At 71.6% G+C, this 57,671-nt stretch carries 40 protein-coding genes, 3 tRNA genes and 1 pseudogene; 24 read left to right on the top strand and 20 right to left on the bottom strand.

The genetic code is table 11. The annotated features are described in order from the left end of the window. Positions 1 to 174: 174 nt before the first annotated feature. Complete coding sequence (locus ACWGDX_RS07110; protein WP_453623015.1) at positions 175 to 1,155, bottom strand: metal ABC transporter substrate-binding protein; 981 nt, start codon at positions 1,153 to 1,155, stop codon at positions 175 to 177. A gap of 143 nt (positions 1,156 to 1,298) precedes the next feature. Here ACWGDX_RS07110 and ACWGDX_RS07105 point away from each other — a divergent pair, with 143 nt between their 5' ends. Beyond that, the gene (locus ACWGDX_RS07105) at positions 1,299 to 2,681 is read left to right on the top strand and encodes a glycine--tRNA ligase (RefSeq protein ID WP_453623014.1); all 1,383 of its coding nucleotides are present in this window, start codon (positions 1,299 to 1,301) and stop codon (positions 2,679 to 2,681) included. 123 nt (positions 2,682 to 2,804) lie between these two features. Next, positions 2,805 to 3,011 carry a hypothetical protein gene (locus ACWGDX_RS07100; RefSeq protein WP_453623012.1) on the top strand — a complete coding sequence of 69 codons (207 nt, stop codon included), beginning with the start codon at positions 2,805 to 2,807 and terminating at the stop codon, positions 3,009 to 3,011. Between the two features lie 57 nt (positions 3,012 to 3,068). Here ACWGDX_RS07100 and ACWGDX_RS07095 read toward each other — a convergent pair whose 3' ends face one another. Further along, a complete protein-coding gene (locus ACWGDX_RS07095; protein ID WP_453623010.1) occupies positions 3,069 to 3,689 on the bottom strand; it encodes a TetR family transcriptional regulator in 621 nt (206 codons plus the stop codon). A 126-nt stretch (positions 3,690 to 3,815) separates the two neighbouring features. Next, positions 3,816 to 4,838: an aldo/keto reductase gene (locus tag ACWGDX_RS07090; protein WP_453623008.1), complete on the bottom strand. Its 1,023-nt coding sequence runs from the start codon at positions 4,836 to 4,838 to the stop codon at positions 3,816 to 3,818. A 248-nt stretch (positions 4,839 to 5,086) separates the two neighbouring features. Here ACWGDX_RS07090 and ACWGDX_RS07085 point away from each other — a divergent pair, with 248 nt between their 5' ends. Next, complete coding sequence (locus tag ACWGDX_RS07085; RefSeq protein WP_453623006.1) at positions 5,087 to 5,323, top strand: DUF6243 family protein; 237 nt, start codon at positions 5,087 to 5,089, stop codon at positions 5,321 to 5,323. A 160-nt stretch (positions 5,324 to 5,483) separates the two neighbouring features. Here ACWGDX_RS07085 and ACWGDX_RS07080 read toward each other — a convergent pair whose 3' ends face one another. Further along, complete coding sequence (locus ACWGDX_RS07080) at positions 5,484 to 6,881, bottom strand: MFS transporter (RefSeq protein ID WP_453623051.1); 1,398 nt, start codon at positions 6,879 to 6,881, stop codon at positions 5,484 to 5,486. Positions 6,882 to 7,172: 291 nt separating this feature from the next. On the opposite strand from ACWGDX_RS07080, the gene ACWGDX_RS07075 reads away from it, so the two are divergent. Together ACWGDX_RS07075 and ACWGDX_RS07070 are read left to right on the top strand one after the other, a co-directional pair. Next, positions 7,173 to 7,367 carry a DUF1918 domain-containing protein gene (locus ACWGDX_RS07075; RefSeq protein WP_363084997.1) on the top strand — a complete coding sequence of 65 codons (195 nt, stop codon included), beginning with the start codon at positions 7,173 to 7,175 and terminating at the stop codon, positions 7,365 to 7,367. Between the two features lie 181 nt (positions 7,368 to 7,548). Continuing rightward, a complete protein-coding gene (locus ACWGDX_RS07070; protein WP_453623004.1) occupies positions 7,549 to 8,403 on the top strand; it encodes a helix-turn-helix transcriptional regulator in 855 nt (284 codons plus the stop codon). On the opposite strand, the gene ACWGDX_RS07065 is transcribed toward ACWGDX_RS07070, so the two are convergent. After that, positions 8,376 to 9,839 (bottom strand): MFS transporter, encoded by a 1,464-nt coding sequence (locus ACWGDX_RS07065; protein WP_453623002.1) that lies wholly within the window; start codon positions 9,837 to 9,839, stop codon positions 8,376 to 8,378. The genes ACWGDX_RS07070 and ACWGDX_RS07065 overlap by 28 nt on opposite strands. A gap of 61 nt (positions 9,840 to 9,900) precedes the next feature. Here ACWGDX_RS07065 and dusB point away from each other — a divergent pair, with 61 nt between their 5' ends. After that, positions 9,901 to 11,097: a tRNA dihydrouridine synthase DusB gene (dusB, locus tag ACWGDX_RS07060; protein WP_453623049.1), complete on the top strand. Its 1,197-nt coding sequence runs from the start codon at positions 9,901 to 9,903 to the stop codon at positions 11,095 to 11,097. 122 nt (positions 11,098 to 11,219) lie between these two features. Here dusB and ACWGDX_RS07055 read toward each other — a convergent pair whose 3' ends face one another. Further along, positions 11,220 to 11,996, bottom strand: coding sequence for a GntR family transcriptional regulator (locus ACWGDX_RS07055; RefSeq protein WP_453623000.1), 777 nt, complete (start codon positions 11,994 to 11,996; stop codon positions 11,220 to 11,222). Between the two features lie 287 nt (positions 11,997 to 12,283). Between ACWGDX_RS07055 and ACWGDX_RS07050 the strand changes: the two genes are divergently transcribed. From ACWGDX_RS07050 to ACWGDX_RS07020, 7 genes are all read left to right on the top strand, one after another. Then, positions 12,284 to 13,438 (top strand): ABC transporter substrate-binding protein, encoded by a 1,155-nt coding sequence (locus tag ACWGDX_RS07050; RefSeq protein ID WP_453622998.1) that lies wholly within the window; start codon positions 12,284 to 12,286, stop codon positions 13,436 to 13,438. Continuing rightward, a complete protein-coding gene (locus ACWGDX_RS07045; protein ID WP_383033276.1) occupies positions 13,438 to 14,349 on the top strand; it encodes an ABC transporter permease in 912 nt (303 codons plus the stop codon). The genes ACWGDX_RS07050 and ACWGDX_RS07045 overlap by 1 nt, the downstream gene beginning before the upstream one ends. Continuing rightward, positions 14,337 to 15,326 carry an ABC transporter permease gene (locus ACWGDX_RS07040; protein ID WP_453622996.1) on the top strand — a complete coding sequence of 330 codons (990 nt, stop codon included), beginning with the start codon at positions 14,337 to 14,339 and terminating at the stop codon, positions 15,324 to 15,326. The genes ACWGDX_RS07045 and ACWGDX_RS07040 overlap by 13 nt, the downstream gene beginning before the upstream one ends. 6 nt (positions 15,327 to 15,332) lie before the next feature. Continuing rightward, positions 15,333 to 16,436 (top strand): ABC transporter ATP-binding protein, encoded by a 1,104-nt coding sequence (locus ACWGDX_RS07035; protein WP_453622994.1) that lies wholly within the window; start codon positions 15,333 to 15,335, stop codon positions 16,434 to 16,436. Between the two features lie 56 nt (positions 16,437 to 16,492). Beyond that, entirely contained in the window at positions 16,493 to 17,218 is a 726-nt protein-coding gene (locus tag ACWGDX_RS07030; RefSeq protein ID WP_453623047.1) for an HAD family hydrolase, read from the top strand. Between the two features lie 341 nt (positions 17,219 to 17,559). Then, positions 17,560 to 20,286: a pyruvate, phosphate dikinase gene (gene ppdK / locus ACWGDX_RS07025; protein WP_453622992.1), complete on the top strand. Its 2,727-nt coding sequence runs from the start codon at positions 17,560 to 17,562 to the stop codon at positions 20,284 to 20,286. Positions 20,287 to 20,899: 613 nt separating this feature from the next. Then, a complete protein-coding gene (locus ACWGDX_RS07020) occupies positions 20,900 to 22,021 on the top strand; it encodes an ArsR/SmtB family transcription factor (RefSeq protein ID WP_453623046.1) in 1,122 nt (373 codons plus the stop codon). Positions 22,022 to 22,054: 33 nt separating this feature from the next. Here ACWGDX_RS07020 and ACWGDX_RS07015 read toward each other — a convergent pair whose 3' ends face one another. Beyond that, on the bottom strand, positions 22,055 to 23,209 hold the full coding sequence (locus ACWGDX_RS07015) for an alkaline phosphatase PhoX (protein WP_383033272.1): 1,155 nt from the start codon (positions 23,207 to 23,209) through the stop codon (positions 22,055 to 22,057). 394 nt (positions 23,210 to 23,603) lie between these two features. Here ACWGDX_RS07015 and ACWGDX_RS07010 point away from each other — a divergent pair, with 394 nt between their 5' ends. Beyond that, complete coding sequence (locus ACWGDX_RS07010) at positions 23,604 to 24,998, top strand: endo-1,4-beta-xylanase (RefSeq protein ID WP_453622990.1); 1,395 nt, start codon at positions 23,604 to 23,606, stop codon at positions 24,996 to 24,998. A 99-nt stretch (positions 24,999 to 25,097) separates the two neighbouring features. Beyond that, positions 25,098 to 25,877: a sulfite exporter TauE/SafE family protein gene (locus ACWGDX_RS07005; RefSeq protein WP_453622988.1), complete on the top strand. Its 780-nt coding sequence runs from the start codon at positions 25,098 to 25,100 to the stop codon at positions 25,875 to 25,877. 14 nt (positions 25,878 to 25,891) lie between these two features. Here the strand turns inward: ACWGDX_RS07005 and ACWGDX_RS07000 are convergent, their stop codons facing one another. The 3 genes from ACWGDX_RS07000 to ACWGDX_RS06990 form a co-directional block, all read right to left on the bottom strand. Further along, positions 25,892 to 26,524: a class F sortase gene (locus ACWGDX_RS07000; RefSeq protein ID WP_453623044.1), complete on the bottom strand. Its 633-nt coding sequence runs from the start codon at positions 26,522 to 26,524 to the stop codon at positions 25,892 to 25,894. Between the two features lie 305 nt (positions 26,525 to 26,829). Further along, the gene (locus ACWGDX_RS06995) at positions 26,830 to 27,447 is read right to left on the bottom strand and encodes a hypothetical protein (protein ID WP_453622986.1); all 618 of its coding nucleotides are present in this window, start codon (positions 27,445 to 27,447) and stop codon (positions 26,830 to 26,832) included. 218 nt (positions 27,448 to 27,665) lie between these two features. Next, complete coding sequence (locus tag ACWGDX_RS06990; RefSeq protein WP_453622984.1) at positions 27,666 to 28,595, bottom strand: aminotransferase class IV; 930 nt, start codon at positions 28,593 to 28,595, stop codon at positions 27,666 to 27,668. Positions 28,596 to 28,822: 227 nt separating this feature from the next. Here ACWGDX_RS06990 and cutA point away from each other — a divergent pair, with 227 nt between their 5' ends. Both cutA and ACWGDX_RS06980 read left to right on the top strand, forming a co-directional pair. After that, complete coding sequence (cutA, locus tag ACWGDX_RS06985) at positions 28,823 to 29,152, top strand: divalent-cation tolerance protein CutA (protein ID WP_453622982.1); 330 nt, start codon at positions 28,823 to 28,825, stop codon at positions 29,150 to 29,152. After that, positions 29,149 to 29,589 (top strand): annotated as a pseudogene (locus ACWGDX_RS06980) (gamma-glutamylcyclotransferase family protein); the annotation flags it as partial. The gene cutA and the pseudogene ACWGDX_RS06980, both read left to right, overlap by 4 nt. 220 nt (positions 29,590 to 29,809) lie before the next feature. Here the strand turns inward: ACWGDX_RS06980 and ACWGDX_RS06975 are convergent. Genes ACWGDX_RS06975 through ACWGDX_RS06950 form a run of 6 tightly spaced genes read right to left on the bottom strand, consistent with a single transcriptional unit; the run spans position 29,810 to position 43,549 of the window. After that, positions 29,810 to 30,598, bottom strand: coding sequence for a SanA/YdcF family protein (locus tag ACWGDX_RS06975; RefSeq protein WP_453622980.1), 789 nt, complete (start codon positions 30,596 to 30,598; stop codon positions 29,810 to 29,812). 59 nt (positions 30,599 to 30,657) lie between these two features. Then, a complete protein-coding gene (locus tag ACWGDX_RS06970) occupies positions 30,658 to 32,472 on the bottom strand; it encodes a hypothetical protein (protein WP_453622978.1) in 1,815 nt (604 codons plus the stop codon). Continuing rightward, positions 32,469 to 36,347 carry a DUF5682 family protein gene (locus ACWGDX_RS06965; protein WP_453622977.1) on the bottom strand — a complete coding sequence of 1,293 codons (3,879 nt, stop codon included), beginning with the start codon at positions 36,345 to 36,347 and terminating at the stop codon, positions 32,469 to 32,471. Before ACWGDX_RS06965 ends, ACWGDX_RS06970 begins: the two co-directional genes overlap by 4 nt. Next, complete coding sequence (locus tag ACWGDX_RS06960) at positions 36,334 to 37,515, bottom strand: ATP-binding protein (RefSeq protein ID WP_453623042.1); 1,182 nt, start codon at positions 37,513 to 37,515, stop codon at positions 36,334 to 36,336. The genes ACWGDX_RS06965 and ACWGDX_RS06960 overlap by 14 nt, the downstream gene beginning before the upstream one ends. Before the next feature lie 23 nt (positions 37,516 to 37,538). Next, positions 37,539 to 42,650, bottom strand: a complete 5,112-nt coding sequence (locus tag ACWGDX_RS06955) for a hypothetical protein (protein WP_453622975.1) — start codon at positions 42,648 to 42,650, stop codon at positions 37,539 to 37,541. Then, complete coding sequence (locus tag ACWGDX_RS06950; RefSeq protein ID WP_453622973.1) at positions 42,647 to 43,549, bottom strand: DUF4132 domain-containing protein; 903 nt, start codon at positions 43,547 to 43,549, stop codon at positions 42,647 to 42,649. The genes ACWGDX_RS06955 and ACWGDX_RS06950 overlap by 4 nt, the downstream gene beginning before the upstream one ends. Positions 43,550 to 43,739: 190 nt before the next feature. Here ACWGDX_RS06950 and ACWGDX_RS06945 point away from each other — a divergent pair, with 190 nt between their 5' ends. The 4 genes from ACWGDX_RS06945 (at position 43,740) to ACWGDX_RS06930 (ending at position 50,204) form a co-directional block, all read left to right on the top strand. Continuing rightward, positions 43,740 to 45,059 (top strand): deoxyguanosinetriphosphate triphosphohydrolase, encoded by a 1,320-nt coding sequence (locus ACWGDX_RS06945; protein WP_453622971.1) that lies wholly within the window; start codon positions 43,740 to 43,742, stop codon positions 45,057 to 45,059. A 303-nt stretch (positions 45,060 to 45,362) separates the two neighbouring features. After that, positions 45,363 to 46,709 (top strand): NAD(P)/FAD-dependent oxidoreductase, encoded by a 1,347-nt coding sequence (locus ACWGDX_RS06940; protein ID WP_453622969.1) that lies wholly within the window; start codon positions 45,363 to 45,365, stop codon positions 46,707 to 46,709. Between the two features lie 99 nt (positions 46,710 to 46,808). Further along, complete coding sequence (gene dnaG, locus ACWGDX_RS06935) at positions 46,809 to 48,707, top strand: DNA primase (RefSeq protein WP_453622967.1); 1,899 nt, start codon at positions 46,809 to 46,811, stop codon at positions 48,705 to 48,707. A 312-nt stretch (positions 48,708 to 49,019) separates the two neighbouring features. Next, positions 49,020 to 50,204: an RNA polymerase sigma factor gene (locus tag ACWGDX_RS06930; RefSeq protein ID WP_453622965.1), complete on the top strand. Its 1,185-nt coding sequence runs from the start codon at positions 49,020 to 49,022 to the stop codon at positions 50,202 to 50,204. Between the two features lie 135 nt (positions 50,205 to 50,339). Here the strand turns inward: ACWGDX_RS06930 and ACWGDX_RS06925 are convergent, their stop codons facing one another. The 4 genes from ACWGDX_RS06925 to ACWGDX_RS06910 all read right to left on the bottom strand — a co-directional run bounded on the left by ACWGDX_RS06925 (position 50,340) and on the right by ACWGDX_RS06910 (position 56,313). Further along, complete coding sequence (locus ACWGDX_RS06925; protein WP_453622963.1) at positions 50,340 to 52,268, bottom strand: ABC transporter ATP-binding protein; 1,929 nt, start codon at positions 52,266 to 52,268, stop codon at positions 50,340 to 50,342. After that, positions 52,268 to 54,001, bottom strand: coding sequence for an ABC transporter ATP-binding protein (locus tag ACWGDX_RS06920; protein WP_453622961.1), 1,734 nt, complete (start codon positions 53,999 to 54,001; stop codon positions 52,268 to 52,270). The genes ACWGDX_RS06925 and ACWGDX_RS06920 overlap by 1 nt, the downstream gene beginning before the upstream one ends. Before the next feature lie 489 nt (positions 54,002 to 54,490). Beyond that, positions 54,491 to 55,936, bottom strand: coding sequence for an FGGY family carbohydrate kinase (locus ACWGDX_RS06915; RefSeq protein WP_453622959.1), 1,446 nt, complete (start codon positions 55,934 to 55,936; stop codon positions 54,491 to 54,493). 68 nt (positions 55,937 to 56,004) lie between these two features. Beyond that, complete coding sequence (locus tag ACWGDX_RS06910; RefSeq protein WP_363081680.1) at positions 56,005 to 56,313, bottom strand: YtxH domain-containing protein; 309 nt, start codon at positions 56,311 to 56,313, stop codon at positions 56,005 to 56,007. A 208-nt stretch (positions 56,314 to 56,521) separates the two neighbouring features. On the opposite strand from ACWGDX_RS06910, the gene ACWGDX_RS06905 reads away from it, so the two are divergent. The 3 genes from ACWGDX_RS06905 (at position 56,522) to ACWGDX_RS06895 (ending at position 56,926) form a co-directional block, all read left to right on the top strand. Next, positions 56,522 to 56,594 (top strand) — tRNA-Asn (locus ACWGDX_RS06905). 5 nt (positions 56,595 to 56,599) lie between these two features. Further along, positions 56,600 to 56,672: transfer RNA gene (locus tag ACWGDX_RS06900), tRNA-Asn, on the top strand. Between the two features lie 180 nt (positions 56,673 to 56,852). Further along, positions 56,853 to 56,926: transfer RNA gene (locus ACWGDX_RS06895), tRNA-Ile, on the top strand. The last annotated feature ends 745 nt before the right edge of the window (positions 56,927 to 57,671 follow it).

The raw sequence follows: 57,671 nt of genomic DNA, 5'->3' as shown, positions 1-57,671 counted from the left end.
CGGCCGGTGCGCTGTCGGCCGGTGCGGTGCCGTCTTCGGGGCTCCCGGTCCCGGAGGTGCCGGCGGCCAGGGCGGTGGGCGCCGTCGCGGCCTCCGCCGCACGCGCCTCGCGGGCCTGTTCGCCGCTCTCCATGGTCGCCATGTGCCGCGCCTCCGTTGCTGCCGTCGGCCGGTTCATTTCGCGCCGAGTGCTTTCCGCAGCGCGGCGAGGTTGGCCTGCATGACCTCGATGTAGTCATCGCCCTTGGACCGGTCCGTAATTCCCTCCAGCGGGTCCAGGACGTCCGTCTTCAGTCCTGAGTCCGCCGCGATGGTCTTGGCGGTCTTGTCGCTGGCGAGCGTCTCGAAGAATACGGTGCCGACCTTGTCCTGCTCCGCGATGGTCTCCAGTTCCTTGATCCGGGCGGGGCTGGGCTCGGCCTCGGGGTCGATACCGGCGATCGCCTCCTGCTCCAGGCCGTAGCGCTCGGCGAGATAGCCGAAGGCGGCGTGGGTGGTGATGAAGGTCTTGGTGGCGGTGTCCGTGAGGCCCTGCTCGAACGCGGTGTCCAGCCCGCCGAGCTTGGTGACCAGCGCGTCCGTGTTCCTCCGGTAGGTGTCCGCGTTGTCCGGGTCGGCCTTCTCCAGGGCGGCGCCGACACCCTTGGCGACCTCGGCGTATCTCACCGGGTCGAGCCAGATGTGCGGGTCGTTGCCGTCCGCGGTGGACTCCTCCTCGGCCGCGTGCTCGTCGGCGGCGTGCTCATCGCCTCCGTGCACATGGCCGACCTCGGTGCCGTGCTTCTCCAGCGTGGTCAGGGACGCCGCGTCGACGATTTGCCCCACTCCGGACTGGTCGATCGCCTTGTCCACGGCGGGCTGGATACCCTTGAGGTAGAGAATGACGTCCGATTCGCCGAGCTCGGCGGTCTGCCGGGGCTTGAGCTCAAGATCGTGCGGCTCGACGCCCGGCTTGGTGAGCGTGGTGACGGTGACATGGTCACCGCCGATCTGCTGGGCCAGGAATTCCATGGGGTAGAACGACGCCGTGACCGCGAGCTTGTCACCGCTCTTCTTGTCGGCGGCGTCGGAGGAGGAGCAGGCGGACAGCGCCACCAGGCCGAGCGTGACGGCTCCGGCGAGGGTGGCGGTGGGTATCAGGCGTCGTGCGTTCATGACAGTCATTTTCAACAAAACTGGAAACGATTGTCAACAAGCGGCGGGTATGTCTCTTCCCGCACACCGATTTGATCGAAGGGGTGCGCCCGCCGCTAATCTGAAGCATTCGCGTTCGTCGTCGTCGTAATGAAGAGAGCACCGTGGCCGCCGACAAGATCGACACCATCGTCAACCTGAGCAAGCGCCGTGGCTTCGTCTACCCGTCCAGTGAGATCTACGGCGGGCAGAAAGCAGCCTGGGACTACGGGCCGCTCGGAGTCGAGCTGAAGGAGAACATCAAGCGCCAGTGGTGGCGCTACATGGTCACCTCGCGCGAGGACGTCGTCGGTATCGACTCGTCGGTGATCCTGGCCACGGAGGTCTGGGAGGCGTCGGGTCACGTCGCGACCTTCACCGACCCGCTCACCGAGTGCACGTCCTGCCACAAGCGGTTCCGCGCGGACCACCTGGAAGAGGCGTACGAGGAGAAGCACGGCAAGGCCCCCGCGAATGGCCTCGCCGACCTCAACTGCCCCAACTGCGGCAACAAGGGCACCTTCACCGAGCCCAAGCAGTTCTCCGGCCTGCTCTCCACCCATCTCGGCCCGACACAGGACACCGGCTCGGTCGCCTACCTCCGGCCCGAGACCGCGCAGGGCATTTTCACCAACTTCGCCCAGGTGCACCAGACTTCGCGCAAGAAGCCGCCGTTCGGCATCGCGCAGATGGGCAAGTCCTTCCGGAACGAGATCACTCCGGGCAACTTCATCTTCCGCACGCGCGAGTTCGAGCAGATGGAGATGGAGTTCTTCGTCAAGCCGGGCGAGGACGAGCAGTGGCAGGAGTACTGGATGGAGCAGCGCTGGAACTGGTACCGCGACCTGGGTCTCCGTGAGGAGAACATGCGCTGGTTCGAGCACCCCAAGGAGAAGCTCTCCCACTACTCCAAGCGCACCGCCGACATCGAGTACCGCTTCTCCTTCGGCGGCAGCGAGTGGGGCGAGCTGGAGGGTGTCGCCAACCGCACCGATTACGACCTCAACGCGCACTCCAAGGCATCCGGCCATGACCTGTCGTACTTCGACCAGGAGGCCGGCGAGCGCTGGATCCCCTATGTGATCGAGCCGGCCGCCGGTGTCGGCCGCACGATGCTCGCCTTCCTCCTCGACGCGTACAACGAGGACGAGGCGCCCAACGCCAAGGGCGTGCTGGAGAAGCGCACCGTGATGCGGCTCGACCCGCGGCTGGCGCCGGTCAAGGTGGCCGTGCTGCCGCTCTCCCGCAACCCGCAGCTCTCGCCGAAGGCCAAGGGCCTCGCCGAGGACCTGCGGCGCAACTGGAACATCGAGTTCGACGACGCGGGCGCCATCGGCCGCCGCTACCGCCGCCAGGACGAGATCGGCACGCCGTTCTGTGTGACCGTCGACTTCGACACCCTCGACGACAACGCGGTGACCGTGCGCGAGCGCGACACGATGAAGCAGGAGCGTGTCTCGCTGGACCAGATCCAGAGCTACCTCGGCGGCCGGCTGATGGGCTGCTGACCCGATCGCCGATCGCGGCCGGTGACCGCCCGACGGTCACGGTCGTGGCTCGAAGCCCCCGGTTCCACCACGGAACCGGGGGCTTCGTTGCACACTGGGCCCACGCGTCAACAGGAGGCACGGATGCCGTCCACGACCACCAGCAAGGTCAGCAGATGGGATCAGCACGGGCGTGAACATGTCGTACGCGTCCAGAAGGCGGGTGTACAGCGGTCGTTGACCTGTGACACCTGCGGCTGGCAGAAGAGCGCGCAGTTCCTGCCGTGGCTGAAAGCGCAGGAACATCTCACCGAGGCCCATCAGGCGACGGTGGAACCGGCCGGCGGCTGACGAGCGGAAGCCGGGCCGCCTGCGGCAGTGGGCGCGGGCGGCGCGGACCGCCCCCGCTCAGGGCCGCAGGCCGCGCAGCACCAGATCGCATACGGCGCCGAACTCGTCGTCGATCGTGGGCTTCCGCCACTCCGGGGCATACGAAGGGTCATGGAAGCGGGCCGTGGCGGCGAAGACCGCGCCCGCCGTCGCCGCCGGGTCGGCCGCGACGAACTCGCCCGCCCGCACGCCCTCTTCGACGATCCGGGTGAGCTGACGCGTCAGCTCGGTGAGATGCGCGTCGACCACACCACTGCTCTCGCCGATGAGCACGGAGAAGGTCGCGAACAGCTCGGGATCGTCCCCCGCCTTGTGGCGCTTGGTGTCGAACAGCGTCAGCAGCCAGTCACGCAGCTTCTCCGGACCCGGACCGGGCACCCGCTCCGCGCCCGGCTCGGCTTCAGCCCTCCGCGCTCCGTCCGTGATCCGCGCCAGGGCCACTTCCGTCCGGCTCAGCCAGCGCGCTGTGACCGCCTCGCGCAGTGCCGCCTTCGTACGGAAGTGCCGGTAGACACTGCCATGGCTGACGCCGAGCACCCGGGCCACATCGAGGACCGTGGCCTTCGCCGGACCGTAACGGCGCAGCACCTCCTCGGTGGCTTCGAGGATCCGCTCGGCGGTCAGGGACTCGGTGGCCATGGATGTCCGACCTTTCGTGGCCCGTACGGCTGGGCGCGCATACGGCGGGACGCGACAGATGACATTACCTGTCAGGTCCGACCACCCGACGGCTGAGCGGTCGCGGCCGGCATCGCCCGCGGGCGCTCATCGCTCGCTGTCGAGATGTGCCATCTGGGAGCTCGGATAGCGGTCACCCGCGGCGGCGTCGGCCGGCACCGCGCGCTCGACGGCGGCGAGATCCTCCGCGTCCAGCGTGACCCCGAGGGCGCCCAGGGCCTCGGTCAGCCGGTCCTGCCGGCGCGCGCCGACGAGCGGCACGATGTCCTCGCCCCTGGAGAGCACCCAGGCGATGGCGATCTGGGCGACCGTGACGCCCTTCTGCTCGGCGATCTTCCGCAGGGACTCCACCAGCCCGAGATTGTGTTCGAGATTGTCGCCCTGGAAGCGGGGGCTCACGGCACGGAAGTCGGTCGGGCCCAGCGCCCGGTCGCGGGTGAAGTGGCCGCTGATCAGTCCGCGGGAGAGCACTCCGTACGCCGTGACACCGATGCCCAGCTCGCGGACGGTGGGCAGGATCTCGGCCTCGATACCGCGAGAGATCAGCGAATACTCGATCTGGAGATCGGTGATCGGGGCGGTGGCGGCCGCGCGGCGGATGGTCTCCCCACCGGCCTCCGAGAGACCGATGTGGCGGACATGGCCGGCCCGCACCAGCTCGGCGATGGCGCCGACGGTCTCCTCGATCGGGACCCCCGGATCGACCCTGGCGATCCGGTAGATGTCGATGTGGTCGGTGCCGAGGCGCCGCAGGGAGTACGCGGCGAAGTTCTTCACGGCCGCCGGACGGCCGTCATAGCCGCTCCAGCCGCCGTCCGGATCGCGCAGAGCGCCGAACTTGACGCTGATCAGGGCCTGTTCGCGCGCGGCGGCCGGGGCGGTGCGCAGCGCTTCCTCGATCAACAGCTCGTTGTGGCCCATTCCGTAGAAGTCGCCCGTGTCGAGCAGTGTGATGCCCGCGTCCAGGGCGGCGTGGATGGTGGCGATGGACTCGGCGCGGTCGCCCCCGTCGTACATCCCGGACATGCCCATGCAGCCGAGTCCGATGGCGGAGGTCAGGGGGCCGGTGGTGCCGAGGCGACGGGTGGGGAGGGCGGGGGTGGTGGACATGCGTTTCCTCCAGGCGGATCGCGGCGGATCGCGAGTGACACCGACAACGATGGCATGACGGATGACAGATTTCAATTTCTGTCAGCGACTATGGCCGATGCTCGCCATAATCGCGTTACGTCCCGGTCCCGGCCGGTGGTAGCGTCACAGGCATGTTCTTCCAGATCTACGAGTGAGAGCGCGGCGGTCACGGCCCGCCCCCCACCGACCAATCCGCAGATCACTTCTCATCACTTCGGGAGAACCCCGTGGCAAAGAGCCGCAACAACCTTCTTGGCGTGGGCGGACAGCGCAAGAAGCTGTCCCGCGCCGATCAGCAGGGCAACGGCCCCGCACGTAACGCCGACCGCAAGGCCGCCGCCGACCAGAAGGCGGAGCTGCTGCGCAAGATGCGTGAGCGCGCCGCCGGCCAGGAGCAGGACGAGGACGGACCGGACGCCGCCCCGGCCCCGGAGACGGCCGAGGGATCCGCCGCGCGGGACTGACGCACACGCGCACAGGACTGACGCACACGGGACGGACATACGCAGGACGGACATACGCAGGACGGACATACAGCGGAGCAGGATGACGGGCCCGGACCACCTCGGTGGTCCGGGCCCGTGGGCGTCCGTCGTCCTGTACGGCGCGGGCCCTGAGCCGTCGTCAGGCCACCGAGCGCGGCAGCCGCAGACTGAGCAGTCCCGTCAGGACCACCAGGGCGAGCTGTGCCAGCAGGGTGATCACCAAAGCGTCCCGCATCCCCATCGCGGCGGCCAGGGAGAGGAAGAGCGAGCCCAGGGTCGCCACCCCGAGCGCCAGCGCGGACTGCTGGCCGGTGACCATGACTCCACTGCCCACCCCGGCCCGCTCCGAGGGGATGTCGGAGAGCACGATCCGGATGATGACCGGCAGTTGGAGCCCCTGGCCGAGGCCGGCCAGCGCGACGCCGGGCAGCAGTTCCGCTACGCCGATCGCGGGCCAGTCGTTCCAGAGGGTGAGCACCAGCAGGGCGACACCGACCAGCTGGGACACCGAGCCCGCCGTCACCACCAGACTGCCGTACCGCCGTACCAGCCGGGGGCCCGCCAGCGACGCGGCGAAGAACGCCACAGCCATCGGCACCAGCGCGATTCCCGCGGTGACCGCCCCCATGCCGAGGCCCTGCTGAAGCGCGATCGCGATCACGAACATGAAGCCGCCGAAGCCGATCGAGAAGGGCAGGAGCAGTGCCAGTCCGCGTCGGAGCGTGACCAGCGCGAGCAGACTCGGTGGTACGAGCGGGGTCCTGCCCTGCCGGTCGGCCCGTCGCTCCACCCGGACGAAGGCGTACGCCGCGACCGGGAAGGCGGCGAGCGAGATCCAGGTCCAGACCGGCCAGCCGGCGGCCCGGCCCTCGGTGAGCGGTGCCAGCAGGGTGATCAGCGAGACGGCCAGCAGAACCGTCCCCGGGGTGTCGATGGGCGCGGGCCGCTGTGAGCGGGTCTCCGGCACCGAACGGAACGCCAGGACCAGACCGAGCAGCGCGATCGGCACATTCACCAGGAAGATCGCGCGCCAGCCGCTGCCTGCGATGTTCGCCGAGACCAGTACGCCGCCGAGAATCTGGCCCGCCACCATCGCGAGGCCGGCGGTGGCACCGTACAGACTGACCGCCTTGGCGCGGCGCGGGCCGCTGGTCGCGGCATGGATCGTGGCCAGTACCTGGGGCAGCATCAGCGCGGCGGCCGAGCCCTGGGCGACCCGGGCCCCGACCAGGGTCCAGGCGTCGGGCGCGATACCGCAGACGAGCGAGGTGAGGCCGAAGGCCGCCATGCCCATGAGGAAGAGCCTGCGCCGGCCGAACATGTCGCCCAGCCGGCCGCCGAGCACGAGCAGCACGGCGTACGCGAGTCCGTACCCCGCCACCACCAGTTCGAGGAGGGCGGGACCCGCGGCCAGATCGTGGTCGATGGTCGGCAGGGCGACATTGACGATGAAGAAGTCGACCAGGGGAAGTGACGCGCCGAGCAGCACGGTGAAGAGACCGAGCGTGCCCAGCACCGACCCGTGGTCATGGACGATGGGAGAGCCGCCGGGGGACCCGCCGGGAGCGGCCACGCCGGTGGACGGGGGCGCGTTCGGGGCGGTTGCCGTGTTCGGGGTGTTTTTCGCGGAAGCTGTACTCACGACTACCACGATCACGCGTGACGCACCCTGGTACCAGAGTGTCTTTATCCTGGTACATGAACTACCCGGCAAGAGGCCGAGAGGTCCGCCGAGATGCCCAGAGCGACACGGAACCGGACATTCCGTACACTCGTGATCACGGCCAGTGACATGGATCGGCATCGATGAGCGGCTTGGGAGTGCGGCATGAAAGCAAGCAAGGGTGACCGCCTGGTGATGCACGGCAGGGTGGTCGGCAAGCACGACCGCGTCGTGGAGATCGTGGAGGTGATGGGACCGAACGGGACACCGCCCTTCAAGGTGCGCGGTGAGGACGGCCATGAGTCGATCGTCTCGCCGGGCCCCGACTCGGCGGTGGAGTCGCGTCCGAAGCGCAAGTGAAGCGCCTGACGGAGGAGGTGCCCGACGGAGAACAGGTGCCTGACGGGTGACAGGTGCCCGACGGGGACAGGCGGAGCGCTCAGGGGCGGGCGAAGCGCTCCGCTCAGCCGGGTACTCGGGGGTCTCATCCTGGTACCCGCACCACCTGGCAATGGCCTGGGACATGCGGCACGCTGGGGGGATGACCACGGCTGTACAGGAAACGGACATCCGCCGCCATGAGCTGGCCGCCTTTCTGCGCAGCCGGCGCGAGCGCATCATGCCCGAGCAGGTCGGTCTCGCCCGCGGGAGCCGGCGCCGTACGCCCGGACTGCGGCGGGAGGAGGTCGCCCAGCTCTCCGCTGTCGGTGTCACCTGGTACACCTGGCTGGAGCAGGCCCGTCCCATCCAGGTCTCCGCGCAGGTGCTCGACGCGCTCGCCCGCGCGCTGCTGCTCGACCGCAGCGAGCGCGCGCATCTCTTCGCGCTCTCGGGCGCCGTCGACCCCGCTCCCGGGACGCCCTGCCTGACCGTCACGCCCGCGCTGCGGCGGATGCTGGAGCGTCTTGAGCCCTATCCGGCGTGTGTGCAGAACGGGCGGTACGACATCCTCGCGTACAACCGCACCTATGGGCATCTGATGTGCGATCTGGACGCGCTGGAGCCCGAGGACCGCAACTGCATGTGGCTGGCCTTCACCAATGAGGAATGGCGCTCGGCGCTGGGCAACCGCGACGAGACGATCCGGACGATGGCGGCCAGGTTCCGTGCCGCCATGGCCGAGCATCTCGCGGAGCCCGCGTGGAAGACGCTGCTCGGACGGCTGCGGTCCGCCTCGTCCGAGTTCCGGGAGATCTGGGAACAGCACGAGGTGATCGCCGTGGGCGACAAGACCAAGCGGTTCGTCAACGCCCGGGTGGGACAGCTCAATCTGGAGCACACCAACCTCTGGCTCGGACCGTCCTCAGGCCCCCGGCTGGTCAGCTATGTCCCGGTGGACGACGAGTCCAGCGCCCGGCTCGAACGGCTTCACGACCTGGTGCCCGCGGTGGTCTGAGCGCCGGCCGGCTCCAGCCGTTCCGCCGTGTGCCGCGCTGTTCCCCGGGCCCATCTTCCGCTGGTCAGCGCCCCTATGACCAGGACGCACAGACCGCAGGCGGTGATGACCCACCACGCCGTCCGGCTCGCGTCCGCGAAGCTCGCCGCGTAGCCGGCGGAGGAGGCGGCGCCGACCACCCCGCCCGCCAGCACCGCGCCGATCACCGCGACACCGAGCGTCCCGCCGATCTGACGGCTGGTGGAGGCGACCGCCGCGGCGACACCCGCCTGCGAGCGGGGCATCCCGGAGACGGCGGTATTGGTGATCGGCGCGTTCACCATGCCGAAGCCCAGGCCGAACAGGACATAGCCGGTGAACAGCAGCGCGTTCGTCGCCTCCGCGTCGGTGGTGCCGAACAGAAGGCCGCTCGCCGTCATCGCGGTCCCGGCGACCAGCAGCGAGATCCGGGGGCCCCGGCTGCCGACGAGCCGGCCCGACAGCGGCGCGCAGAGGAAGGTCAGGGTCGCCATCGGCAGCATGTAGAGCCCGGCGTGCAGCGCGGACAGCCCCCGTACGTTCTGGAGATAGAGCGTGTTGAGGAAGAGGAATCCGCTGAGCGCGGCGAAGGAGCAGACGGCGATCACGGTCGCCCCGCTGAAGGGCGCGCTCCGGAAGAACCGCAGATCGATCAGCGGCTCCGCGCGCCTCGGCTCGTACAGCACCAGACCGATCAGGGAGAGGGCCGACACGGCGGCGAACGACAGGATGAGCGGTGAGGTCGGCCCGGCCGTCGGCGCCTCGATGATCGCGTAGGTCAGGGCGCCGAGTACGCCGATGACCAGGAGCTGACCGACGGGATCGGGGCGGCGGGGCCTCGGGGCGCGGGACTCGGGGACATAGCGCCAGGTCAGCAGGAGCGCGGCGAGCCCGATCGGGAGATTGATCCAGAAGATCGACCGCCAGCCGACCGAGTCCACCAGCAGCCCGCCGACCAGCGGTCCCGCCGCCATGGAGATACCGACGACGGCGCCCCAGGCGCCGATGGCACGGGCGCGTTCACGCGGTTCGGTGAAGGTGTTGGTGATGATCGACATCGCGACGGGGTTGAGCATCGAGCCGCCGACGGCCTGCACCATACGGAAGGCGACGAGCGATTCGAGGTTCGGCGCGAGGGAGCAGAGCAGCGAGCCGAGCGTGAAGAGGACGAGCCCGGTCTTGAAGATACGGCGGCGGCCCACCCGGTCGGCGGTGGAGCCCGAGAGCATCAGGAGCGAGGCGAGGACGAGGGTGTAGGCGTCGATCGTCCACTGGAGCCCGGAGACGGAGGCGTGCAGTTCACGCTGGATGGAGGGGAGCGCGACATTGAGGACGGTGTTGTCCAGGCTGACGATCAGCAGACTCATACAGCAGATGGCGAGGACAAGGAGGCGCCGCCGGTGGCTCAGCTCGGACATACGTCGATAGTACGACTAACTAATGACCTCGGTCATGCGCGACAGTCATGCGCGACTGGTCATGCGCGACAATGGCTGGATGACCGCTTCACTCGCCACGCTCGCCGCCTCTCCCCTCGCCATCGGGCCGCACACCGTGCGACCGCCGGTGGTGCTCGCGCCCATGGCCGGGATCACGAACGCGCCGTTCCGGACGCTGTGCCGTGAATTCAGCGGGGGCAAGGGGCTGTTCGTGAGTGAGATGATCACCACACGGGCGCTGGTCGAGCGCAATGAGAAGACCATGCAGCTCATCCGCTTCGACGCGACCGAGACCCCCCGCTCGATCCAGCTCTACGGGGTGGACCCGGTGACCGTCGGCAAAGCGGTCCGGATGATCGTGGACGAGGATCTGGCCGATCACATCGATCTCAACTTCGGCTGCCCGGTGCCCAAGGTGACGCGTAAGGGCGGGGGTTCGGCCCTTCCGTACAAGCGCCCGCTGCTGCGCGCGATCCTGCGCGAGGCGGTGTCCAACGCGGGCGGGCTGCCCGTCACGATGAAGATGCGCAAGGGCATCGACGACGATCACCTCACCTTTCTCGACGCCGGACGGATCGCGGTCGAGGAGGGCGTCACGGCGATCGCGCTGCATGGCAGGACGGCCGCGCAGCACTACGGCGGTACGGCGGACTGGGACGCCATCGCCCGGCTCAAGGAGCATGTCCCGGAGATCCCGGTGCTCGGCAACGGCGACATCTGGTCGGCGCGGGACGCACTGCGGATGATGCGCGAGACCGGCTGTGACGGAGTCGTCGTGGGGCGTGGCTGTCTGGGGCGGCCCTGGCTCTTCGGTGACCTGGTCGCGGCCTTCGAGGGTACGGGACCCGAGTCGGCGGGCGGTGAGGTCACCTTCGCGCGCCCGGCGCTGCGGGAGGTCGCCGCGGTCATGCGGCGCCATGCGGAGCTGCTGGGGGAGTGGCTCGGGGACGAGGCCCGGGGAGTGATCGACTTCCGTAAGCATGTGGCCTGGTATCTGAAGGGCTTCTCGGTCGGCTCGCAGCTCCGCAGGCAGCTGGCGGTCACCTCGTCGCTGGCCGAGCTGGACGCGCTGCTGTCCGGGCTCGATCTCGACCAGCCGTGGCCCGACGGCGCGGACGGGCCGCGCGGCCGTACGTCCGGCAACAACCGGGTCGTCCTGCCGGACGGCTGGCTGAAGGACCCGTACGACTGCGCGGGCATCGACGCCGAAGCCGAACTGGACACCTCGGGCGGCTGAGCGCGGTGAGGGTGAGCGGGTGCGGCTGACACCCGCTGCCCCGCCGTCCCCGTCGCGGCTGAGATCCCGCCGTCCCCCGCCGGCGCCCATGCGCGCGCTCGCGCGTGGCACATGGCGCGTTGCTATGCCGCCGGGCGGGGTGACTGCGGTGTGACGTCCGGGCCCGCGTGGCGTTCCAGAGGGGCCGCCGCCGCGGAGTTGCTCACGCTGAAGGCCACGCTCCCCGCGCGGTAGCGGTCGTCCGTCCACTCGATCGGACGGCCCGCGGCCGTGTACGTGAGATGGCGCTGACGCAGCAGCGGGCTGCCCCGGCGCACATGGAGCAGCCGGGCGTCCTCGCTGCCCGCCGCGACCGCGTCGATCAGATGCTCGCCGTAGTGGGCGACGATGTCCGCGTTCTCCGCGATGCTGTTCATGATCGACACGACATCCTCGGGCAGCGCGCGCACGACCGGTGCCACCCAGTCCGTGTACGCGGTCCGCTCGATCATCACCGGCTCCCCGTCGAGCCGTCGCAGCCGTACGACGTAGAGCACCTCGCTGCCCGGGGCGACCCCGAGCCGTGAGGCCTCCTCCGCCGTGGCGGCCCGTGTCCTGCGGCTGAGGATGCGGCTGGAGACCTCGCACCCCATCGCCTGCGCCCACTGCGCGAAGCTGTTCAGCTGCTGGAAGCTGTGACGGCGCTCCTGGCGCAGTACGACGCGCCGCGCCCCCTGCCGGGAGCCGATCAGACCGTCCGAGGCCAGCAGCCCCACCGCCTGCCGCACCGTGCCGCGCGAGACCGACCAGCGGGCCGCGAGATCGCTCTCCGAGGGCAGCCGGGCGCCGACCGGATACTCACCGCCCAGGATCGACTGCCGCAGCGCCTCCGCGATCTCCAGATACCGCGAACTGCCCACGCCTGCCCCCATCGAATTACGGAACTGTGCACAGGTGCGCCTACCCACCGCGGACCTGGCCTTCACTCTAACCGTATGTCCCACCGGGGGTACGGCCCCCAGGATGCCCTGTTGATCATCAATCCTCCCCGAAAGACTGTGCTGACCAGCTAGTTGCTCAGGGTGGTCTTCCTCGGGTCGTGCCGTCATGGCCATGGGCCGTTCACTTCGAGGTCATCTGGACCGGGCGAACTGATGCCAGCTTGTATGAACAAGTGACACCCTCTCTTCGCTCCGGGAGACATCGCGTGACCCGAATCCGCGTCCGCGCCAACGGCCGGCTGGCAGCCGCCCTGGCGCTCAGCACCGCCGCGCTCACCGTGCTCACCGCCTGTGGTGCGGCACCCGAGGAATCCGCCAAGACGGCCGACTCCGCCGCCGCCACCTCGGCCGCCGACTTCGGCGGACTGAAGGACCTGGTCGCCGCCGCCGAGAAGGAGGGCGAGCTCAACGCGATCGCCCTTCCGCCGGACTGGGCGAACTACGGCGAGGTCATCAAGGCGTTCGAGGCCAAGTACAAGATCAAGGTCAACAGCGAGAACCCGGACGGTTCCAGCTCCGACGAGATCGCCGCCGTCAAGTCCCGCAAGGGCCAGGACCGCGCCCCCGACGTCCTCGACCTCGGTATCGCCTTCGCCCGCAGCGGCGCGGCCGAGAACCTCTTCGCGCCGTACAAGGTCGAGGCCTGGGACAAGATCCCCGACGCCCAGAAGGAGAAGGACGGCCGCTGGTTCAACGACTACGGCGGCTACATCTCCATCGGCTGCGACGCCTCCCGGATCAAGACCTGCCCCGAGACCTTCGCCGATCTCCTCAAGCCCGAGTACAAGGGCAAGGTGGCGCTCAACGGCAACCCCACCAAGTCCGGTTCGGCCTTCGGCGGCGTCTACGCGGCCTCCCTCGCCAACAAGGGCTCCTTCGGCGACATCCAGCCCGGTATCGACTTCTTCGGTGAGCTGAAGAAGAACGGCAACTTCATCCCCGTCGAGTCCACCCCGGCCACGGTCGAGAAGGGCGAGACGCCCATCTCCATCGACTGGGACTACCTCAACGCCAGTTACGCCGACCAGTTCAAGGGCAAGGGCGTGGACTGGAAGGTCGCCATCCCGAGCGACGGCGTCTACGCGCAGTACTACTCGCAGGCCATCAACAAGGACGCGCCGCACCCGGCCGCCGCCCGCCTGTGGATGGAGTTCCTCTACAGCGCCGAGGGCCAGAACCTCTGGCTGAAGGGGTACGCGCGTCCCGTGCTGCTGCCCGCCATGACCACGGACGGTACGGCCGACAAGGGCTTCGTCGCCAAGCTCCCCGAGGTCGAGGGCACCCCGACCTTCCCCGAGTCCGCCGAACTGGACAAGGCCAACGCCACCCTCGCCGAGAACTGGGACAAGGCCGTCTCCTGATGACCGCCCCCACCCCGACCGTCTCCACCCCGCCCGTGGCGGGCGCCGCCGACGGCAGCAGCCGTCGGCGGCGGGCGCCGCGCGTCTGGCTCGGCGCCCTCCCGCTGCTCGTCTTCGCCGGAGTCTGCTTCGGTCTGCCGGTCGGCGCCCTGCTCTACGGGGCCGTCACCCGGGACGATCCGGCCACCGGCGCCACCGCCCTGACCGGCGAGCACCTCCAGCGCTCGCTCCAGGGCCCCTATCTGACCTCGCTGATCGGCAGCGTCGAACTCTCCGCGCTGACCGCCGTGATCGGCACCGTGCTCGGAATGCTGATCGCCCAGGCCGTCGTCACCTCACGCGGTACCGCGCTGCGCAACGGTGTGCTCACCGCCTCCGGAGTGCTCGCCAACTTCGGCGGTATCCCGCTCGCGTTCGCGTTCGTCGCCACGCTCGGTATCTCCGGTGTGGTCACCCAGCTCGGCCATCTCGACGGCCTCGGCTGGAATCTGTACTCCTTCACCGGACTGACCATCATCTATCTCTACTTCCTGGTGCCGCTGATGGTGCTGGTCAGCGTTCCCGCGCTGGACGGTCTGCGCCCGCAGTGGCGGGAGGCCGCGCAGAACGCCGGGGCCACCTCCTGGCAGTTCTGGCGCCATGTCGGACTGCCGGTCCTCGCGCCCTCGCTGCTCGGCGGGTTCGTGCTGCTCTTCGGGAGTGCCTTCGCCGCGCACGCCACCGCCGCCGCGCTGGTCGGCGGCTCGGTCCCGCTGGTCACCCTGAAGATCGCGGACGCGCTCTCCGGCAACGTACTGGTCGGTCAGGAGAATGTGGCGCTCGCGCTGAGCCTCGACATGATCGTGATCGCCGGCCTGGTCATGGCGGTCTATCTGCCCCTCCAGCGACGGAGCACCCGATGGCTGCACTGACCCCCACCGCCACCCCGGCCGCCCCCGCGCCCGCCGCTCCCCGCAAGGCACGGGATGCCGGGGCCGCGCGCCCCCGTCGCCGTCCCCGGGTCTGGCGCGGTGCCGTGCTCCTCCTGGCCGGGCTCTACTTCCTCGTACCGCTGCTGTCCTCGTTCGTCTTCACGGTGCGCGTCCCCGGCCAGGGCCTCACCTTCGACGCGTACACCGGGATCCTCTCCGCCGAGGGCTTCACCCAGAGCCTGCTGCTCTCGCTCGGGCTCGCGGCGGCCACCATCGTCCTCGCGCTGCTGCTCACCGTGCCGGCCCTGGTGGCCGTACGGCTCGGCGCGCCGAAACTCGCCCCACTCGTCGAGATCGTCTGCATGCTGCCGCTGGTGGTGCCACCGATCGCGCTGGTCACCGGGGTGACCACGGTGCTGCGCTGGGGACCCGACCATCTCTCCCGTACGCCGCTCTACCAGACGTTCCTCGCGGTGCAGAACGAGTCGTTCCCCGTGGTGCTGGTGCTCGCCTACACGGTGCTCGCCCTGCCGTTCGTCTACCGCTCGCTGGACGCCGGGCTGCGCGCCATCGACGTACCCACCCTGGTGGAGGCCGCGCGCAACTGCGGGGCGAGCAGGCCGTATGTGATCCTGCGGGTCATCCTGCCCAATCTGCGCTCATCCCTGGCCGGTGCCTCCTTCCTCACCCTGGCGCTGGTCCTGGGCGAGTTCACCATCGCGTCGCTGCTCGGCTTCCGGCCCTTCGCGGTGTGGATCGTCACCGTCTCGGGCGCGGAGGCCCGGATGTCGGTGGCCGTGTCCCTGCTCAGCCTGCTGATCACCTGGGCGCTGCTGCTGGTCCTCTCGCGGGCGGGGACGCGCGCCTCCTCGGCCGCCACTCCCGCTCCGCCCACCGACCCCGCCCCCTCCACGGCCTCTTCCGGGGCCACGGCCCCGGCACCCACCGCCGCCTCTTCCGTCTCCGGCAAGGAGTAGACCCCCATGTCATCCACCTCCACAGCGACCGCGGAGCGGCCGGAGAAGGCCACCGCCGCCGGCGCCCTGGTCGAATTCCGCGGTCTGCGCCGGGTCTTCGGTGCCACCGTCGCCCTCGACGGACTGGACCTGACGGCCAGGCCGGGCGAACTGCTCGCCCTGCTCGGCCCCTCGGGCTGCGGCAAGACCACGGCGCTGCGGGTTCTCGCCGGCTTCGAGCAGCCGGACGCGGGCGAGGTGCTGGTGGACGGCGAGGACATCACCCGGGTGCCGGCCAACCGGCGCGACGCCGGCATGGTCTTCCAGTCGTACAGCCTCTTCCCGCACCTCAACGCCCGCGACAATGTGGCCTTCGGGCTGCGGGTACGGAAGGTGTCCACCGCCGAGCGGCGCGCCCGCGCCGCCGAACTCCTCGATCTGGTCGGTCTGCCCCAGCACGGCGACCGCTTCCCGCACCAGATGTCCGGCGGTCAGCAGCAGCGTGTCGCGCTGGCCCGCGCGCTGGCGCTGCGCCCGCGCGTCCTGCTGCTCGACGAGCCGCTCTCGGCGCTCGACGCGAAGGTGCGGCTCACCCTGCGCGAGGAGATCCGGCGGCTCCAGCTCTCGCTGGGCATCACCACCATCTTCGTCACCCACGACCAGGAGGAGGCGCTCTCCATGGCCGACCGGGTGGCGGTGCTCAACGCGGGCCGGCTGGAGCAGTGCGCGCCGCCCGCCGAGCTGTACGAGCGGCCCGCCACGCCGTTCGTCGCCGAGTTCGTCGGCGCGATGAACCGGCTGCCCGGCCGGCTCACCGACGGCGGACTGGTCGAGGTCGCGGGCGCCGAGCTGCCCGTGGACGGCGAGATCCCGGCGGGGCGCGAGGTGGAGGTGCTGATACGGCCCGAGAACATCCTCGCCACCGCCGATCCCGCCGGTACGGCCACGGTCGTCTCCGCGTCCTTCTTCGGCTCGGTCACCCGGGTGCTGCTCGATCTGCCCGGCGGCGGCTCGGTCAAGTCCGACGTACCGTCGCGGGACGCCGGCGCGCTGACGCCGGGCGTACGCGCGACGGTCGCGCCGGCGCGGCGCCCGGTGCTCGTGGTACCGGCGGCGGGCAAGGGCGCGTGAGTACGCCTGAGGTGAGCGCGCCTGAGGTGAGTGCCCCTGAGGTGAGTCCGACCGAAATGGGTACGCCCGAGGTGAGGCCGCCCGGGGCGGTGCTCTTCGACATGGACGGCACGCTCGTGGACACCGAGGTGCTCTGGTGGGAGACGGCCGACGAGATCGCGGCCGGTCTCGGCCACCGGCTCACCGACGCGGACGCGCCGGAGGTCGTCGGCCGGGCGGTCGCCGACACCGCCGCCCATCTCGTCCGGGTCAGCGGCGGCGGCCGCGCGGACACGGTCGCCGCCGAACTGACCGGTTCCTTCCTCCGCCGCGTGGAGGCGGGGGTGCCGCTGCGGCCGGGCGCCCGCCGGCTGCTGGCCGAACTGGAGCGCGCCGAGGTGCCGTTCGCCCTGGTGAGCGCGTCCCCGAGGGCCGTGGTGGACTCGGTGGTCGCGGGCTCGCTGGCCGGTGTCGGCTTCGCCTTCACGCTCTCGGCCGACGACACCGTACGGACCAAACCGTACCCCGATCCCTATCGGGAGGCGGCCGAACGGCTGGGCCTCGGGCCCGGGGAGTGTGTCGCGGTGGAGGACTCGCCGGACGGCAGCGCGTCCGCCCAGGCGGCCGGCTGCCCGGTGCTGGTGGTGCCCTCGCTGCTGCCGGTGGAGCCGGCGGCCGGACGGTACTTCGCCGGCAGTCTGGAGGAGGTCGACCTCGGGGTGCTGCGCGGTTGCCGTGACGGCTCCGTCAACCGGTCGGGAAACCGTCCGGATCCTGGAATCGCGGAGCCGTTCCAAGGGTGATTCTCGCCACGTTTGATCGGCACCTGGCTCATATGAGCCCGATGCGGGTGGCTGCATCTCTGGAAGGGGTGGCACGGGGTGCCACCCCTTTCGTGTTCACATTCTGAACTCAGACGTCGGTGTCCATGCTCATATGAGCAGTTCGCGTCATGAGCAGGTCATGCCCGCTTCGAGAGGTGAAGACGCGACGCGGGGCCACCCGGCCCCGGGTCACTTTCGATCTGGTGGCGGACGGGTGGTTAAGGCCGTATGACAGGCAAGTGGACGTACCCAGGCACCTTCGATCTGGGTATGTTCCTCGCCGTCAGGGCAGCCACCGCGTCCTCGAGGAGTCGAGACCCGTGTCGGAAAACAATGATCCCCACTCAGCCTCAGCCGAGAAATTCGTCTATGACTTCACCGAGGGCAACAAGGATCTGAAGGACCTGCTCGGTGGCAAGGGTGCCAATCTCGCCGAGATGACCAATCTCGGGCTGCCGGTCCCTCCCGGCTTCACCATCACCACCGAGGCGTGCAACATCTACCTCGACAGCGGTACGGAACCGGCCTCCCTGCGCGACGAGGTGAGTGCCCATCTCGACGCCCTCGAACGGAAGATGGCCAAGAAGCTCGGACAGCACGACGATCCGCTGCTCGTCTCCGTACGCTCCGGGGCCAAGTTCTCCATGCCCGGCATGATGGAGACCGTCCTCAACGTCGGCCTCTCCGACGCCTCCGTGGCCGGGCTCGCCGCGCAGGCCGGTGACGAACGCTTCGCCTGGGACTCGTACCGCAGGCTCATCCAGATGTTCGGCAGGACCGTGCTCGGTGTCGACGGCGCGCTCTTCGAAGAGGCGCTGGAGGAGGCCAAACGCGCCAAGGGCGCGGCGACGGACGTGGATCTGGCGGCCGAGGACCTCAAGAAGCTGGTCAAGCGGTTCAAGAAGATCGTCTCCCGGGAGGCGGGCCGTGACTTCCCGCAGGACCCGCGCGAGCAGATGGATCTCGCGGTCCGCTCGGTCTTCGAGTCCTGGAACACCGACCGCGCCAAGCTCTACCGCCGCCAGGAACGCATCCCCGGCGATCTCGGCACGGCCGTCACCATCTGCTCCATGGTCTTCGGCAACCTCGGCCCGGACTCCGGCACGGGCGTCGCCTTCACCCGTGACCCCGCCAGCGGCCAGCAGGGCGTGTACGGCGACTACCTCCAGAACGCCCAGGGCGAGGATGTCGTCGCGGGCATCCGCAACACCGTGGCGCTCGCCGAACTGGAGGCCATCGACAAGAAGTCGTACGACCAGCTCATGAGCATCATGGAGACGCTGGAGACGCACTACCGCGATCTGTGCGACATCGAGTTCACCATCGAGCGCGGCCAGTTGTGGATGCTCCAGACCCGGGTCGGCAAGCGCACCGCCGGCGCCGCCTTCCGGATCGCCACCCAGCTCGTCGACCAGGGGCTGATCGGTGAGGCCGAGGCGCTCCAGCGCGTCAACGGCGCCCAGCTCGCCCAGCTCATGTTCCCGCGCTTCGACGAGGACGCCAAGCGCGAGCTGCTCGGACGCGGGATCGCCGCCTCGCCGGGCGCGGCCGTCGGCAAGGCGGTCTTCGACTCGTACACCGCCATCAAGTGGTCCAGGTCCGGTGAGAAGGTCATCCTCATCCGCCGCGAGACCAACCCCGACGACCTGGACGGCATGATCGCCGCCGAGGGCATCCTGACCTCGCGCGGCGGCAAGACCTCGCACGCCGCCGTCGTCGCCCGTGGCATGGGCAAGACCTGTGTCTGCGGCGCGGAGGAGCTGGAGGTCGACACCAAGGCCCGCCGGATGACGGTGAACGGGACCATCGTCGAGGAGGGCGACGTCGTCTCCATCGACGGCTCCACCGGCAAGGTCTACCGGGGCGAGGTCCCCGTCGTCCCGTCGCCCGTCGTCGAGTACTTCGAGGGCCGGATGCACGCCGGCGCCGACGACGCCGACGAACTGGTCGAGGCCGTCCACCGGATGATGGCGTACGCGGACCGCCGCCGCAGACTGCGGGTGCGCGCCAACGCCGACAACGTCGAGGACGCCCTGCGCGCCCGGCGCTTCGGCGCCCAGGGCATCGGACTGTGCCGCACGGAGCACATGTTCCTCGGCGAGCGCCGTGAGATGGTCGAGAGGCTGATCCTCGCCGACACGGACGACGAGCGTGAAACGGCGCTGGGCGCCCTGCTGCCGCTCCAGAAGAAGGACTTCATCGAGCTCTTCGAGGCGATGGACGGACTGCCCGTGACGGTACGGCTGCTCGACCCGCCGCTGCACGAGTTCCTCCCCGACATCACCGAACTGTCGGTACGGGTCGCGCTCGCCGAGGCCCGCAAGGACCACAACGAGAACGATCTGCGGCTCCTCCAGGCCGTGCACAAGCTCCATGAGCAGAACCCGATGCTCGGTCTGCGCGGGGTACGCCTCGGTCTGGTCATCCCGGGGCTCTTCGCCATGCAGGTCCGGGCCATCGCGGAGGCCGCGGCCGAGCGCAGGAACGCCAAGGGCGACCCACGGGCCGAGATCATGATCCCGCTCGTCGGCACGGTCCAGGAGCTGGAGATCGTCAGGGACGAGGCCCAGCTGGTCATCGCCGAGGTGGAGGCCGCCACCGGGGTCGAACTCAGGCTGGCGCTCGGCACGATGATCGAGCTGCCGCGCGCGGCCCTGACGGCCGGTCAGATCGCGGAGGCGGCGGAGTTCTTCTCCTTCGGTACGAACGATCTCACCCAGACCGTCTGGGGCTTCTCCCGCGACGACGTGGAGGCGAGCTTCTTCACGGCCTATCTGGAGAAGGGCATCTTCGGGGTCTCGCCGTTCGAGACGATCGACCGGGACGGGGTGGGCGCGCTCGTACGGAGCGCGGTGGAGGCGGGCCGTGCCACGCGGCCGGGGCTGAAGCTGGGCGTCTGCGGTGAGCACGGCGGCGACCCCGAGTCGGTGCACTTCTTCCACGAGGTGGGCCTGGACTATGTCTCCTGCTCGCCGTTCCGTATCCCGGTGGCACGGCTGGAGGCGGGCCGCGCGGCGGCGGCGTCGGCGGGCAGCGACTCGCGCTAGCCGTTGGCGGGGGCGCCGGTGTCGGCCGGTGCGGCCGGTGGTTCCGCGGCCGCGGTGTCCGTCCCGCCGCCGCTGCCGTACGAAGACCCCGAAGACCCCGGAGCCGGGCCGCCGGTTCATCCCGACCCTCGCCGACCCGGCGGGCGGCTCCGGAACACGAGGAAGGGGCGGGTGCCCGTGCGGAGGCGCCCGCCCCTTCGTCGATTCTCCGCCTCTTTCCCCGGGCGCGGCTTTCTCCAAGCACATTGAATAACGTGCCGAGGGCGGCTCCTGCGGCGCGCCGGAGCGCGGCCGGCGGATCCCCACCCACCGGCCGCGCTCCCTTTCCGAGAGCCGGACATGGAGCCGCAACCCCGACCGACCGCCGCCGGGCGCGCAAAGCCCCCCACGGCCTTCGCCGCGCCTATTCGGCCGTCCGGGTTTCATGCCCGACGCGGTACAGCTTTTCGGCTGGGACGGGGTGTCCGCGATGCGTTTCAACTGTGGCTGAAACACCGTGGTAACCGGCTGTGATGGCATGCATACTCGGTGCCGGGGGAGATTGTGGATGCAAACAGGTGGGGACTCGATGCTGCGTATTCATTTCACCGGGAAGGACCTCGGCGGGGTCCGGATGGCCGCCGGTCCCGATCCGCTCTGGGAAACCATTCTCAGTTTTCATCGAATAAGGGATCGGCGGGGCCCTCTTGTCTTCGGGGAATGGCGCAAGGAAACGCGGGCCAGGCTGAAAGGTGAAACGGTACTGCTCTCCGCGCTGGTTCCACGGCGCGGCTATTTCCCGGATTTCCTGACGCCCGCCGAGGGGCGGGCCGGCTTCGAGGCGGGCCTCGCGGCGCTGCGCGCCACCCCGCCCGAGCGGGTCCGCGCCGAGCTCGCCCTGCTCGCCGTCGAGCGTGCCAGGGCCGAGCGCCGTGCGTCGCGAAGGAGCCCGTCGAGGAGTCCGTCGAGAAAGCGCGCCGTGGAACTGCCGGCCGCACTCGGCGACGACGGGGACCGGGGCGGGAGCGGGGTCGGGGTCGGGAGCGGAGGCGGCGGGGGCGGGGGCGACGGGGTCGGCGACGGGAGCGGGGCCGGGGCTGATGGGGCCGCGGCCCGGGGCGATGGGGCGGGGACCGTCCGGCTCGGCGCGCTCGTCGAGGCGCTGCGTACGTACCACCGGGCCGCGATAGAGCCGTACTGGCCGCATATCCGGGCCAGGACCGAGGCGGACCGCGCGCTGCGCGGCCGGGCCCTGCTCGACGGCGGCGCCGACGAACTGCTCGGCACCCTGCCCCCGATGCTGCGCTGGCGCTCCCCGGTGCTGGAGGCCGACTATCCGGTCGAGCGCGAACTGCGCCTGGACGGACGGGGGCTGCTCCTCCAGCCGTCCTTCTTCTGCCGTGGCACACCCGTCGTCCACCGGGACCCGACGCTGCCGCCCGTCCTGGTCTACCCCATGACGCACTCCGACGCGCCCGCCGTCACGGAGCGCCCGGGGCCCTCGCTCGGGCGGCTCGTCGGCCACACCCGCTCGGCGGTCCTGCGGGCCATCGAACACGGTTCCACGACCAGTGAACTGGCCCGCAGGACAGGGGTGTCACTCGCCTCCGCGAGCCAGCACGCCTGCGTACTGCGGGAGGCGGGGCTCGTGGTCACCCTGCGCCACGGCAACGCCGTACTGCACACCCTCACCCCACTGGGCGCCGCCCTGCTGAGGGGCGGCGCCACCGCGGACGGTCTCCACGCGCGGAACTGACGACGGGTTCTACGCGCGGAACAGCGACGGGCTCTAGGCGCGGAACGGCCCCGTCACCTCGTAGGTGATGCCGGCCGACGAACTGCCGCTGGTCCCCCGCTGGCTGGAGAAGTAGAGCCGCTTGCCGTCGGGGGAGAAGGCCGGTCCGGTGATCTCGGAGCCGGACTGGCCGCCGATGCGCAGGAACGGCGCCACGACATCGTTCGGCGTGATGACGCAGATCTCCATGTTCCCGCCGTCCTCGGAGACATAGAGATCGCCGGACGAGGAACCGGTCACATTGTCGACCCCGGTCAGTGGCGCCGTACCGGACACCAGGGAGTCGTCGTAGGCCAGCTCGATGGTCCCCGCGACCACGTTGTACTGCCAGACGCGGTTGTCACCCTTGGTGGTGAACCAGCAGGTGTCGTCCGCGTAGTAGCAGCCCTCGCCGCCGTTGAAGCGCTTGGCGCCCGAGACCTGGTTACGGGTGGCCGTGGCGCCGGTGGGGTCGGGCACGGTCTTCCAGGTCACAGGACCGCTGGTGGCCGTGCCCGCGACGAGCACCTCGAGCCGGCCCGACGACAGATCGCCCCAGATGGTCGGGGTGAAGCGGTAGAAGCAGCCGTCGGTGGTGTCCTCGGTGAGATAGATCACCTTGCGGACCGGGTCGGCCGCGGCGGCCTCGTGCTTGAAGCGGCCCATCGCGTCCCGCCGTACCGCCGCCTTCGTGCCCCACGGGTCGGTCTCGTAGACATAGCCGCGGTCCACCTCCTCGCAGGAGAGCCAGGTGTTCCACGGCGTCTTGCCGCCCGCGCAGTTCTGCCGGGTGCCGGAGAGGATCCGGTACGCGCCGGTGATCGCGCCGGCGGCCGAGAAGCGGACGGCGCTCGCGCCGCCCGACGGGTCGATCTCCGAGTTGGAGACATAGATCCAGCCGGTGCCGTCGGCGTAGCAGGCGCCGCCGTCGGGTGCGCTGTGCCAGGTGTACGAGGTGCCGGAGACCGGCTGCCCGGAACGGGCGATCACGCGGCTGGTGAAGCCGGCGGGGAGGCGGATGTTGTTGGCGTCCGCCGCGCCGAGCGCTCCATAGGGGCCCGCGCCCGGCTGGGCGGGGGCGGCGATGGCCGCTCCGCGCCACAACGTGCCGCCGAGTGCGGCGGCGGAGGTGCCGATGACCGCTCCGCGCAGGAAACTGCGACGTTCCACTGGTCGCTCCATGGGGGTGTGGTGACCGTCCCGGGGCGCCGGACGGCGCCACGGGGTCGCACGCCGCAGGAGCCTAGGGGCCGCGCATGGCCGGTGGTTGAACGGGTGGTGAGGCGGAGCCGAGCCGTAGGGCGTGGGGAGCCGGGCCGTAGGGCCTGGGCCCGCCCAGCCGGTACGGAGCCGGCCCGCCTCGCTGGTACGGAGCCGGCCCCCGCCCCGGTCCCGCGGTGTGCGTACGCGCGATGCGCGAACGGACGAACTCGTGCCACGTCCGTTGACGAACACCACCTCCGCCTCTACGTTCCGAACAGCGCTCTCGAAACTTTCTGTGAACTTTCCGAAATCACATGAGAGAGGGACGATCGTGAGAAAACCTCGGATTTTATCCGGAGTCGTGGCAGCCGTCTCGGCCCTGACCGCGGCGGCCGTCGCCGTCGTCGGACTCGCCGCCCCCGCGCACGCCGCGGACCCCGTCCTGCGGGACCTCGCCGCGACGAAGGGCGTCTACTACGGCACCGCCGTCACGTCCTCGAAGCTGAGCGGTACGTACGGAGCCCTCGCCGGCGCCCAGTTCGACTCCATCACCCCCGCCAACGAGATGAAGTGGGGCACGGTCGAGCCGAACCGGGGCAGCTTCAACTGGGCCGGCGCCGACCGGGTGGTGAACTTCGCCGAGGCCAACGGGCAGCGGGTGCGCGGGCATACGCTCGTCTGGCACAGCCAGATGCCCAACTGGCTCGCCAACGGATCCTTCAGCAACACCGAGCTGCGCACGATCATGACCGACCATGTCACCGCCGAGGTCACCCGCTACCGGGGGCGGATCGACCACTGGGACGTCGTCAACGAGCCGCTCAACGAAGACGGCACCATGAGGGGCAGCAAGTTCTACAACCAGCTCGGCGAGTCGTACATCGCCGACGCCTTCCGTGCCGCACGCGCCGCCGATCCCACCGCCAAGCTGTACATCAACGACTACAACACGGACGGCACGGGCGCCAAGAGCAACGGGATGTACTCCCTGGTCCAGCGGCTCAAGGCACAGGGCGTCCCGATCGACGGCGTCGGCTTCCAGGGCCATCTCATCCTCGGCCAGGTACCGTCCACCCTCCAGGCCAATCTCCAGCGCTTCGCCGACCTCGGGGTGGACGTGGCCGTCACCGAACTCGACATCCGGATGACGCTGCCCGCCACCGACGCCAAGCTCACCCAGCAGAAGGCCGAGTACAAGGCCGTCACCAGCGCCTGCCTCGCCGTGGCGCGCTGCGAGGGCGTCACCGTCTGGGGCTTCACCGACTCCGACTCCTGGATCCCGGACGTCTTCCCCGGTGAGGGGGCGGCCACCCCGTACGACGCGGGCTTCCAGCCCAAGCCGGCCTACTACGGCATCGCGGAGGCGCTGGGCTGGACCGGTGACGGAGGCCCCGGTGATCCGGGTGACCCGGGTGATCCCACTCCCACCACCGGCTGCGCGGTGGCCTATGCCGTCCAGAGCCAGTGGAACACCGGCTTCACCGCCGGTGTGACCGTCAGGAACACCGGGACCTCGCCGGTCAACGGCTGGACCCTGCGCTGGACATGGCCCTCGGGCCAGAGCGTGACCCAGGCCTGGAACGCCACCGTCAGCCAGTCCGGGGCACAGGCCACCGCCGTGAACGCCGCCCACAACGCGGCCATCGCTCCCGGCGGCTCGGTCACCTTCGGGTTCAACGGCGCGTGGAGCGGCGGCAATACCGCGCCGGGCGCCTTCACCCTGAACGGGGCGGCCTGCACGGCCGCCGTGTCGTAGCGGGCAGGAGCAGGAGCAGGAGCAGGAGCAGGGGCAGGGGCAGGGGCGGCGGCGAGGGCACGAGCAGGGGCGGGAACGCCGGTATATAGGGTCACGGTCGTGCCCGACATATCGCTGACCGCGCTCATTCTGCTCTGCCTCGCCGCCGCCGGGGCCGGCTGGATCGATGCCGTGGTGGGCGGCGGCGGGCTGCTGCTTCTGCCCGCGATGCTGCTCGGCTTTCCCCATGTCCCCGCCGCGCACATCCTCGGCACCAACAAGGCGGTCGCCATCGTCGGTACGTCGGGCGCGGCGGTGACATATCTGCGGAAGGCTCCGGTCGATGTCCGGACGGCGGTACGGATCGGCCTCGCGGCCCTCGCCGGCTCGATGACCGGAGCCTTCTTCGCGGCCGGGATCAGCAGTGATGTGCTGCGGCCGGTGATCATGGTGGTGCTGCTGGGGGTGGCGGCCTTTGTGATGCTGCGGCCGTCCTTCGGACGGACACAGGCGGGCGGCCCCGTCACACGGGTGCGTGCGGTCATGGCGATCGTGCTGGTCGGCGGTGGGATCGGCTTCTACGACGGGCTGATCGGACCCGGCACGGGAACGTTTCTCGTACTGGCCCTCACAGCCGTACTCCACCTCGATCTGGTGACGGCCTCCGCCACCGCGAAGATCGTGAACGTCTGCACCAACGCCGGGGCGCTCGCCATGTTCGCCCACCAGGGCACGGTGATGTGGAAGCTCGCGGCGCTGATGGCGGTCTTCAATCTGGCGGGCGGGATGCTCGGCGCGCGCATGGCGCTCGACAAGGGCAGCGAATTCGTGCGCGGGGTACTGCTGGTGGTGGTGTTCTCGCTGGTCGCGAAGCTCGCGTTCGACCAGTGGACCGGGTGAGCGGGTAGGAGTAGTCATTCGACGCCGGTGAGATGGGCGTACGCCACGACATTGCCCTTGTAGCCGGTCTTCTTCGAGAAGCCGCCCCCGCAGGTGATCACCCGCAGCTCCGGCCGGTCGGAGGGCCCGTAGACCTTGCGCTCGGGGAAGTCGGCGTTGTCGTAGACCTCAAGGGCGTCGACGGAGAAGACGGCGGTACGGCCGTCCGCGCGGGCCACTTCTATGCGCTGGCCCTTTCTGAGGGTGCCGAGCTTGTAGAAGACGGCGGGCCCCCGCGCGTTGTCGACATGGCCGGCGATGATCGCGGTGCCCTTGGCGCCCGGGGAGGGGCCGTCCTTGTACCAGCCCGCGACATTGCGGACTCCCTGAGGCGGTACGTGCAGACCGCCTTCGCGGTCCAGTCCCAGCCCCAGGAGCGGGGTGTCGACCTTGATCCCGGGGATGCGCAGGGCGACGGGGGCGGCGGACGACATCGGGGCGGCGGCCCGCGTGACGCGGTGCCCGGACCCGGAGCCGGACCTTGCGCCGGACCCCGAGCTGGGGCTGGAGGCGGACTCGGACCCGGACTCGGACCCGGAGTCGGAGCCGTCGAAGGCCTCGGAGGCGGCCGGCACGGGCGGGGTGACCTGCTTGGAGCCGTTTCCCATCAGCCAGACACCGATACAGATGGTTATGGCTATCGTCCAGCCCGAGCCGCCCCGGTGCCTGCCGCAGTAGTGGCCGTAGCCCTGCTGGTAGTTGTAGCCGTACTTGCTGTCGTAGTTGTAGTCGAAGTCGCAGTCGTCCTTGCAGCGGCGACGGCCGCCGCGGTAGAAGCTCATGAATCCAGTCCTTCGGTGAAAGGTTCCCCGGGTACGCGGGGAACCTGGATGGGGGTTCCCCGCCCGGGTCAGCCGTGGGCGTGACCGGGGCGGGGACACAAGGCGGGACCGGGGCCGTGGAGACCGGCCCGTCAGCGTTCCTGCGCGCCGCTCGCCCGGCGGCGCAGGTGCAGGGTCCCGCCGACGGCGGCGGCGGCCACGACGGCCGCCCCCACCGCGATCTGGGTGACGTCGGGGCCGACGCTGCCGCCGGTCCCCGATCTGATGTGGCCGCGCGGCTCACGGCCGTGCTCCACGAAGAATTCCCGGGTGACCACCCTGCCGTCCTCGCACCGCACACCGACGCGGTACGAACCGCGTCTGATCTCGTGCGGTACCCGGAACCGGCCGACCAGGACCTCCTGGTCCGTCGAGCGTTCGAGCCGGAACTCCCCGGCGCCGGCCGACCGCGCCTCACCCCTGCCGGTGCCCTCGCGGCAGACGTCGGTGCGGACGGAGACGAGGGAGCCGGGACGCGCGACCTTCGGGGAGAGTTCCAGACGGTCGCCGTCGTCGGCGGCTATGGCACCGGAGGCGGTGGTGACGGTGGTGGCGGCCGTGACGGTGGTGGCGGTGGCCGTGGCCGTCGTGGCGGTCGTGACGGTGGCCCTGGTGGTGGCGGTGGCGGTGGTCGCGGCGTACAGGGAGGTCGAACCTATCGAGGCGGCCGCCAGCGCGGTACCGGTCAGCAGTCGGGCGGTGGGGCGCATGAGGTGGTCCTCCGGGGCAGCGCGGTGGTCGTCACCTCTGAGATAAGGCGCCCGTCGGGGCGTACGCCTGCTGATGTCCGGTCAGATTCGCCGGGCGGGCCCGGCGCGGCCCGCGTGCCGGTCCACGTCTTCGCAGGTCAAGGCCGCTGACATGCCATCACTCCGATGAGTTGTCCGGCACGCGCCGAACGGGTGACCGGGACGCGTGCCGGCACCGCTCAGATCCGGTCCCACTCCACGCCCTCGTACAGCTCCGTCACCGTCTTCAGCAGCGCCGCGTCACCGGGGAAGACCGTCTCGTCGATGCCGGCCACCGGGGCGACTCCGTGCGAGTTGGTGAGGAAGGCGGCGCGGTACCGGGGGAGGTCCGCCAGGGTGACCCGGCGCCGGACCGAGGGGAGACCGGCGGCCAGGAGGCGGGGCTCCAGCAGGGCCATGGTGATGCCGGTGAGGACCGGGGCATCCGGCCAGACGAGGGAACCGCCGTCCCAGAAGGCGATGTTGGCGACGGCGCTCTCCGCCACCACTCCGTCGGGGCCGGTGAGCAGCGCGTCGTCGAAACCCGCGCGCTCGGCGAGCCGGCCGTAGTGGATCTGGGCGAAGCCCCCGAGATGCTTGATGTGCGGAACGGGGCGCTGGTACGGGACGGACATCAGGCTCTTCGCGCTGCCGTCCGGGGCCACCGGGGGCCGTACCGTCACCATCAGGGTCGTGCCGCCCCCGGTGCCGGCATCGATGCGGGGGCGGCTGCCTGCGGTGTTCGGGGTGTCAGCGGTGTCAGCGGTGCTTGCGGTGTCAGCGGTGCTTGCGATGTCTGCGGTGCCTGCGGCGTCAGCGGTGTTTGCGGTGTCTGCGGCGTCCGGCCCGGGGCGCCGGTGGACATAGACCCGGGCCGAGGCGTCACGTACCCCTTCGAGCGCGTGGCGGAGCGCCGCCCGTACGCGCTCACCGTCCAGGCCCGTGCCGAACAGTTCACGGGTCGCTCCGTCGAGCCGGGCGACATGGAGGTCCATCCCACGCGCCCGGCCGTCCCTGATCTGCATGGCGGTGAAGTGCCCGTAGGTGTCCAGCGCGCGCAGGCGCAGATCGGCCTCGGTGGCGGGCCGGCCGTCGACCTCGGTGAGCAGATGCGGTGTGGCAGTCGTCATGTTCCTCACCGTACGACGCCGTACCACCAGGGACGTCACGGCGCCGGAAGCCACGGTTCCATCCGGTTCCGATGGCGCGATGTGCGGTGTGCGGTGTGCGGTGTGCGGTGGTGCGTTGTGCGGTGGTGCGGTGGAGATGCCCGCGGTGCTGTACTACCGCCTGTTGAGCAGCTCATGTCCCGCGCGCCGTTCCCGCACCGCCCCACCCGTCCAGAAGGAGCCCGACCGTGCCCCCTGCCGAGTATCTGACCGTGCTGACGACGATCGACAGCGCTGCCAGGGCCGAGGAGATCGCCCGTGGAGTGATCGAGGCCCGGCTCGCCGCGTGCGCCCAGATCTCCGCGTCGGTCGCCTCCGTCTACCGCTGGAAGGGCGAGATCGAGACCGCCGAGGAGTGGCAGATCCTCTTCAAGACCACCGCTTCCCGTTACGACGCCCTGGAGGCCCATCTCAAGGACGTCCACGACTACGACACACCGGAGATCATCGCCACACCGGTGGTGCGCGGCAGCGCGGAGTATCTGGCCTGGATCGGCGAGGAGACCGTCGCGCCATGAGGGCGGTGACCGATACGGCGGGGGCCGAGGCCGAGGGTGAGCTGCCGTTCTTCGTGTACGGCACACTCCGGCCGGGCGAGCCCAACTACGACCTGTGTCTGCGGGGCCGCACGGCCCACGAGGAACCGGCGCGTCTGGAGGGCGCGCTGCTCTACGACGGCCCCGGTTATCCGTATGTGGTCGAGGCCTCCGGCACGGTCGTGGGCGCACTCATCACGGCGAAGCCGGGGCAGTACGGTGAACTGCTCGCCGTGCTCGACGAGTTGGAGGAGTACTTCGCGCCCGGCGACCCGGCCAACGTGTATGAACGGGTGGCCCTCGACGTCCTGTCGGCCGGGGGCACCACGGTCAGTGCCTGGGTGTACTTCGCGGCTCCTCGGGTGGCCCGTGAACTACGGGCGCGGGGGCGGCTGATCGCGGGCGGTGACTGGCTGGCCCATGCCAGTCCGTATCCACGTGCTCCGTACTCGCCCGCTCGCCAGGCCGGACCGGATCACCGTCGACCGCGTCAGACGGCTCCGGCGGTGTCGTCGGCGGCCGTGTCGGCATCGGCGTCGACGTCGGCAGCGGCGCCCGCGCCCGCGTGCGCCGTTCCACCTGGACCGCGGACACCTTGAACTCGGCATCCGCGGCGAACTCCGGCATCCGCGGCGGGCGTCAGCGGGCGTGGCCTGCTGCGAGTGCCTCGGTCACCCCTGTCTCGGTCGGGCCGAGGAACATGGGATCCGGCCGCAGCAGGGCATCGGCCGCCGCCTTGCCCGAGGCGAACATCTCCCGTATCCCGCCGTAGTACCAGGTCGCGTCCCGCCGCTCGCCGACCCCGACTCCGTACGACTCGACCCCCGCCGCGCGGCAGAGCGCCACCGCGCGCCGGACATGGAAGCCCTGTGTCACCAGCACCGCCCGGTCGACGCCGAATATCTTTCTGGCGCGCACGCAGGAGTCCCAGGTGTCGAACCCCGCGTAGTCGCTGACTATCCGGCCGTCCGGCACACCCCGTTCGACGAGATATGTCCGCATCGCGTCCGGCTCGTCGTACTCCTCCCGGCTGTTGTCCCCGGTGACCAGCACGACCTTCACCTTGCCCGTGCTGTACAGCTCCGCCGCCGCGTCGAGGCGGTGCGCGAGATACGGCGCCGGCCGGCCGGCCCGCAGCCCGGCTCCGAAGACCACGGCGACATCCCCGGCCGGGACATCGGCGACCGTACGGACACGGCTGTCCGCGACCGCGTGCATCCAGGTCACCGGCATCAGCGCCAGCACACACCCGAGCATGACCGTCTGCACGGCACGCCGCCGCCCGCGCCGGTCCCGGGGCCACCACGGCCGACGCGGCGGCCGAGTCAACCGCGCCGACGGCCAGGGCAGCCGCGCCGACCCCGGCACACGCGGCCTCGGCGCACGCGGGCGCGGTACACGCAGGCGTGGCAGCTTCGGCAGTGGCATGGTCCCCCCTGGCTGGATCGCGTTCTTCACTCTCCATCTATGACGATCGGCGACGCCGATCAGTTCGCGGCGGGTATGTCCGGCGTCCACGCCGCCAGCAGCAACGACTCGGCCGCCGCCGACACGTACACCGCCGCCGCCAGCCACGCCAGGGCGAAGCCCCTCGGGTCGGCGGGCAGCAGCCGCCCCAGGACATCGTGCCGCCGGTCCGCCGCCGCCTCCGCCAGGGACCGGACCAGCTCCGCGCCCGCGGTGAGGCCCACGGTCCTGAGCCGGCGCGGCAGTTCGCCGTCCGCCGACACGGCGGTCACCGCACGGCCTCCCGCGACCGCGCGGTCCACGGCCCCGCGCAGCAGATCCAGCTCGACCGGGAGCGCGGGCGGCGCGGGCACCGACACGGCGGGCGCCGCCGCCTCGGCCGTCGCCGGGACCGGTACGGCCGGTATGTCCGAGCGGTGGAGCCGCCGCAGCCCCAGATCCGCCCGTACCGACTCCCCGTCATGGCCCGTCCAGGACACGGCGAGCACATGCACACGGTCGGGCCGGTCCGGCACGACCCGGGCGATCAGCCGCAGCGCCAGTCCCGGGCGTCCGGCGAGCAGCCGGAGATTCTCGGCGTACGGCAGTTCGGGCCGCTCGTCCGGCGCCGCCAGCCGCAGCGTGGGACCGCCGGACACGGCAAAGCCCGCCTCGGTGCACATACCGTCGAGGAAGAGCAGATCGCCGCCCGCCGCGCGGGTGTCGGCCGGCTCGGACAGCCGGCCGAGCGCCGCCGCCAGCTGCCCGGCCGGTGGCCGCTCCCAGAGGGCGGCGAGCGGTGCCTCGTACCAACCCGCGCCGCCGGCCCGCACGGAACGGACCTGCCCGCCGCCACCGATCCTGCCGTCCGGTGAGACGGTCGGCGCCGTGAGGATCACCCCGCCGCCGTCGCCCAACTCCCGCAGCGCAAGGGCGCAACCGCCGGGCACCGGCGTACCCGACGCCTGGAGCGCACGCTCCGGTCCACCGGGAGCGACGTCCGAGACCGTACGGAGCGTCCCATCGGGGGCGAGGGCGTACACGGTGGCGCCCGCGTACCCGGAAGCCGTCACCACCGGTTCGGTGAAGAGCCCGTACAGCCGGAGTGGTCCCTCGGGCCGATAGCTTCTTCGCGCGGGGGAGAGGGCTTCGACCGGCCGGTGTACGAGATCCAGCAGCTCGGCCAGCTCCGTGGAGAGCGTGGACAGCCGGAACGCCGGATCGTCGGAACGGGCCTCGGCCAGCAGCCGCGCGATCCTGACGGCGGTGGCGGCGGGCCGGTGCAGCCCGGCCAGCCGCGCCGAGTGCGCGGCATGGAGCAGCTCGGCGCGGTGCACCGCGCCGGAACCGGCGATGCCCGCGACAAGAACGGCCGTCACGGCATCACGCAGGGCGTCGAGCGCGGTGGACCGGACCGGAGTGAGGGCGGCTTCACCGACGACCGGGGGCGGGCCGGCCCCGGCCCTCTCCCCGCTCTTCCCGTCACGCTCCCCGCTTCCCTGCCTCTCTTCCTCCTCCTTCTCCTCCTCTTTCACCTCCTCCGTCGCGAGGGGCGCGTCCATCGCGAGGGGCGCGCTCGACAGCACGGCCGCGCGGTGCAGACAGGCAGGGGCCAGCAGACAACTGCACACGGCGTGATCGCCGGCGGCCACGATCCCGGCCGTGACCCTCAGCGTCACCGCCGTGTCGTCCGCGACCCGCACCAGCACACCGTCCGGATGCGGTTCCACCGGCCATCCGGCGGCCTTCGCCACCGCCCCGTCCACGCGTTTGCGCAGCCGCGCGGGCAGCAGATCGAGAGCGGCGGCGGCCACCGCGGCGGTCACCGGCGGCAGTACCGCCGTGGCATCGGTCATCGGTGCGCACCTCCTACACGTTCGCCGACCCAACGGGCCAGCTCCAAGGGGCTCAGCGCCGCGACCGGCATCCCCGCCCCCACCAACTGGCCCGCCACGCCCGCCGAATAGCGCGGCCGTCCCTCGTCGTCCAGCGAGGCGCAGCCCAGGACATGGCAACCCGCGTCGACCAGCGCCCGTACCTCCGAGAGCAAGGGGGAGACCGGGCCGCCCTCCTCGAAGTCGCTGATCAGCACGACCAGCGTGCGGGACGGTACGGTCACCAGCCCACGGGCGTGGCGCAGTCCGCGCGCGATATTCGTACCGCCGCCCACCCGGACCTCCAGCAGCAGGCTCAGCGGGTCGTCCACCTGGTCGGTGAGATCCAGCACCTCGGTGGAGAACGCCACGAAGTGCGTACTCACCGCCGGGACACCGGCCAGCACGGAGGCGGTGAGCGCGGCCCAGATCGTCGAGGCCTCCATCGAACCCGACACATCCACCACCAGGACCAGCCGCCAGTCGGCCGACTTGCGGGCGCGCGTACGGAAGACGGGCCGCTCCGGCAGGACCGTCACCGCTCCCGTGTCCGGGTCCCGGCGGGCCGTCGCCAGATTCGCGCGCAGCGTACGGGCGAGATCCAGCGGGCCGCCGGGGCGTCGGGTGGGGCGGGGATGGGAGAGCCCGGTGAGCGCGGGCCGCATCCGGTTGGCGAGCGCCTCGGTCAGCTCGGCGACCAGCCGCGCCACCAGGGGCCGCAGCCGGGCGAGCTGCCGCTCCGGAAGACCGCCGGCGTACGACAGGACCGTACGCAGCAACTCCACGGACGGCCGTGCCGAGGCGGGGTCCAGCTCCAGGGCCGCGTCGATCCGGCCCGCGTCGGCGGCGGCCGCGAGGACCTCCTCGCGCACACCGGGCCCGAACAGCGCGGACAACTCCTCCGACCAGGCCCGGACATCGGGATACGACGGCCCGTCCCCGCTCCCGGAGCCGCCTTCGTGCCGCTCGTCGCCCCGCGAACCCTCACCGCGCCCGTATCCGTACAGCTCGTCCAGCGCCCCGGCCAGCCGGGCCGCCTGTCCGCTCAGCCCCCGGCCCCGCCCGAGCAGCAGCCGCCACCGCTCCCCGGGACCGAGCGCGAGGTCCCCCGAGCGCGCGGTGCCTGTACCGGTCTCGTCGGCCGTGGCGGTGGTGGTGACTGTGCCGCCGTCGGCCGCCGGGGTCCGAGCCGCTGCCGGTGCCGGCGTCGGTGTCGGTGCAGGACCAGGATCAGGGGCAGGACCAGGGGCAGGATCAGGTGGTGGTAGAGGTGCCGGTGGGGTTGTCGACGGCGTGTCACGCGTCGGTGCCAGTCCCCGTGCCGCCAGGGCCTCCCGGCCCGCCAGATCCGCCGAGGCCAGGAGGGCCAGGGCCGCCGGGTCCGACAGAGCGGCGGGCAGCGTGCCCGTGGCGAGTCCCGTGCGGTCCTCGACGGTCGCGAGCAGACGGGATCTGGCGGCGGGGGAGAGGGTGTCGAAGCCCGCGCGCAGAGCGGGCAGCCGGTCCAGGAAAGCGCGGTCGGGAAGCGCCTCGACCCGTTCCAGCAGCGGGTCCAGCGCGGCGCCGGTCTCCAGCAGCGGGCCCGCCGCGAGCAGCACGCCGCTCAGAAAACCGGCAAGGTCCGTGCGGAGCCCGGGTGTTGTCGCGCTGTCCACACGGGATGCCAGCCGGGTGCCGAACCCGGCCGCGTCCCGCTGCCCCAGCAGCACCCGGGCCGCGCCCGCCGCGCCCCGGATCAGCGCCGTCGCCTCCGCGTCCAGCCGGGCCAGCGCCGCGTCGAGCCGCAAGCCGCCGCCGAGCGCCGAGGAGGCCCGCTCCGCCAGGGAGACCAGCGCCCGCGCGTCCACCGGGTCCGTGGAGCCCGCGAGCCCGTCCAGCGCCCGGACCCCGGCCGCGGCCAGCTCCTCGTACGCCGAGTCGAGCGCGGCCCGCTCCCACTGCGGGGGCAGCCCCGGCAGATGTCCCGAGCCGATCCGGTCCAACAGCGCGAGAGCGGAGAGCAGTTCGGGCAGTGTGCCGGAGGCGGGCAGCAGTCCGGCGGTCTCCGCCAGCCGTTCCGCGGCGAGCGCGGGCAGCCCGCAGCGCGCCGACTCCTCCAGCCCCGCGAGGGCCTCGGCGGCCGTGGGGCCGCCCGCCCGGCGCTCCGCGGTCCACCGGCGACGCAGCACACCGGCCGCCGCCTGATCGAGCGTCACCCCGTGCACGCCCGCGACATCGAGCATCGCGGCCGTCGACGGTGACCAGGCCACGGCCCAGCGCGTGGTCAGCGCGGCGGCGTCGCCCACGCCCGCCACCTCGGTCTCCTCGCCGTACGGGACACGGCAGACCGCGAGCCTGCGCAGACACAGCTCACGGCGCCGGTCCAGCTCACCGCGGTGCGCGTCGAGGCGCAGCTCCCGGCGCCCGGGAGCGGCGGGAGTGGGCAGCGACAGCGTGCCGAGCAGCGACTCGACGGCCGGGCCGAGGCCCGAGCGTGGCGTCCCGGGTGCGAGCCGGCCCTGCCGGGCACCGACCAGGACCTTCTCCATCGCGGCGGCCACGACCCGGCCCCGCCCGAACAACTGCCCCTGGGTGAGCACGGTCTGCGCCGCCTCCGCCAGCTCCCCGCGCCCCGCCGCCGGGAGACCGCGCAGCGCGGCCAGGTCCCTGGCGACCCGTACCACCTCACGGGCGTCGGGCGGTCCGCTCGGGTGCCCGGCGTCCCGTATCCCGGCGCAGATCCGGACGGCGGTCGCCGTCAGCAGATCGTCCAGCAGCGCGGGATCGCCCGCGGCGCGATACACCCCCCGCTGCCACTCCGGGTCCTTGATCCCCGCCGGATACCCCGACCGCTCGTCCAGCAGCGCGTACGAGTACGGCACGAGCGAGGTCACAACACCCCGCCCGCCCCGGACACCACCGCCTGCCGCGCCGCCCGCCGCGCCACCTCTCGCCCCGGCGGCCCCGCCCGCCCCCGCACCGGTCGTGCCTTTGCCGCCCGGAGCCTCGGCCGTCCCGCTTGCCGCACCGGTCCCGCCCGTCCCGGCCGGCGCCCCGGTGCCCGCCGAGGCAGGCAGCAGGGCCGGTGCGTGGAACGCGCCGATCACCGCCGCCGTACGCCGGCCCTCGTGCTCGGCCAGCCTGCTCCGCATGTTCGCCTCGCGCCGCAGGTCGTACGGATCGACCGGGCCCGAATCGGCCCGCAGCGCCCAGCCGACCAGCAGCGCGGCCCGCCGCAGCGCCTCCGCGCCGGAACCGGGAGCCGCCGCCTCCACCAGCCGGTCCCACAGATCGTCCCCGGGACGTCCGCCGGCCCGCGCCCGCAGTGCGGCGGAGAGCGTCCCCCGCGCCACGACACGCGTCCCCCGCGCCGCGACGTCCCGCTCGCCCGCCGTCACCGGGTCGGGCCCCGGCTCCCGTGTCTCCTCCGGTGCCTCGTCCCTCGCCGCCAGCGGCAGATCGAACGGCACGACCTCCACCCCCGCGTCGCGCGCCCAGCGGATCGCGGCCAGCTCCGGCGAGAACTCCGCGAACGGCAGGAACACCAGCCCGCCCGAGCCATCGCCCCGGCTGCCCGCCAGGGCGACCGGTGGCACTGTCGCCGGGTCGGCGAGATACGGCAGCCAGGACGCGAACTCCTCCGGCAGCTCGACGAACAGCACCTCCGGCGCCGCCTCCGCCAGCATCGCCGGTACGGCCGCGGCCAGCGCCGGGGAGTGATGCCGTACCCCGATCAGATACGGCTCCCGGCACCCCGCGAGCCCTGCCAGCGCGCCCGGCACGCCCCCGTCGTCCGGCACGCCCCCGTCGCTCGGCACGCTCCCCTCGTCCGGCACGCCCTGTCGGTCGGTCCCGTCGGCCCGCTCAGCCCAGCTCATGGCGCAGCTCCCACAGCGTCCGCCACAGCGGAGCGCCCGCCTCCGCCCGGCGCCGCACCGGACCGTCCCAGTACCCCAGCAACCGCGCGTGGTCCGCCGGATCGTCCTTGCGCACCGTGCCCAGCAGATGGCCGGGCAGCGTACGGACGACATCCCGGCCGTCGCCGAGATACGCCGCGCCGAGCCCCATCGACGTGGCCACCTGGACCGCCTCCGCCGTCGACATCACTGTCGACGGGCGCTCGATCTCCCAGCCCTCCGCGCTCCGGCCCGTCCGCAGATCCCGGAACGCGGTGACCAGCGCTTCGAGCACGGTGTCGTCGACCGAGAACGCCGCCCCGCCGCGCACCAGCGCCGCCGTCGCCTGGCTACGCACGAGCGCCGTCTCCGCGTCGAGGTCGTCGATCGGCCCGACCGTCTCGAAGTTGAACCGCCGCTTCAGGGCGGCGGACATCTCGGAGACGCCCTTGTCCCTGAGGTTGGCGGTCGCGATCAGGGTGAAGCCGGGCACCGCGTGCACCGTGCCGTCGCCACCCTCCCCGCCCGCCAGCTCGGGCACCGACATCCGGCGCTCCGACAGGAGCGAGACCAGTGAGTCCTGCACCTCGGGCAGACAGCGGGTCACCTCCTCGATCCGGGCGACCGCGCCGCGCGTCATGGCGGTGAGGACCGGGGAGGGCACCAGGGCCTCCCGGCTCGGCCCCTTGGCGAGGAGCATCGCGTAGTTCCAGCCGTAGCGGAGCTGATCCTCCGTGGTGCCCGCGGTGCCCTGCACGGTGAGCGTGCTGGTGCCGCAGACCGCGGCCGACAGCAGCTCGGAGAGCATCGACTTGGCGGTGCCCGGCTCACCGACGAGCAGCAGCCCGCGCTCACCCGCCAGCGTCACCACACACCGCTCCACCAGGGCGCGGTCACCCACGAACTTCCGTGAGACCACGAGCTGTCCGCCGTCCGGCGCCCGGAGCGGCTCACCGTCCGTGCCGCAGACGAACAGCACCACCGCGCGGGGCGTCAGCCGCCAGCTCGGCGGCCTGGGGCCGTTGTCGTACGACTCCAGGAACGCCAGCTCAGCCGCGTAACGGTCCTCCGGCAGCTCGATCTGCCGCCCCGGCCCCGCCTGTGCCGAGTCCGCCGCCTCCCGCGCCAACGCGTCCGCGCCCGTTCCCATACCCGCCGCCCCTCTCCTCGTCGTCATCGCCTGCCTCCTCGGACGCCACGGCCCTGGAACTCCTCGAACCCCGGTACATCACCCTCGACGACCCGGCGCCACGCGGCTTCGAACAGCGCGGGCACCGGGCGGTCCGGCACCACGAAACCGGGCTGGTCCCAGGGCACCAGCGCCGTCTTCCAGTTCTCCGACGGCAGCCGGGGCGTCTGCTGCTCCAGCCAGCCGCCGGGCAGGAAGAGCGTCCGGCCCGCCCGCGCGCGCTTGGCCTCCACCACCAGATCGGTGGCGGCCAGTTCGGCCCGTGCCCTCTTCAGCCGGGCCGGCTTCCACTCCGTCCACGCGGCCTGCTGACGGTCGGTCGGATCGGGCAGCGCGAGCAGCATCAGATACAGCGCCGCCGCGTCCTCCGAGAGCCCGAACCGCTCCGCCGCCTCGCCCACCAGCTTCGGCACACTGCCCTGCGGGTTCTGCGGTGCTCCCGGCGGACCGTCCGCCGTGAGCAGTTCCATGAACTCCTCGCTCAGCAGCGCCCGCAGCGCGTCCAGCTGGGGAGCCGCGCCCGCCGTCGCCGCCAGCAGCCTCAGATCCGGATGGTCGGGACCTCCCTCACCTGGCGCGACCTCACCTGGCGCGACCTCACCTGGCGCGACCTCACCTGGCGCGGCCTCACCTGGTGCGGCACCGTCCGGTCCGGCCTCTCCTGTCCCCGGACCGCCGGCCGCCGGCAGCAGGGCCGCCGGCCGTACCCAGACCGAGTCCCCGTCCCGTCCGTACCGCGTCGGCGTCAGCACCAGCGCCGACGACAGCTCGGTGATCTCCTTCTCGTCGCCGCCGCGCTTGGGCGCCAGTCCGAAGGCCTCGCGCAGCCGCGGTGACACGGCGTCATACGCGGAGTCCCTGCTGACCTCCAGATCGAGCAGCAGACCGGGATCGGCCAGCCGCTCCCGCAGCTTCCGCGCCGTCGCGGGCAGGACGGCCCGCAGCGGGTCGCCGTACGGCAGCCGGTAGGCGAGCCAGCGCAGCGCGCCGACCGTGGCGCCGAGCCTGTCCCCCGTCAGCGCCAGACGCGGATCCGCCGTCTCCAGCTCACCGTCGGTCAGCCGCTGTTCGGTACGGCCCGTCAGCCAGGGCTGCCACTCGGGGTTGAGCGCGTCATCCACGGCGGTGCCGCCGCCCAGCTCGGCCACCATCGGACGGATCAGCGAGGCGGGGGTGGGCCGTCGCCTGCCGCGTACCGCCGTCCAGGCGCCCACCAGCGGCTCCGCCGCGAAGCCCGTGGTCCACAGATCCGCCACCCGCTCCGGCTCACCGGGCAGCAGCAGGGCGGTGAACGCCCGCCGCTCCTCGACGCTCAGCGCCATCAGTGTGGCCGCCCCCACCCGCGCCTCGGCCTTCTTCGCGCCCAGCGGCTCCAGATACTCCGCATACTCCGCGGACACCGTGTCGTGGGTGTGATAAGAGGTCAGTCCGGGGGAACCGAGCTGGAACAGGGCGCCCGCCACCGGGGTGATCCCGACCCGCTCGGCGAAGTCCACCGCCTGCCCGGGGCGGTACGGCAGCGGCCCCCGCGCCCGCACCAGCTCCAGCAGCCGCCGTACGGCCGGTGCCCGCAGCGGGTCGTCCGCCGCGCCCAGCACCTCGGACTCGACGACCACGCAGCCGTCCCAGCCGCCGAAGGCCCCGGCCGGGTCGTACTCGACGCAGTGCCAGTACGCCTCCTTCTCCTCGTACCGCAGCCGGCCGAGGATCAGCAGCCGCCGGTCCCCCGCGTGCCGTACCTCCCCGGCGCGCTTGTCCTCGTATTCGCCGGCGATCTTCAGCTCCACCGCCCGCAGCCGTCCGCGCGGATCGATCAGGAGCGCGTCACCACCGCTCTCCACCGTCAGCGCGGAGTCGAGGAACTCCACGAGGGCGGCCCGGTGTTCGCCGGGGACGGCGGGCGACACGGCGCGCACCGCGAGCGCCGCCATCCCGGCCCCGCACAGCGTCACCCAGCCCTCGCTGGGGTCCTTGAGGGCCACGCGGCCCGGGACCGCGTCCGGCGCCAGTACCTGGGGCAGCAGCCGGATCTGTTCGAGGATCGTCCTGCTGCCGGTGGTCAGCGGATGGTAGGAGTACCGGTATGTCGGCCGGGTGAACCCGTCGCACGCCTTCTTCAGGATCTCGTCCCGGGTGTGCTCGGCCACCGGCTCCCGCGGCCCCTCCGAGCCCTGCCGTCCGCGCGCGGCCCGCTCGGCGAGCGTGCTGATCCGCTTGGCGTGGCGGGCCGCCTCGGCCACCACCCCGGCCACGCCCGCCAGCAGCCCCGGGTGGGTGATCCCCGGCAGGATCCGGCGCACGGCCGTCGTCGCCTTCGTCCCCTCGGCGACCGCGGCCAGCAGTTCCCGGGCGTCCTTCCCGGTCACCGCGCGCAGCGCGGCGGAACCCCGCTCGTCCCGTGGCCGCAGCGCGTGCCAGTGGGCCAGCGGCGCCACGAGCGGGGTGCCCGCCGCGTACGCGCCACCCCGGTCGCCCTCCTCCACCTGGGCGAGCTGGATGCCCTCGGCGTCGTACAGCGCGACCGAGGCCGAGAAGCCACGTGTCTCACGCGGATGCAGCACCGCGCCGCCCGGCAGCCGCAGCGGCGGTACGGGAAGGCCGTCGCCGAGGTGTTCGAGGCGCGCGCCCGGCGGCACCGGAACGGCGGGGCTGCGGCTGCCGTCCACCGAACAGGCCGTGAGCGTCCGCTCCTCGGGGTCGTACGTCACCCACCAGCCGAGCAGCCCGTCCTTCGTGCCGAACGGCGAGGACTCCAGGCCCGGCCGTACGGGAAGCAGCCGGCAGGCCCGCTCCAGCAGCCGTACGCCGCCCCCGGCGAGCGCCGAATCGAAGAAGGCGGGCACCGAGACCCGGCCCCTGCGGGCCGACTCGGGGTCGTACTCCCACCACTGGTTCTCGTGCAGCACCCAGACGGAGATACCGTCGGAGGCCACCTGGCGGCGCTCCCCGGCGAACGACGTGTCCCCCGCGTACACCGGCCGGCCGCCGTAGCAGCGACCGCCGTCGGGCAGTTCGAGCGAGGGCACCTGGGAATCGGTCCAGTGGTCGTTCAGCTCGCCCGCGGGCTTGAACACCTCGCTCGGGCGGCCCGACCACAGGGCCCGCCGGTCGTCCCCGACACCGTTGGCGATCAGCCACTGGCCGCCGACATGGCGGACCGCGATCGTGTCCCAGGTCTGGACCGACTTCGCGGGCAGGGGCAGGGTGCGCTGGTCGACCACGTCCAGCGGCCCGACCGCCGCGACCTGGGTGCCGACCCGGACGAGCAGGGCCGGCCAGGCGTCCCTGACGCGGTACCACCTGTCGCTGTAGTTGCCGTAACGCTGTCCCGAACCCTTGGCGCTGACCTGTCCGAGTCCCGGGAGCGCCTCCTCCAGCGCGGGCCAGCCGAGCTCGTCCAGGATGCCCGCGCGCAGCGTCCTCGCCAGGGCGGGAGCGGGTGAGACCGCCGCGATCCGCGCGACCGCGTCGGGCGCCGTGGCCAGCACGGACGGCGAGGAGAACAGGGCCAGCCGCGTCAGCATGCCGTGCAACTCGGGCAGACCGAAGGGCCGCGCCAGATCATCGGCCCGGTCGCCCAGCCAGCCCACGAGCGCGGCGCGCAGCGCGGGATGAGCGACGATCCGGTGGAGCCGCTTCGTGGCACCGCCCTGCTCGGCGATCCGCTCCACACCGGTACGGATCAGCGGGGCGAACCGGGGGTCGGAGGCCAGCGCCACAAGATCCCGTCGCCCCTCCCGGCCGTCGTCGAGCCAGTCGGCCAGATCCAGACTCCAGGCGCCCTCCGGAGGACCGGCGACCGGCACGCCCCAGGCCAGACAGGCGTCCAGCAGATCCAGATCGGCCGTGACGCGCCTGCCGTGGCCGCCGAGCAGCCGTACGGGTGTGCCGTCGGCCACCAGCCGCTCGGCCAGCCGCTCGACCAGGGCCAAGTCGGCGGGAAGCCGCTTGGAGCCGCGCCAGCCGCGCTGCCGGTATCCGGCCCATGAGGACAGCCACTCGGCGGCCGGGGCCGTCCCGTCGATCAGCAGACCGACCGCCCCGCACTGATCCAGCAGAGCGAGCCAGGAGGCGTCGAACTCCTCATGACTGTCACCGCCCGTGGCCGGGAGCAGCGCCAGCAGCCGCTCCCGCACCGCGCCGTCCTCGGCCGCGACCGCCCGCAGCGCGGGCAGCGCCGACTTCCAGAAGCTCGCCGCCGCGCGGTTCATCGGGCCGGTGTGGATGATCTCCGCGAGCAGCGCCCGCTCCTCGGCCGCCGCGTCCAGCCCCGCGCCCTTCGCGAGGCGCCGCAGATCCTCCAGCATGCCCGCGTACGGGGCGAGTCCGGCCGCGCAACGCTCCAGCGACACCGCCTTGAACTGGCCGTACGCCTCCTCGGCCGACAGCCGGTCCGTCAGCCCCTTGGCGTGCTCACGCAGGGCCTTGCCGGACAGCGCGCCCGCCCCGGCGAACTCCAGGAAGACCTCCCGCAGCCGCTCCTCGTCCACCGCGAGCGCGTGCCGCTGCTCGGCCGCCCGCGCCTTGCCGAAGAACACGGCCGCCTGCTGACGGGACTCGACCGCCAGGAAGAGCCGCGCCACCTGTTCGTAGAAGGTGGGCAGGAAGTGCGGTACGGAACGGTCCAGCCGCTCGCCGATCTCGTCGAACCCCTCCTTCGCCAGGCCCGGTTTGGTGGCGACCTGCCGGGCGAGCCGCTCCATCTCCTTGACCACGGCGAGCGCGTGATGGCCGTTGGCCGGGTCGTGCACGAGTGCCCAGGCGGGGAAGCCGAGCGACTGCCGCTTGACCCGGCCGACCTCGGCGGCCTCGGCCGCGCCGAACCCCAGATACTCCAGGGCGAGATCCTCCGCCGCCCCGATCGCCGCGGGCACCAGCCGCACCACCGCGCGCTCGTCCAGCGCGGGATGTCCGTACGCGCGTGCCGTCAGCGCGTCGCCCTCGGCGCCGCCGAGCGGCAGCACCGCCCCGGCCTCCAGCAGGTCCTTCTCACGCGCCCGCCCGTCCTGTGCCTGCCCGTTGTCCGTCTTCGTGTCCCCTGCCTCCGTGTCCGGCAGAGTCCCGTCCGGCGTCCCGCCCGCCAGTCGCCCGTTCACAGCGCCCCCTCCTCGTCGTTCTCGACCACACGGCCCGCGTACACCAGCGCGGCCATCCGCTCGCCCTCCGACCAGGCGACCGGCCCCACTTCGGCGGGCGGCAGCCGCCGCCCGGCCGCGTCACGCCACTCCAGCGAACCGGTCAGCGTCTCCCCGTCCGGATAGTCGTCCCCCACCCAGTACGCCGCCTCCAGCGGCCGGCCGTCCTCCACCAGCGGGCACACCGCATAGCCGCCGCGCACCCGGTAACCGAGCGAGACCGCGCGGGTCGTGGCATGCCGGAGCTGTGCGAACTTCCCATGTGCGTAAGCACGCCAGTCCTGCGCGGCCGTGCCCTCGGGAGCGTCCTCGGCCGGCTCCGGCCGCCGCCACACCTCGCGGAAGAGCTGCTCGGCGCCCTGCTCCACGCCCAGCTCCGCGGCGAACTCCCGCAGCTCCGCCAGCTCTTCGAGCAGCACCGGATGCGGAATCAGGACCGTCCCCACCTCGGCCGGATCCAGCCGGACCGAATCACCGTCCAGATCGACGATCCCCAGCCCCCGCACCGGATCCGCGTCCCGCAGAAACCCGGCGCGCGCGGTGTCCGCCGAACCGTCCGCGGCCACCGGCGCCACCACCAGATCCCGCAGCACCGACCGCCAGGCCGGGTCCGGCCAGACCCTCGCCAGCAGCGCCACCGGGACCGGCAGCGAACGCACCAGCCAGATGTCCACCTGCTCCCGGCACTCCCGCTCATGCCGCTCCAGCCACTCGGCCAACTGCCGCAGCCGTACCACCTCGGCGTCGTCCTTGAGCTTCGACGGCACCTGTTTCAGCGTGCGGCCCGCGGCATTGCGGCACAGCACCCGAGTGCCGTCCAGCGCGACGGCATACCCGCCCGATGTTTCGATCCAGCCCATGGCAGGACCCCTCCCCGACCTTCCGGTTCCGAACGGGCATCACAGTAGGAGACCGGTCTGACAACGCCGTCGCGCGCTCCGTGAGCCTGTGGAAAACCTCCGCCTCGACCCCGCGACATGGCGGCCCCGGGACACCCACCCGCCGTTCCGCGGACCCCCGTACGCCACCCGTTCCGGTTACCTTCGGTGCATGACAGGCATTACGGGCACCACCCCGCCGCACTTCGCCCCGCCGACGGGTGACTACGACGACGCGGCCACCGAGCGCTGGGCCCCGGAGCCCGACAAGCGTCCGGGCCGCACCGCGTTCCAGCGCGACCGCGCACGCGTGCTGCACTCGGCCGCGCTGCGCCGTCTGGCGGGAAAGACCCAGGTGGTGACCCCCGGTTCGCGCAGCCAGGAGTGGGACGCCAGCCCCCGTACCCGTCTGACCCACTCCCTGGAGTGCGCCCAGGTGGGCCGCGAACTGGGCGCGGCGCTCGGCTGCGATCCCGATCTCGTCGAAGCGGCCTGTCTCGCGCATGACATGGGCCACCCGCCGTTCGGCCACAACGGCGAACAGGCGCTCAACGACTTCGCCTCGGACTGCGGCGGCTTCGAGGGCAATGCCCAGTCGCTCCGGCTGCTCACCCGTATCGAACCGAAACGGTTCGTCCGGTTCACGGAGACGTCCGAACCGGTCAGTGTCGGTCTCAATCTGACCCGCGCCACCCTGGACGCCGCTACCAAATACCCCTGGCCGCGCGGGGCCCACCCCACCCGGCCGGACTCGCTGAAGTTCGGGGTGTACGAGGACGACCTGCCCGTCTTCGCCTGGGCCCGCGAGGGCGCGCCGGCGGACCGTACCTGCTTCGAGGCGCAGGTCATGGACTGGTCGGACGATGTGGCGTACTCGGTCCATGACTTCGAGGACGGCCTGCACGCCGGCCATGTCGTGCCCGCCGCGCTCCGCTCCGGGGCCGAGCGGCGCGGGATCTGGGCGGTGGCGATCGGCCGCTATGTGCCACGGGACACCGATCCCGGTGAACTGTCCGACGCGCTCGACCGGCTCATGGCGCAGGAGTGGTGGCCGCGCGGTTACGACGGCTCCGCCGTGGCGCAGTCCCGCCTCAAGGACGCCACCAGTCAGCTCATCGGCCGGTTCTGTCTGGCCGCCGAGGCCGCCACCCGCGAGGCGTACGGTGCGGGACCGCTCACCCGGTACGCCGCCGAACTGGTCGTCCCGCACACCGCCCGGCTGGAGTGCGCGGTCCTCAAGGCCGTCGCCGACCGCTATGTCATGCGGCGCGCCGAACAGGAGGCGCTCCGCGCCGACCAGCGGATCGTGCTGGCGGAGCTGGCCGGGGCGCTCACGGCCCGCGCGCCGGAGGGGCTCGATCCGCAGTTCCGCGCGCTGTTCGACGCGGCCACCGACGACCGGGCGCGCAAGCGCGTCCTCGTCGACCAGATCGCCTCCTTCACCGACGCGGCGGCGCGCTCCCTGCACGCGGAGCTGACCGGCCGCGGCTGACGGGCGGGCCCCGGGCGCCCGTATCCCACGTGCCCCGCCCGCCTCAGCGAGCTTTCACGCGCGTCATATGCCGCCCCCGCGCATCATGAATGGGTGACGCTCGTGGATCAGCCGTGGATGAGCCGTGCACCGGCCCTGGAACAGCGACATGCGCCCCCTCATGCCTCACCGCTCCAGCTCCGCGCCTGTACGAAAGTAGCCGGATCACAGCAGTGATACACGCCCGTGGAGCGCTCCCTCTTTCGCCATCACGCTCCGTGCGGGACGCTCGCAGATGGCGGCAGCGCGAAGAGGAGGCATCAAGTGGTCGACGCACATCAGACTTTTGTCATCGTCGGCGGTGGGCTGGCCGGGGCGAAAGCCGCGGAAACCCTTCGTTCGGAGGGTTTCACCGGCCGGGTGATCCTTATCGGTGACGAGCGCGACCACCCGTATGAACGTCCGCCCCTCTCCAAGGGTTATCTGACCGGCAAGGAGGAGCGGGACAGCGTTTTCGTGCACGAGCGCGCCTGGTACGCCCAGGCCGAGGTCGAGCTTCATCTCGGCCAGACCGTCACCTCCGTCGACCGCGATCTGCGGTGTGTGCATCTCGGTGACGGCACCTCCGTGCGGTACGACAAACTGCTGCTGGCCACCGGCGCCGAACCGCGCCGCCTCGACATCCCCGGTACCGATCTGGCCGGCGTCCACCATCTGCGCCGGCTCGCCCACGCGGACCGGCTGCGTCAGACGCTCGCCGCCCTCGGCCGGGACAACGGCCATCTCGTGATCGCGGGCGCGGGCTGGATCGGTCTGGAGGTCGCGTCGGCCGCCCGTGGCTACGGCGCCGAGGTCACCGTCGTCGAGTCCGCGCCGACCCCTCTCCACCATGTCATCGGCCCCGAGCTGGGCCAGCTCTTCACCGAGCTGCACCAGGAGCACGGCGTACGGTTCCACTTCGGCGCCCGGCTCACCGAGATCACCGGCCAGGACGGCATGGTCCTGTCGGCGCGCACGGACGACGGCGAGGAGCACCCGGCCCACGATGTGCTCGCCGCGATCGGCGCCGCCCCGCGTACGGTCCTGGCCGAGGCCGCCGGTCTCGATCTCGCCGACCGCGCCCAGGGCGGCGGTATCGCCGTGGACAGCGCGCTGCGCACCTCCGACCCGGACATCTACGCGGCCGGTGACGTGGCCGCCTTCCCGCTGGCCTTCCCGCCGGCCTCTCCGCTCGCCTTCCCGTCCGCCGGCCCGGGTGCCGGCCCGGGTGCCCCTCCGTCCGCCACCCGGGTACGGGTGGAGCACTGGGCCAACGCCCTCAACGGCGGCCCGGCCGCCGCCCGCGCCATGCTCGGTCAGGACATCGCCTACGACCGCGTTCCGTACTTCTTCTCCGACCAGTACGACCTGGGTCTGGAGTACTCGGGATGGGCGCCGCCCGGTTCGTACGACCAGGTGGTCGTACGCGGCGACGCCGGAAAGAGGGAGTTCGTCGCCTTCTGGCTGAAGGACCGCAAGGTGCTCGCCGGGATGAACGTCAACGTCTGGGACGTCACCGAGGACATCCAGCGTCTGATCCGTTCCGGTGAGCCGCTCGATCCCGACGCCCTCGCCGACCCGGGCGTCCCGCTCGGCTCCCTGGGCACCACTCCCGGGGGCCGGCACGACTGAGAACAGCGACCGGACGCCGTCCGCGGGCGGCCACCCGCGGCCACCCGCGGCTGTCCACAGCCGACGAGCGCTGTCCGCCGGCCCCCGTAGTATTCACGCGTGGCAGGCAGGATCAACGATGACGACGTGAAGGCGGTGCGGGACGCCGTCCCGATCGACGCCGTCGTGTCCGAATACCTCCAGCTACGCGGCGCGGGCGGCGGAAATCTCAAGGGGCTCTGTCCCTTCCACGACGAGAAGTCCCCCTCCTTCCAGGTCAGTCCGAGCAAGGGTCTCTTCCACTGCTTCGGCTGCCAGGAGGGCGGGGACACCATCGCCTTCGTGATGAAGATCGACCATCTCTCCTTCTCCGAGACGGTCGAGCGGCTCGCCGCCCAGGCGGGCATCACCCTCCGGTACGAGGAGGGCGGCTACAACCCGGCGAGCCAGCGCGGCGAGCGCACCCGGCTGGTCGAGGCGCACCGGATCGCCGCCCGGTTCTACGCCGAGCAGCTCGGCGGCGCCGAGGCCGAGACCGGCCGCGCGTTTCTCGCGGAGCGCGGGTTCGACCAGGCGGCGGCGGAGCATTTCGGCGTCGGCTACAGCCCGGCGGGCTGGGACCATCTCACCCGCTATCTGCGCGGCCAGGGCTTCACCGACAAGGAGCTGCTGCTCTCCGGTCTCTCCCAGGACGGCCGCCGAGGCCCAATCGACCGGTTCCGCGGCCGGCTGATGTGGCCCATCCGCGACATCTCGGGCGAAGTGGTCGGTTTCGGCGCGCGCAAGCTGCGCGAGGACGACAACGGTCCGAAGTATCTGAACACCCCCGAGACCGCGATCTACAAGAAGTCCCAGGTGCTCTACGGCGTGGACCTGGCCAAGAAGGAGATCGCCAAGTCCAGCCGGGCCGTCGTGGTCGAGGGCTACACCGATGTGATGGCCTGTCATCTCGCGGGGGTCACCACCGCCATCGCCACCTGCGGTACGGCCTTCGGCGGCGACCACATCAAGATCCTCCGGCGGTTGCTGATGGACAACGGCAGCGCACGGGTGATCTTCACCTTCGACGGGGACGCGGCGGGCCAGAAGGCCGCGCTGCGCGCCTTCGAGGACGACCAGAAGTTCGCCGCCGAGACCTATATCGCCATCGCCCCGGACAATATGGACCCGTGCGAGCTGCGGCTCGACAAGGGCGACGAGGCCGTGCAGGATCTGGTCGAACCGCGCACACCGCTCTTCGAGTTCGCGATCCGCCAGATCGTCTCGCGCTACGACCTGGAGACCCCGGCGGGCCGCGCGGCGGCAATGGACGAGGCCGCGCCTGTGGTGGCCAAGATCAAGAACCGTACGGTCCGCCGTGAGGTGGCGGTCCAGCTCGCGGGGATGGTCGGTATCCTCGACCCGGAGTTCGTAGTCAAACGTGTCGGCCGCCTCGCCGGCCCCGCGGGCGACCGCGGCGGCCGTGGCCCCGCCCCGGCAGCCACCCACAGAGCCCAGAACCCGGTTCCGGTGCCCGCCACGCAGGCCGGCCCCGCGCTCCACCTCCGCAGCCCCGCCCACCGCACCGAGCGTGAGCTGCTGAAACTCGCCCTCCAGCGGCCCGAACTGGTCTCCCCGGCCTTCGACGCCTACGGGGAGGACGAGTTCACCGCCGCGCCGTACGCCGCCGTACGCCGTGCCATAGCGGAGGTGGGCGGCGCGGAGCAAGGTCTGCGTTCCCTCCCCGAATATCTGGCCCGGGTCCGCGAGGCCGCTCCGAACGACGCGGTGCGTGCCATGGTCACCGAGCTGGCGGTTGAGGTGTTCCACGGCAAGGCGATCGACGAGATCTATGCGGGGCAGCAGCTCGTCCAGGTACGGCGGCGCGCGGTGGACCGCCGTATCGCGGAACTCCAGGGCAAGTTGATCCGCCTGGGCGGCAACCTCCCGCCGGATGAACTCGCGGCGGCTCAGAACGATGTGTGGGTGCTCCAGCAGTACGGCCGGTCCCTCCACGATCGCGGCGCCGACGCGCTCTAGGCCAGGACCTGGGCCAGGGCCTGGTCCCTCGCGCCACCGCGCGTACGGCCTCCTTCCCGACCCCCTGGGTAACGGCACGGTTACGTACGGGACGCAGAAAGTCGCCGCACGCCCCTCGTGACAGTCATGTGTCGTACCCCACACTGGGTTGCGGTGCCTGAGTTCTTCGGAGCGCGGCCGGCCTGCCGACGGTGGGCGCCTCACCCCCCGCGGATCCGCTCATCGTGTACGGGACGGAGCACGGCCCCGCCACCTCCGTCCCGCTGCCGTACGCCCCCGAACCGGCAGCGATCACCCTGGAGGTCGCCCCCCGTGCAGAACCGGACCCCGACTTCGACCCTGACCGTGCCCCCGAGCGTGCCTCCCGGCGAGTTCGCGGCGGCGGTGCCGTCCCAGAGCCGCGCCGTCCACCACCCGGAGACGGTGCCGGCGGCCATGTCGGCCGCCGCGCCGGCAACCGCGCCGGCCCTGGCTCCTGAGCCCCTGGCCCTGCCCCTGGCTCCGGAGCCCCTGATCGAGGACCTCGTGGAGGTGCCCTTCGTGCCCGAGCCCCCGGCACGCCGGGGCGGCCGTGCCGACACGGGCGGGCCCTCCTCCGATCTCTTCCGCCAGTATCTGCGGGAGATCGGCCGTGTCCCACTGCTCACCGCCGTCGAGGAGGTGGACCTCGCCCGCCGTGTCGAGGCCGGCCTCTTCGCCGAGGAGAAGCTGAGCCGCTCCACCGATCTGGACTCCCGGCTCGCGCTGGACCTCGACCGGCTGGTCGTGCTCGGCCGGATGGCCAAACGGCGCCTGATCGAGGCGAATCTGCGGCTCGTCGTCTCCGTGGCCAAGCGCTATGTCGGCCGCGGACTGACCATGCTCGATCTCGTCCAGGAGGGAAATCTCGGCCTGATCAGGGCGGTGGAGAAATTCGACTACGCGCGCGGCTACAAGTTCTCGACGTACGCGACCTGGTGGATCCGGCAGGCGATGTCCCGGGCACTGGCCGACCAGGCCCGTACGATCCGGGTCCCGGTCCATGTGGTCGAGCTGATCAACCGCGTCGTACGGGTCCAGCGCCGACTGCTCCAGGAGCGTGGCTACGAGCCGACCGCCGAAGAGGTGGCCCAGCAGCTCGATCTGACCGCCGAGCGGGTGGGTGAGGTGCTGCGGCTCGCCCAGGAACCGGTCTCCCTGCACGCCCCGGTGGGCGAGGAGGACGATGTCGCGCTCGGCGATCTGATAGAGGACGGCGACGCCGCGTCCCCGGTCGAATCCGCGGCCTTCCTGCTGCTGCGCGAGCATCTGGAGGCGGTGCTCTCCACTCTCGGGGAGCGCGAACGCAAGGTGGTCCAGCTGCGGTACGGACTGGCCGACGGCCGGCCCCGCACCCTGGAGGAGATCGGCAGGATCTTCGGTGTGACGCGCGAGCGAATACGCCAGATCGAGTCCAAGACCCTCGGCAAACTCCGCGACCACGCCTACGCCGACCAGCTCCGGGGCTATCTCGACTGAGACCGGCGCCGCGCCCGTACGCCCGAAGACGATACGGACGCGGCGCCGCCGGCCCGGTACGAGGCACCCCCGGCCCGATACGCGGCGCGGGCCCCCGGATACGCGGACCGCGCCGCCGGTCTCGGCCGCCCGTCCTCAGTCGACCTCCACCACCGCCTGCGCGAACTGGGCCGCGTACAGCCGCGCGTACGCGCCCTCCGCCGCCAGCAGCTCCTCGTGCGTGCCCTGTTCGACGATCGCGCCGCTCTCCATCACCAGAATCACATCCGCGTCCCGGATCGTGGAGAGCCGGTGCGCGATCACAAAGCTCGTACGGCCGTGCGCCAGCCGCGCCATCGCCTTCTGGATCAGCACCTCGGTACGGGTGTCCACCGAGCTGGTCGCCTCGTCGAGCACCAGGATCACCGGGTCGGAGAGGAACGCCCGCGCGATGGTGATCAGTTGCTTCTCACCGGCGCTGACCCCGGAGCCCTCGTCGTCGATGACCGTGTCGTAGCCCTCGGGGAGCGTACGGACGAAACGGTCGGCGTGGGCCGCGCGCGCCGCCTCCTCGATCTCCTCCCGGGTGACCTCGCGCGACGCGCCGTACGCGATGTTCTCCGCGATCGTGCCGCCGAAGAGCCAGGTGTCCTGGAGGACCATGCCTATCTTGGCGCGCAGTTCGGCGCGGGACATCCGGGAGATGTCGAGCCCGTCCAGGGAGATCAGGCCGCCGGTCACCTCGTAGAACCGCATCAGCAGATTCACCAGCGTGGTCTTGCCCGCGCCCGTCGGACCGACGATCGCGACCGTCTGCCCCGGCTCCACCGAGAGCGACAGATCCTCGATCAGCGGCTTCTCCGGCTCGTACCGGAACGAGAGGTGCTCGATCGCCACCTGCCCCCGCGACTCGCGCAGCCGCTCCACGGACGGGGCGTCGGGCTCCTGCTCCACCGCGTCCAGCAGCTCGAAGATCCGCTCGGCCGAGGCGACCCCGGACTGGAGCAGATTGGCCATCGACGCGACCTGCGTCAACGGCATCGAGAACTGCCGCGAGTACTGGATGAACGCCTGCACATCGCCGATCGACAAGGTGCCCGAGGCCACCCGCAGTCCGCCGACGACCGCGATCAGTACGTAGTTGATGTTGGAGATGAAGAGCATCAGCGGCTGCATGATCCCGCTGTTGAACTGCGCCTTGAAGCCCGCCTCGTAGAGCTGGTCGTTCTGCTCGCGGAACAGCTCGGCCGACTCGTGCGCCCGCCCGAAGACCTTCACCAGCGAGTGCCCGGTGTACATCTCCTCGATATGGGCGTTCAGCGTGCCGGTGACCTTCCACTGCTGGACGAACTGCGGCTGCGACCTCTTGCCGACCTTCGCCGCGACGAACACCGACAGCGGTACCGTCACCAGCGCGACCAGCGCCAGCAGCGGCGAGATCCAGAACATCATCCCCAGCACACCGACGATCGTCAGCAGCGAGTTGATGAGCTGGCCCATCGACTGCTGCAAGGTCTGCGAGATGTTGTCGACGTCGTTGGTGACCCGGCTGAGCACCTCGCCGCGCGGTTGCTTGTCGAAGTACGACAGCGGCAGCCGCGACAGCTTCGCCTGGACGTCCTCACGCATCCGGTACACGGTGTTGTTGATGACCCGGATCGAGAGCCGGGTGGAGACCAGCATCAGCAGTCCGGCGGCCACATAGATCACCAGCACCACCAGCAGCACCTCGCCCACCGCGCCGAAGTCGACGCCATGGCCCGGGGTGAAGTCCACCCCGGAGAGCAGATCGGCGAGCCCGTCGTCCCCCTTGGCCCGCAGTCCCTCGATCGTCTGCGCCTTGGAGACGCCCCCGGAGGTCTGCCGGCCGATCACCCCCGCGAAGATCAGATCCGTGGCCCGGCCGAGGATCTTCGGTCCGACCACCGACAGCGCCACGCTCAGCACGCCGGCCGCGAGCATCCACCACAGGGTGGTCCGCTCCACGGCGAGCAGCCGCAGCAGCCGCTTGCCCGATTCCTTGAAGTGCGTGGACCGCTGGGTCGGTCCCGCCGCCATCATCATGCGTCCACCAGGACCGCTCATCAGGCAGCCTCCGCCTCGGTAAGCTGGGAGAGCACGATCTCCCGGTATGTCTCGTTCTGTGCCATCAACTCGTGATGGCGGCCCTCCCCGACGACCCGGCCCTCGTCCAGGACCACGATCCGGTCGGCGTCACGGATCGTGGAGACCCGCTGGGCGACGATCACGACGGTCGCCTCCGAGGTCTCCCGCGCCAGCGCCGCGCGCAGCGCCGCGTCCGTGGTGTAGTCCAGCGCGGAGAACGAGTCGTCGAAGAGATAGATCTCCGGCCGCTGCACCAGCGTCCGCGCGATCGCGAGCCGCTGCCGCTGGCCGCCGGAGACATTCGTACCGCCCTGCGCGATGGCCGCGTTCAGCCCGCCTTCCAGAGCGGCGACGAACTCCCTCGCCTGCGCCACCTCCAGCGCGTGCCACAAGTCCTCGTCGGTCGCGTCGGGATTGCCGTACCGCAGATTCGTCGCGACCGTCCCGGAGAAGAGATACGGCTTCTGCGGTACGAGGCTCACGGCCTTCGCCAGCAGCGCCGGTTCGAGCCGCCGTACGTCCTCGCCGTCGACGAGCACCTCGCCGTCCGTCGCGTCGAACAGCCGCGGTACGAGCCCGAGCAGCGTCGATTTGCCGCTGCCGGTCGAGCCGATGACCGCGGTCGTCTCACCGGGCCTGGCGACCAGGGACACATCACGCAGCACGGGCTCCTCGGCCCCGGGGAAGCGGAACTCCGCGCCCCGGATCTCCAGATGCCCGTGCCTGCGCAGCGTCGTCACCGGGTTCTCCGGCGGTACGACACTCGACCTGGTGTCCAGCACCTCTTCGATGCGCTCGGCGCACACCTCGGCGCGCGGCACCATCATGAACATGAAGGTGGCCATCATCACGGCCATCACGATCTGCATCAGATACGCGAGGAACGCGGTCAGCGCGCCGATCTCCATCCCGCCGCTGTCGATGCGGTGCGCGCCGAACCAGACGACGGCGATCGACGACAGGTTCACCACCGTCATCACGGTCGGGAACATCAGCGCCATCAGCCGGCCCGTGGACAGCGCGACATCGGTCAGCTCGGTGTTGGCCTCCTTGAAACGGCCCTTCTCGTAGTCGTCCCGTACGAAGGCCCTGATCACGCGGTTGCCGGTGATCTGCTCGCGCAGCACCCGGTTCACGGTGTCGAGCCGCGTCTGCATCGTGCGGAAGAGCGGCCGCATCTTCCTGATGATGAGGCTGACCGAGATACCGAGCAGCGGCACGACGGCGAGCAGCACCCCGGAGAGCGGGATGTCCTGGCCGAGCGCCATGATGACGCCGCCGACGCACATGATGGGCGCGGACACCATCAGCGTGAACGACATCAGGACCAGCATCTGTATCTGCTGGACGTCGTTGGTGGTGCGGGTGATCAGCGAGGGGGCGCCGAAGTGACCCACCTCACGCGCGGAGAAGCTCTGCACCCGTCCGAAGACGGCGGCCCGTACGTCCCGGCCGAGGGCCGAGGCGGTCCGCGCTCCGTAGTGGACGGCACCGATGTTGCAGATGACCTGGACCACACTGGCGGCGATCATGATGCCGCCGAACTTCAGGATGTAGCCCGAATCCCCCTTCACCACACCGCTGTCGATGATGTCGGCGTTGAGGGTGGGCAGATAGAGGCTGGCGCACGTCTGCAGGAGCTGAAGTGCCACCAGCAGGGCTATGGGTCTCTTGTACGGGGCGAGATGGGCTCGCAGAAGTCGAAGCAGCACGCGGAGTCTCTCGTGGTCGGCGGCGGGGCGGGTCCGCAAGATCGGGGGTCAGACCCCATCTTGCGGTACGTCCCCCACGGAGCCCCACGGGTTTATGTCCAAGGGCGAGTCAAGAACGGGTAGGCGCGCGGGCCCGTGCGCCGGCCCGCACAGAGGCCCGCCGGAGCCGCCACGGGAGGGCCGGGGCCGGGGGCCCCGGGGGCGATCCGGGAACGCGGCGTACGGGCCCGTGGACGCCCCGAGACGCCCGGACCGGGGCGGTCCGGGAGCGGCCCGTACGACCCGACGGCGTCGGCGCGACGGCCAGGTCCCGACGGCGGCCGGTACGACGGCGGTCCGTACGAGGATCAGGTCCCGACGGCGGCCGTGCGCGACGGCGACCGGCACGACGGTCAGGGGCGCGTCGGCGGTCCGCGCGACCGTCAGGTCCGCGGGCACCGCCGCCGGGGGGAGCCCACCGTGCCCGCCCGCGCGGCAGGGGTCCGCCGCTCAGATCGCGTGGCCGAACGCCCCCGGGTGGATCTGCTCGCGCGTCGCCCGGTACTGCTGCCGTACCGCCGTGCCGACGGCCGCGTCCTCGCCCGGTTCGAAGATCTGCGCCGCCGCGCCCTGCCAGGCCGGCGGGTTGTGCGGGCCGAGCGACCCGCGCGAGACCCCGAGCGCCCACGCGGCCTGCCGTGCCGCGCCGCGCGCCGCGTAGTCCGCGGGCTGCGGTACGACGACCTGCGCCCCGAAGACCGCCGGGGCGAGGGCCTGTACGGCGGGCAGCTCGGCGGCGGCGCCCAGCAGGAACACCCGGCGCACCTCCACCCCGCGCCCGCGCAGCACGTCCATCGCGTCCGCGAGTGAGCAGAGCATCCCCTCGAACGCGGCCCGCGCGAGATGCTCCGGCTTCATCGACTCGCGCCGCAGTCCGGTCAGCGTGCCCGCCGTGTGCGGGAGCTGAGGGGTCCGCTCGCCCTCCAGATACGGCAGGAACACCAGGCCGGAGGAGCCCGGCGTGGACTTGAGCGCCAGCGTGGACAGCTCCGCCAGATCCTCGGTCCCCAGCAGCTCGGCCGTACCGCGCAGGGCCCTGACGGCGTTCAGCGTGTGGACCACGGGCAGATGCATCCCCGTCGCGTCCGCGAAGGAGGTGATCATTCCGGCCGGATCGGCGAGCGCCTCGTGGTGCACGGCCATCACCGAGCCCGACGCTCCCAGCGACACCACGGCGTCCCCGACGGCCACCCCGAGCCCGAAGGCGGCGGCCATGGTCTCGCCGGTGCCCGCGGAGATCAGCAGCCCCTCGGGAGTGGTCCCCGCGGCGTCGGCGGGACCGAGCACCTCGGGCAGCGAGGCCTGGTGCCCGAGCGCCAGCTCCACGAGATCGGGCCGGTACGAGCCCGTACGCGCGGACCAGTAGCCGGTCGCCGACGCGGCGCCCCGGTCGGTGGTCCTGCGGGCGGGCCGGCCGAGGAGCTGCCAGACCAGCCAGTCGTGCGGCTGGAGCACCAGCGCGGTGCGCTGCGCCGCCTCCGGCTCGTTCCGCGCCATCCAGCGCAGCTTGGCCACCAGCTGGCTGGACTGCGGTACGGATCCGACCGCCTCGGCCCAGGCCTGCCGCCCGCCCAGCGCGTCGACCAGATCAGCGGCGGCGACCTGCGCCCGCTTGTCGTTGCCGAGCAGCGCGGGCCGTACGAGATTGCCCTGCTGGTCCAGCGCCACCATGCCGTGCTGCTGGGCCGAGACGCCGATGGCCTGGACGCCCTCCAGCAGACCGCCGGACGCGGCCTCGCCGAGGGAGAGCAGCCAGGCCTGCGGGTCGACCTCGGTGGCTTTCGGATCGACCGGATGCGGCGCGTAACCCTGCCGCAGCACGGCACCCGTGTCCGCGTCACAGACGAGGACACGTGTGAATCCGGACGAACTGTCCAACCCGGCGACTATTCCCATGACACCCGATTCTGCCGCACGCGCGGCGCGGCGGGGGCGGCCGGGACGGACGGGGTGCAGGGGACCGGTCAGGTGTTGCTGGTGCCCCAGTCGTCCTGGCCGTTCTGGCTCCGTTCCCGCAGCGAGCGCACCCGGTGGGCGACGGAGTCGGGCACCCGGTCGCCCACCACGGCGCTGACTGAGTGGTACGCCTTGCCCGCGACCTCACGGCCGGTCTGGGCGGCCGACTCGGCGGCGTTGCGCACGGCCGGGTTCTGGGACACCTCGCGCACCGACTTCTTGAGCTGCTCGTAACGCTCGCGTCCGGCGCGTGTGCCGAGCACGTATCCGCAAGCCAGTCCCGCGATGAATGTGAGGCGGTACCGCATGGCTGCCACCCTTCCCTGATGTCCCGGTCCCCGGTGTCGGCGGCGGACCGTCGGTCTCTGCCCTCCGCCTACCCCGTGGGGGCCCGGGATCACCCGGCGTGACCCGGGTCGAAAGCGATTGGCGGAACACCCCCCTGCTTGCGCTAATGTATGTGTCGCGGCGAGCGCGCGCCGCCCGGGAGGCCCCGGGCAGGTACGTTCGGTGCACACGCAGCAATCCCCTGTAGCTCAATTGGCAGAGCAGCCGGCTGTTAACCGGCAGGTTACTGGTTCGAGTCCAGTCGGGGGAGCGCGGTCCCCTGTAGCTCAATTGGCAGAGCATTCGGCTGTTAACCGGAGGGTTGCTGGTTCGAGTCCAGCCGGGGGAGCAGAAGAGCGAGAAGGACCCCTCGGGGTCCTTTTTCGTCTGTTCTACGCCATTCCTGGAACCGGGCGGCGTACGGCGAAGTCTTCAAGGTCAGGGCGATGCCGACCATCCGAGGCAGGAGATCGTATGAGCGGCTATGCTGCGGCAGACGGCGCGCACAAATGTGCGCGACGCGCCGTTAGGGGCGGTAGCTCAGCCGGTTAGAGCAGCGGACTCATAATCCGTCGGCCGTGGGTTCGAGTCCCACCCGCCCCACGCGGACGGACGTTCGAGGAAACGATCCGACCAGTATGCGAGCGCCCCACATGGCCTGGACCACATGGGGCGCTCAGTCGTTTACAGCGTCTCGCGTGAGCGGGCGTGCCGGACGGCCGCGGTCGGCGGGTGCGGGGGACGGCGGCTTCGGCATTCCTCGCTACCTCCTTGTCGGCCTGGGGCGGAAGACTGGTGTACGTGTCGGACGCTAGCTGAATAGTTCCGTGTCGTGGCGTTTCCTTGATCGTATGGAGGTCACCTCCACCCGCATGGATCAAGGTTGCGGCCACATGGCGCAGATCCCGGAGGCCGATCGGGCGGCGGGTCCGCTTCGCCGGCGAGCCGCTGGAGGGCGTCCGGCACCCTCTCCGCCTGACTCCCTCTCAGGGTGAGGCCAGGACCGGTCCTCCGGTACGAATACCTTCCTCGTCTCGTGCCACGGCGGCCTCTCCTCGGTCATCTGGGATGGCGGCCCGCCGAGGCCGACCCCCGCGGCTCTGCCGTGCCGTCCACGCGCGAGCGGGTCGCCGGGCGGCCCATGGCGCGTTCCTCACCGTGGAGCGGCCCGGACGCATCCAGGTGTGCGGGAGACGCCGGGCCCGGTGATCCGCACTCAGGAGCGCGGCGAGCTCGCGGAGTTCGGGATCCGCTCGGGCTTCGTCCGGCGGGAGGGGGCCGCACGCCGCAGCCCTCGTGCCGCCCCTCGATCCGCGGCGTCACCGGCGCGGATCGCGGACGCCGCGGA

This window comes from Streptomyces sp. NPDC055025, assembly GCF_053608565.1.
The sequence above is the reverse complement of the archived record's forward strand: the minus strand, read 5'-3'. Positions and strand labels throughout refer to the sequence as shown.

Coding starts and splice junctions, on each gene's coding strand:
- ACWGDX_RS07110 (WP_453623015.1), bottom strand. CDS start 1,155: ATGAACGCACGACGCCTGATACCCACCGCCACCCTCGCCGGAGCCGTC.
- ACWGDX_RS07100 (WP_453623012.1), top strand. CDS start 2,805: ATGCCGTCCACGACCACCAGCAAGGTCAGCAGATGGGATCAGCACGGG.
- ACWGDX_RS07095 (WP_453623010.1), bottom strand. CDS start 3,689: ATGGCCACCGAGTCCCTGACCGCCGAGCGGATCCTCGAAGCCACCGAG.
- ACWGDX_RS07090 (WP_453623008.1), bottom strand. CDS start 4,838: ATGTCCACCACCCCCGCCCTCCCCACCCGTCGCCTCGGCACCACCGGC.
- ACWGDX_RS07075 (WP_363084997.1), top strand. CDS start 7,173: ATGAAAGCAAGCAAGGGTGACCGCCTGGTGATGCACGGCAGGGTGGTC.
- ACWGDX_RS07070 (WP_453623004.1), top strand. CDS start 7,549: ATGACCACGGCTGTACAGGAAACGGACATCCGCCGCCATGAGCTGGCC.
- ACWGDX_RS07065 (WP_453623002.1), bottom strand. CDS start 9,839: ATGTCCGAGCTGAGCCACCGGCGGCGCCTCCTTGTCCTCGCCATCTGC.
- dusB (WP_453623049.1), top strand. CDS start 9,901: ATGCGCGACAATGGCTGGATGACCGCTTCACTCGCCACGCTCGCCGCC.
- ACWGDX_RS07045 (WP_383033276.1), top strand. CDS start 13,438: ATGACCGCCCCCACCCCGACCGTCTCCACCCCGCCCGTGGCGGGCGCC.
- ACWGDX_RS07040 (WP_453622996.1), top strand. CDS start 14,337: ATGGCTGCACTGACCCCCACCGCCACCCCGGCCGCCCCCGCGCCCGCC.
- ACWGDX_RS07035 (WP_453622994.1), top strand. CDS start 15,333: ATGTCATCCACCTCCACAGCGACCGCGGAGCGGCCGGAGAAGGCCACC.
- ACWGDX_RS07030 (WP_453623047.1), top strand. CDS start 16,493: ATGGGTACGCCCGAGGTGAGGCCGCCCGGGGCGGTGCTCTTCGACATG.
- ACWGDX_RS07020 (WP_453623046.1), top strand. CDS start 20,900: ATGGCCGCCGGTCCCGATCCGCTCTGGGAAACCATTCTCAGTTTTCAT.
- ACWGDX_RS07000 (WP_453623044.1), bottom strand. CDS start 26,524: ATGGGAAACGGCTCCAAGCAGGTCACCCCGCCCGTGCCGGCCGCCTCC.
- ACWGDX_RS06995 (WP_453622986.1), bottom strand. CDS start 27,447: ATGCGCCCCACCGCCCGACTGCTGACCGGTACCGCGCTGGCGGCCGCC.
- ACWGDX_RS06990 (WP_453622984.1), bottom strand. CDS start 28,595: ATGACGACTGCCACACCGCATCTGCTCACCGAGGTCGACGGCCGGCCC.
- ACWGDX_RS06975 (WP_453622980.1), bottom strand. CDS start 30,598: ATGCCACTGCCGAAGCTGCCACGCCTGCGTGTACCGCGCCCGCGTGCG.
- ACWGDX_RS06970 (WP_453622978.1), bottom strand. CDS start 32,472: ATGACCGATGCCACGGCGGTACTGCCGCCGGTGACCGCCGCGGTGGCC.
- ACWGDX_RS06965 (WP_453622977.1), bottom strand. CDS start 36,347: ATGAGCTGGGCTGAGCGGGCCGACGGGACCGACCGACAGGGCGTGCCG.
- ACWGDX_RS06960 (WP_453623042.1), bottom strand. CDS start 37,515: ATGGGAACGGGCGCGGACGCGTTGGCGCGGGAGGCGGCGGACTCGGCA.
- ACWGDX_RS06950 (WP_453622973.1), bottom strand. CDS start 43,549: ATGGGCTGGATCGAAACATCGGGCGGGTATGCCGTCGCGCTGGACGGC.
- ACWGDX_RS06945 (WP_453622971.1), top strand. CDS start 43,740: ATGACAGGCATTACGGGCACCACCCCGCCGCACTTCGCCCCGCCGACG.
- ACWGDX_RS06925 (WP_453622963.1), bottom strand. CDS start 52,268: ATGAGCGGTCCTGGTGGACGCATGATGATGGCGGCGGGACCGACCCAG.
- ACWGDX_RS06915 (WP_453622959.1), bottom strand. CDS start 55,936: ATGGGAATAGTCGCCGGGTTGGACAGTTCGTCCGGATTCACACGTGTC.